Genomic DNA, 57,671 nt, shown 5'->3' on the forward strand with positions numbered 1-57,671 from the left:
GGTGAACATCAGCTCCACCGACTCCGGTCGCAGGACGTGGGCGCGGCCGTAGGTCCCGCCGTTGAGCAGCGTGCGGCCGAGGACGGCCAGGTCCCAGGCGTTCGAGAACACCCCGGCGTGACCGGCCACGCCACCCAGGCCGAACGCGTTCTCGTCGTGCACCTCGCCCCACACGAGTCCTCTGTCGAGCCCCGACCAGGGGGCGCGGGCGTCCTCCGTCGCCGCGATCCTCGTTCTCCAGGAGGCGGGCGGGTTGTAGCGCGTGTGGCGGAGGCCGAGCGGGGCGGTGACCTCGTCGTGCAGGAGGGTGTCCAACGCGCGGCCCGTGACCTTCTCCAGCACCAGTTGCAGCGAGATCAGGTTCAGGTCCGAGTAGAGGTAGGCGGACCCCGGTGGGTTGAGCGGCGCCTCGTCCCAGATGAGGCGGAGTTTCTCCTCGTACGACGGGGCCCTGTACAGCGGGATCCAGGCGCGGAAACCCGAGGTGTGGGTGAGGAGTTGACGGATCGTGATGTCCTGCTTGCCCGCCCCGCCGAACTCCGGAAGGTATCCCGCGACCCTCCCCTCCAGCTCCAGCGCGCCCCGCTCGATCTGCTGCACGGCGAGGATCGAGGTGAACAGCTTCGACACGGAGGCGAGATCGAAGACGGTGTCCTCCGCCATGGGGATCTGCTGGTCGGCCGGGAACTCGACGCCCGTGTCGGTCTTCTCGTCGTACGCCCGGTAGCGCACCGCCATGCCGATGGGCCGGTGCAGGGCCACCGTGCCGCCGCGCCCGGCGAGCAGCACGGCGCCCGCGTACCAGGGATGGCTGGGGGAGGGGCCGAGGAAGGCCTCGGCATCTGTGACGAGTTGACGCAGGTGAGCGGGGAGCAACCCGGCGCGTTCGGGGGAGCCGTGCCGCAGGGTGGGACGCCTGGCCGACCCGGCCGCCTCAACCGCGCCGGCCGGTCCAGCCGGAAGAGGGGCGATGGTGAGGGCGCCGCCCAAGGCCAGTGCTCGTCGCCCCAGTTGACGGCGGGTCGGTCCGCGCCCGTCCGCCGCTCTGTCCGCCGCGTCGTCCCTCATGGGCAACCTCCCGCTGACTGAAAGTATCTTTCCGGGATCACCTTGCGCGGTGAAACTTTCGTGTCAGGTGGGCGGCGTGTCAACGGGACGTGCTGGCACTCAAGAAATCTGACGGAGCATCAGAAAACCTCTTCCGTCGTCCGGAGGACTGCGGCATCCTGCGCCCATGCAGACGGAGCTGAGCAAGACACTGGGAGTCGAGCACGCCGTCTTCGGCTTCACGCCGTTCCCCGCCGTAGCCGCGGCCATCAGCCGGGCCGGCGGCTTCGGAGTGCTCGGCGCGGTCCGCTACACCGCCCCCGACGACCTCAAACGTGACCTCGACTGGATCGAGGCGCACATCGACGGCAAGCCGTACGGTCTCGACGTCGTCATGCCCGCCAAGAAGGTGGAGGGAGTCACTGAGGCCGATGTCGAGGCGATGATCCCCGAGGGGCACCGGCAGTTCGTCCAGGACACCCTCGCCAAGCACGGCGTGCCCGAACTCGCCGCGGGAGAGGCCTCCGGCTGGCGCATCACCGGCTGGATGGAGCAGGTCGCCCGCACCCAACTCGACGTCGCCTTCGACTATCCGATACGGCTGCTCGCCAACGCCCTCGGCTCACCGCCCGCCGACGTGGTGGACCGCGCCCACGACCAGGACGTGCTCGTCGCCGCGCTCGCGGGCAGCGCCCGGCACGCCCGCAAGCACCAGGAGGCGGGCATCGACATCGTGGTCGCCCAGGGGTACGAGGCCGGCGGTCACACCGGCGAGATCGCCTCCATGGTGCTCACGCCCGAGGTCGTCGAGGCCGTCGACCCACTGCCGGTGCTGGCCGCCGGGGGGATCGGAAGCGGTCAGCAGGTGGCGGCGGCACTGGCACTCGGAGCCCAGGGAGTGTGGCTGGGTTCCCTGTGGCTGACCACCACAGAAGCGGACATGCACTCGCCCGCCCTGACGCAGAAGCTGCTCGCCGCCGGTTCCGGCGACACCGTCCGCTCCCGCGCCCTCACCGGCAAGCCCGCGCGCCAGCTGCGCACCGAGTGGACCGACGCCTGGGACGACCCCGACGGACCCGGCACCCTCCCCATGCCACTGCAGGGACTCCTCGTCGCCGAGGCCGTCTCACGCATCCAGAAGTACGAGGTCGACCCGCTGTTGGGTACGCCGGTCGGCCAGATCGTCGGCCGGATGACCAGCGAACGCAGCGTCCAGGCCGTCTTCGACGACCTCACCCGAGGCTTCGAACGGGCCGTCGACCGCATCAACCGCATCGCCGGAAGGAGCGGCCAGTCGTGAGCACCTCCCCCGCTGCCACCACGAGCACACCACCCACCGGTTTCTGGGCCCAGGCCACCGGGCACCCGGACCGCACCGTCCTCATCGCACCGGACGGCGAACCGTGGACCGCCGGACGCCTGCACGCCGCCACCAACCGCCTGGTGCACGGGTTGCGCGCGGCCGGACTGGAACGCGGCGACGCCTTCGCGGTGGTCCTGCCCAACGGGCCGGAGTTCTTCACCGCCTACCTGGCCGCCAGCCAGGCGGGCTTCTACCTCGTCCCGGTCAACCACCACCTCGTCGGCCCCGAGATCGCCTGGATCGTCGCCGACTCCGGCGCCAAGGTCCTCCTCACCCACGAGCGCTTCGCCGGCCCCGCCCGCCACGCCGCCGACGAGGCCGGCCTCCCCGCCACTCACCGGTACGCGGTCGGCACGGTCGAGGGCTTCCGGCCGTACGCCGAACTCCTCGACGGGCAACCGGAGTCGGCGCCCGCCGACCGCACCCTCGGCTGGGTCATGAACTACACCTCGGGCACCACCGGCCGCCCGCGCGGCATTCGGCGCCCGCTGCCCGGCAAGGCCCCCGAGGAGGCGTACCTCGGCGGCTTCCTCGGCATCTTCGGCATCCGGCCGTTCGGCGACAACGTGCACCTCGTCTGCTCACCGCTGTACCACACCGCCGTCCTCCAGTTCGCGGGCGCGTCCCTGCACATCGGCCACCGCCTGGTCCTGATGGACAAGTGGACGCCCGAGGAGATGCTCCGCCTGATCGACACCCACCGGTGCACGCACACCCATATGGTCCCGACCCAGTTCCACCGTCTGCTGGCCCTGCCGGACGACATCAAGGACCGCTACGACGTCTCCTCCATGCGCCACGCCATCCACGGCGCCGCGCCCTGCCCGGACCACGTCAAACGGGCCATGATCGACTGGTGGGGCGACTGTGTGGAGGAGTACTACGCGGCCAGCGAGGGCGGGGGAGCCTTCGCGACCGCCGAGGACTGGTTGAAGAAGCCAGGCACGGTCGGCAAGGCCTGGCCCATCAGCGAGCTCGCGATCTTCGACGACGACGGCAACCGGCTGCCGCCCGGCGAACTCGGCACCGTCTACCTGAAGATGAACACCGGCGGCTTCTCGTACCACAAGGACGACGCCAAGACACGGAAGAACCGCATCGGCGACTTCTTCACCGTGGGCGACCTCGGCTGTCTCGACGAGGACGGCTACCTGTTCCTCCGCGACCGCAAGATCGACATGATCATCTCGGGAGGCGTGAACATCTACCCCGCCGAGATCGAGTCCGTCCTGCTCGCCCACCCCGCGGTCGCCGACGCCGCCGCCTTCGGCATCCCGCACGACGACTGGGGCGAGGAGGTCAAGGCGGTCGTCGAGCCGGCCCCCGGACACGAGCCCGGCCCCGCCCTAGCCGCCGCGCTTCTCGACCACTGCGCCGAGCAACTCGCCGGGTACAAGCGGCCCAAGAGCGTCGACTTCATCGCCGAGATGCCCCGCGACCCCAACGGCAAGCTGTACAAGCGGCGGCTGCGGGACCCGTACTGGGAGGGCCGTACGCGCCCCGTGTGACCAGCGCCGTCCGGGCAAGCTGTCCACGGCACCACCGGGGTCGCCGGCCGGGTGCCCGAGGCGTTCGACGGACCTCCGCGGCGTCGCGACGCCGGCGTGCCGGACCCGGATCCCGACCCGGACCGGATGGCGGTCGACATCGTCGTCACCGTGCCACCCCCGTACCGTGCCGGCCCGTGAGGCCGCCCGGTACGGGGGTGGTCGACATTCGGGGTGACGTGGATCGGCACCCCGGAATCGGCCCCCGGGGACACCATCGTCGACGACACCCCGGCCGCCGCACGAGAGTGTGCCCGGGCTCGCCGGCATGCTCGACGCGCTCTGGTCGAAGGGGACGCCCGTCGCGCCCGACGAAGACGCCAGCCCCGGCCGAAGAAGGCGCCCGCAGAACTCGCCCGGCTCGCGGTCGGCGGCCGGGACCGCGCCTTCATGAACGAACCGCGCGGCGCCGACGACGCGCGCGCCGCCCTCACCCTGAGTCGTACTGCCACCACGCCGGGTGGCGCGACGGGTTCGTGGCGGAGTTGACTGGTGCGGCCACGGCGCACTGAACGCGGCCACCGCACACGCCCGCACCGCGCATCGAACGACTGGGAAGGACATGGGCATTGGAAACCCCGGAACCGGCGACCGAGCAGTTCGAGACCTGCCGTCCCCTGCTGCTCGGGCTCGCCTACCGGCTGCTCGGCAGCATGTGGGACGCCCAGGACATCGTCCAGGACGCCCACCTGCGGTGGACCGGCACCGATCGCACCGGAACCCGCGAACCCGGGGCCTTCCTCATCCCCCTCGTCTCGCGACTCGCCCTCGACCGGCTCAGGTCGGCACGGGCGACCCGCGAGGCGTACATCGGGCCCTGGCTGCCCGAACCCGTGGCCACCGACGCGCTCGGTCCGCTGGACACCGCGGAGCTGCGGAACACCGTCGCCTATGCGACCGTCCACCTGATGGAGCGTCTGTCACCCCCCGAGCGGGCGGTGTTCGTCCTGCGTGCGGCCTTCGAACTGTCGTATGGCGAGATCGCGCGGGTCATCGACACCACCGAGACCAACTGCCGTCAGATGCACCTGCGGGGCGCCCGCCGACTCGCCGCCGGACGCGACCGCTTCGCTCTCACCGAGGACGAGCACGCCAAGCTGCTGGCACGGTTCCTGAAGGCCGCGCAGAGCGGCGACCTGGCCACCCTCAGCGACCTCCTGACCGATGACGTGGCCGCCTGGAACGACGGCGGCGGCAAGGTCAGAGCGGCTCTGCGGCCCGTCGAGGGCCGAGACCAGGTGGTCCTGTTCTTCGCGAGCTCTGTCGTCCGCCGGCCGTTCGGGACGCCCCGCCGCGTGGACGTCAACGGCCGCCCCGCGATGGCGTTGGCGGTCGACGGGATCGACCAGCTCCTCACCATCGACGTGCGCGACGGCCTGATCGACGGCATCTACGCGGTACTGAACCCCGACAAACTCGGCCATGTCCCGGCCTAGCGAAAAGTGTGGTCCCGCCACATGGGTGACGGGACCACACCACCGGGATACGCGGTCGACAGCGACAGCGTCAGCGCTCGCGTACGCGGACGATCTTCAGCCCCGGTGAGGACAGGACGTCCTTCTCACAGAACCGGGACGTCACCCACTTCTCCCCGGAGAACAACCGCGTCTGGTCGTCGAAGTGCGGCGAGTTCGGATTCGAGGACTGGGAGTACGTCAGCAGCGTACGGGCCACCGGGCAGCGACCGCCGTCCCAGCCCACGGCCTGGATGTAGCTCGACCCGGTCGTCACCTCCGTGTAACCGCCGCCCGCCGCGCTCCACACTTGCTCCACCCTGTTCCACACGCCCAGCGCCTCGGTGCCGCCCGGAACGGGGATACGGCGGCCGTCCCGTACGACGAACTGGTGCTCCCCGAGCCGGGAGTCGAGCGCGATGCCCGCCGCCCGCAGCTCGGCCACCGTGTCGGCGAGCGCCGTGGTGAAACCCGGTGCCCCCGTGTCGAGCGTGTTCGGGGTGCGCACCGGATCGTCAGCCGAGAACGGGACCTTCCACAACCGGGCCGCCGGCACGGCCGCCGTCAGCTTCCGCCAGAACCGGTCGAACAGCAACGCGCCCCGGCTGCCGGTGTCCATGGAGCGGTCCCACCTCGCGAGCACCCCGCACGCCTCGCGCACGTCGACGGACCTGCCGTCGCCGCTCGTCGCCATGCCGCCGGGCAGCGCGGCGCACGCCTTCGCCGTGTCCGTCGCGGCCAGGTCCCCCGCGGGCGCCCGGTCGGCGAACTGCTGCGCCTGGAGATCCCGTACGGTCAGGGCCCCCTTCTCGGCCAGTGCCGCCACGTCCTCGACCGCGCCCCGGGTGCGCAGGGAACGAGGCGTGTCGATCGTGCCGAAGATCCGCTCGTACCCGGTCAGCGGACGGTCCGCGTTGGCCAGCCAGGCGCTGTCGTTGGAGTTCTCCGCGTACGGGGCGTCCTTCAGGACCGGCATCCTGGCCGGCCCGAAGATCCCCGGCTGAACGGCGTCGGGGTCGCTGCCGAGCGCGCAGTCGCCGCGCGACCCGTCGAGGACCGCGACCCCCGACGCGGGATAGGTGACCTTGCCCAGGGGAGTGGAGCAGCGCTGCGCCAGCTCGTCGGTGATCCGGGGGAGCACCTGCGACTGCGTGAACAGTGTGTGGCCGCCCGAGTCGGCGGCGATCGTGTTGACCCAGGGCAGACCCTGTGTGCGGCGCAGTGAGCCCAGCAGGTCGGCCGTGCTGCGGGCCCTGCCGAAGCCGAGCGCGGTGTCGGAGCTACGCAGGTTGGCGGCGTTGGGGTCGCCCAGCGCGTACGCCGTCGTGGACGTCCACGGCAGGGGCAGCGAGGCACCGAGCGCGGTGACCACGGGGCCGTACCGCGTCCACCACTGGGTGCGGGTCACCGGGGCGCCGCCCTTGACCTCGACGGTGACCGTGCGTTTCGTCATCCGCTCCGTCCTGCCGTCCACGAGGTACGCGGTGGGGTCGGCCGGATCGAGGGTGAGCTGACGGAGGTCGAGGGGGACACCGGTGGCCACGGTGTGGCTCCACGCCACATGTGCGGTGTGACCTATGGACACCGCCGGCGAGCCGAGCAGCGAGCCGCCGGCCACGTTCAGCTCGCCCGGGATGGTCTGCTGCGACTGCCAGAAGCGGCGCCCGCCCTGCCAGGGATAGTGCGGATTGCCCAGCAGCAGTCCGCGTCCGTTCGCCGTCGTCGCGCCGCTGAAGGCGACCGCGTTGGAGCCCATGTCGGCGGAGTCCGCGGCGAGGAGTTCACACGCGGCCCGAGCGGTGTCGCGGGCGTCCGGCGCGGCCGTCGGCGCCGTCGCCGAGGTGGGCGGCTGCGCCGCCGTGATGCCGTCCACCGCCCTGCCCTGTCCGCCGAGCACCGCGAACGCGAAGGACCGTGCGGCGACGTCCAGGGACGTCACCGGACGCACCCAGGCGGCACCCCGGCACGCCGGGTCCGTGATCCGGTTCTGCTTCAGCCAGGCGTTGTAGCCCGCCGCGAAGCCCCGCATCAGGTCCTTCGTCTGACGGCTCGGACCGCGCGGCGCCGGTTCGGCGACCAGCTTCTCCACCGTGCCGGACTCCCGCACCCCGCGGAAGTACTGGTCGCTGGAGAGGTTCCGCGCGGCCGAGGACAGCGACTGGTCGGGCGCCGCGTCGGGCCCGAAGTACCGCGAACGTTCGCCGCGCACGGTCAAGAAGCCGTCGGCGAGCGTGCACACCTGGTCGGCGGCCTGCGCCCACCCGGTGCCGAAGCCGAGGTTCGCGTAGTCCTTCGCGACGATGTGCGGAATGCCGTACTCGGTGTAGCGGATCACGGCGGACAGACCACGGTCGGACGGATGTTCCTGTGGTTCCCGGCTCTGTGCCGCGGCCGCCGGCAGTGCGGTGGCGGCGGTGAGCAGGGCGACGGCTGTGACGGCGAGCCGTCTCATACGGGCGCGCATCGTGCCTCCCAACGTCGTTGAGGGAAGGAGCGGTTGACCGTACCAGTGGGTATGTGTCCCCGGGGCGTGGTGATCGGCGGTGCTTGACCTCCTTCCGCGGCGGCCCGAGGATCATGTGTCATGACGCCTGGACACGGCAGTACGGTTGACGGGGTGCTGCGCCGCAGTGCCCGACGCACCCCGGCGCGGGTGGCGGTGGAGTACGCCGACCGCGCCTGGACGTACGAGGAACTGGACCAGGCCGTCTCCCGCGCGGCCGGGCTGCTCCTCGGCGAGGGACTCGTCCCCGGTGACCGGGTCGGCGCGTACGGCCACAACTCGGACGCGTATCTGATCGGCTTCCTCGCCTGTGCCCGCGCGGGCCTGGTGCATGTGCCGGTCAACCAGAACCTGACGGGCGACGACCTCGCGTACATCGTTGGCCAGTCGGGCAGCACGCTGGTGCTGGCCGACCCCGGCCTCGCCGGTCAACTTCCTGACGGTGTAAGGACGTTGCCCCTGCGCGACGCCGAGGACTCGCTGCTGGCACGGCAGGCCTCGACACCCGCGTACGACGGCCCGGAGCCGCGCGGCGAGGACCTGGTGCAATTGCTGTACACCTCCGGCACCACGGCCCTGCCGAAGGGCGCGATGATGACCCACCGCGCCCTGGTGCACGAGTACCTGAGCGCGATCACCGCTCTGGACCTCAGCGCGGGCGACCGCCCGGTGCACTCGCTGCCGCTCTACCACTCGGCCCAGATGCATGTGTTCCTGCTGCCGTACCTCGCGGTCGGCGCCACGAACCTCATCCTCGACGCGCCGGACGGCGACCGCCTCTTCGACCTGATCGAGGCCGGCCGCGCGGACAGCCTGTTCGCCCCGCCCACGGTCTGGATCGGCCTGTCCGGCCGCTCCGACTTCGCCACCCGCGATCTCGGCGGACTGCGCAAGGCGTACTACGGAGCGTCGATCATGCCGGTACCCGTCCTCGAACGGCTGCGGGAACGGCTCCCGAAGCTGGCCTTCTACAACTGCTTCGGCCAGAGCGAGATCGGCCCCCTGGCGACCGTCCTCGCACCCGACGAGCACAAGGGCCGGATGGACTCCTGTGGCCGGCCCGTCCTGTTCGTGGACGCCCGCGTGGTCGACGAGGACGGCAGGGACGTGCCCGACGGCACCCCCGGCGAAGTCGTCTACCGCTCCCCGCAGTTGTGCGAGGGCTACTGGGACAAGCCCGAGGAGACCGCCGAGGCCTTCCGCGACGGATGGTTCCACTCCGGCGACCTCGCGGTGCGCGACGCACACGGCTACTTCACCATCGTCGACCGGGTCAAGGACGTCATCAACTCCGGTGGCGTTCTGGTCGCTTCACGCCAGGTCGAGGACGCGCTCTACACGCACGACGCCGTCGCCGAGGTCGCCGTGATCGGCCTGCCCGACGAGCGGTGGATCGAGGCCGTCACCGCGGTCGTCGTCCCGCGCGGCGAGGTCACCGAGGGGGACCTCCTCGCCCACGCTCGCGAGAAGCTGGCCCACTTCAAGGCGCCGAAGCGGGTGGTGTTCGTGGACGAACTGCCCCGCAACGCGAGCGGGAAGATCCTCAAGCGGGAGCTCAGGGACAGGTTTTCCGGCAGCTAGTGCCGTGGCAGGCAATGTACCCACGGCACCAGGTTCCTGCCGGTCACTGGCGTGGACGCAGGTCCTCGATCCGACGGATCTTCCCCACGGACCGCTCCAGCGACTCCGGATCGACGATCTCGACGCGGACCGCCACGCCGATGCCGTCCTTCACGGCCGCCGTGATGGCCCGCGCGGCCGCGTCCCGGTCCTCGGGCGTGGCGTCGGGGCGGGCCTCCGCCCGGACGGTGAGGGCGTCCAGGCGGCCCTCGCGGGTGAGCCGGAGCTGGAAGTGGGGAGCGACGCCCGGTGTGCGCAGCACGATCTCCTCGATCTGGGTGGGGAAGAGGTTCACCCCGCGCAGGATCACCATGTCGTCGCTGCGGCCGGTCACCTTCTCCATCCGCCGGAAGACGCGGGCCGTGCCCGGCAGCAGACGGGTGAGGTCCCGGGTCCGGTAGCGGACGACCGGCATGGCCTCCTTGGTGAGCGAGGTGAAGACCAGCTCGCCCCGCTCACCGTCGGGCAGCACCTCGCCGGTGATCGGATCGACGACCTCGGGGAAAAAGTGGTCCTCCCAGATGTGCAGCCCGTCCTTGGTCTCCACGCACTCCTGCGCGACCCCGGGACCGATCACCTCCGACAGCCCGTATATGTCGACGGCGTCGATCGCGAACCGCTCCTCGATCTCCCACCGCATCTGCTCGGTCCAGGGTTCCGCACCGAAGACACCGACCCGCAGCGAGGTGCCGCGCGGATCGACGCCCTGGCGCTCGAACTCGTCGAGGATCGTCAGCATGTACGACGGCGTCACCATGATGATCTCGGGCCGGAGGTCCTGGATCAGCTGGACCTGGCGGGCCGTCATGCCGCCGGAGGCGGGGATGACCGTACAGCCGAGACGTTCGGCCCCGTAGTGCGCGCCGAGCCCGCCGGTGAACAGCCCGTAGCCGTACGCCACATGCACCGTGTCACCGGGCCGCCCGCCCGCCGCGCGGATGGAGCGCGCCACCATGTCGGACCACAGGGAGAGGTCGCCGTCCGTGTAGCCGACGACTGTGGGGCGCCCGGTGGTGCCGCTCGACGCGTGAAGGCGCCGGATGCGGTCCCGGGGCACGGCGAACATCCCGTACGGATAGTTCTCCCGCAGGTCCGCCTTGGTGGTGAAGGGGAAACGGGCCAGGTCGGCCAGGGAGCGGCAGTCGTCCGGGCGGAGTCCTGCCGTGTCGAAGGAGTCCCGGTAGAAGGGCACATGCTCGTAGGCGTGCCGCAGCGAGGCCCGCAACCGCTCCAGCTGCACGATCCGCAACGCCTGCGCGTCGAGCCGTTCCCCCGAGTCCAGCAGGTCCGTCGCGTCCGCCATGCCGACCTCTCCCTCCGCACCGCACGCTCCGGACGACCGATCATTCGGTCGAGGTGCTCGGGATCAGTAATCCAGGCGACCCCCGGCGGGGCAAGGGGACGTCGCGCACTTTCTGCCAGGCAATCCCGCCGCGGCGGGCGAGCCCGGTCACCCGGATCGCCGACACGCCGGTCTTTCACCCCTTCAGAGCCGGCGCCCCGGCTCCGCTGTCGGCAGAGCACGCCGGGGGCCGCCGGCCCAGGGAGTTACTGGACAGGAGTTCCTGGACATCCTGGAGGAGTTCCTGACGGTGTGAGGCATCACTTCTGGTACGCCGTCATGAAGCGGTCGCGGAACTTGTCCATGCCCCATGCCGGTGCGTTGTCGGCAGGCTTGAGCCCGTCGGTCCAGCCCCAGTCGGAGATCCTGTCCAGCACCTTCTTGTCGCGGGCGACGATCGTGATCGGCACGTCCTTGCTGGAGCTGCCGGCCGTGACCGTGGGAACCGGCTGGTGGTCGCCGAGGAAGACGAGGACCGTGTTGTCGTCGCCGTAGCGCTCGAGCCACTGGGTCAGGCTGTTCACGGAGTACTGGATGGCGCGCCGGTACTCGGTGCGGACGCGCTCCGGCTTCTGCCAGACCTCCTTGGGGTCCGTGCCCTCCTTCTTGATCTTCTCGAAGACGGAGCCGTCGCCGAGCTTGTCCCAGTCGGTCATGCGGGCGATGGGGGACCAGGGGTTGTGACTGGAGGCAAGGATGATCTCCGCCATGATCGGATCGCGGTCCTTCTTGCCGTGCTCCAGTCGTTCGAAGGCCTCCATGCTGAACTGGTCCGGCACGGGCGTCCAGCTGAAGTACGGGCCCTGGTAGCCGAGGTGCGTGGAGTCGTAGATGTGGTCGAGACCGAAGTACTTGCCCTCTGGCCAGGCCTTGCGCACACCGGGAACGATGCCGACCGTGCGCCAGGCACCGGTCTTCTGGAAGTAGCTGGTGAGGGTCGCGCGGTCGCCGGTGGTCAGGCTCCGGTACCGCTGCTGGTTCTTGACCCACAGGCCGGACAGGAACGTCGAGTGGGCGAGCCAGCTGCCGGCTCCCGCCACCGGCGACCTGAGCCAGGCGCTGCGCGACTCGAAGCCGGCCGCCTTGATCCGGCTCGTGCCCTCCTTCAGGGTCGCGTCCATCTGCGGCGCCATCGCCGGATCGTCGAGGGCGACACGGCCGTAGCTCTCGATGAAGGTGAACAGGACGTCCTTGCCGCGCAGTCCGGTCAGCAGCTGGTTGGGCGGGGTGGCGGCGAAGGCGTCGACCTTGGCCTGCTTCTCGAAGACCTTGGCGTCGCCCAGGCCGTTGCGCACGCTCTCCACACGGTTGGCGAGGAACTCGGTGTTGCCCTTGGTCGCGATCGTGACTCCGCCGACCTGTACGCCCAGCGTGAAGCAGGTGACCCACGCGGTGCCCAGGACGAGGGTGGTCTGGATGGCCGCCGCACGGTGCCGGGCCATGACGTTCGTCAGCCGCACCACCGCGAGCGTGCTCAGTGCGAGCACGGCGATCAGCAGGACGATCACCGCGGCTATCGCGAGCACCTCGCCCGAGCGGCCGAACGACTCCCTGACGAAGTCCGCGGCGTCGTCCAGCAGGATCCAGTCGAAGACGAGGTCGAACGGCCGGGCCAGAAACTGGTTGAAGCCCATGTCCAGGAACTTCAGAACGGTGAACAGTCCGAGGACGGCGCCGGAGGCGACGGCCGTGATCCGCCGCGGCTTCCCAGGGAGCGCGAGCAGCAGGCACGCCAGCACGATCCCCTCGACCGGCACGCGGAAGAAGGAGAACAGCGTGAGCTTGTCGAGCCGGTTGGGCATGAGCAGCGCGGCCAGCACCGTCACACCGGCCAGCACACTTGTTCCCACGGCCACACCGCGTGCGGCGCCGGGATAGCGGCGGCGCCATCCGAACCAGCCGGCTTTCGGGGAGCCAGGGGACTCGCCGGCGTCGGGCCGGTCCTCGGTCGCCGCTTCCGCGGGCTCGTCGGCGGTGTCGTGCGAGTCCTCCGGAGTGGCGGCCTTCTCCCCGTCGGTGGCGTCGTCCGAGTCCTCGGGCGAGGCCGCTTTCTCCTCGTCGGCGGTGTCGTCCGGCTGCTCCGGCGTGGCGGCCTTCTCCTCGTCGGCCGGTACTTCTGCGCTCTTGTCCTCGGCCGGTGCGGCTTCTTCCGCCTCTGCGGGCTTCCCCTCCGCCGTGTCGACGTCCTCGCCCGACTCCCCGGTCGCCTCGTCCTCTCTCGTCCCGTCAGTCGCAGCGGAGTTGCCGCCGTCCGGGACCGCCTCACCCTCGGCGTCGGGCAGTTGACGAGAGCGAGTGAAGAGAGACACCCGGAGGTCCTTCCGTGCGGTCGTGCGAGGGGCATGGCAAACGGGGCCCGAAGGCCCAGCCTGCCACCACCAGTACGTCCGCACGTCACCTTCGGTTCAAGCCAACGGGACCGAATTTCATCCGCCCGCCGACGCCGCCACCTCCCGGGCCCACCGGTAGTCCGCCTTGCCGCTGGGTGACCGCCGGAGCGTCTCCGTGATCACCAGCCTGCGCGGGATCTTGTAACCGGCGAGCCGGGACCGGCAGTGCGTCTGGATCTCCTCCAGGGACGGCCGCTCGGCGCCACCGCGCAACTGCACCACGGCCGCCACCTGGTGTCCCCACTTCGCGTCCGGCACCCCGGCCACCATCGCGTCGTACACGTCCGGATGGGACTTGAGCGCCTGCTCGACCTCCTCCGGATAGACCTTCTCCCCGCCCGTGTTGATGCACTGCGAGCCCCGGCCCAGGACGGTGACCACGCCTTCCTCGTCGACGGTGGCCATGTCGCCGAGCAGCACCCACCGCTCGCCGTTCTTCTCGAAGAACGTCTCGGCGGTCTTGCGCGTGTCGTTGTAGTAGCCGAGCGGCACATGGCCGCACTGCGCCACCCGCCCGACCTCTCCTGCGGCGACCGGCTCGCGGGTTGCCGGATCCACCACCTGCGTACGGGAGTTGACGCGGACGCGGAAGCCGCGCTCGGGGCCGGAGTCCTCCGTGGCCGTGCCGTTGAAGCCCGACTCCGAGGAGCCGAAGTTGTTGAGCAGCATCACGTTCGGGACGAGGGCCTGGAACTGTCGGCGGACCGTGTCCGACATGATCGCCCCCGAGGACGACACGCTGAACATCGACGACATGTCGACGCCCTTCAGCGGACCTTCGAGCGCGTCGATCAACGGACGCAGCATCGCGTCACCGACCAGCGACATGCTGGTGACTTTCTCCTTCTCGATCGTCCGCAGCACCTCCTCGGGCACGAACTTGCGGTGCAGCACCACCCGTTGGCCGAAGTTGAAGCCGATGAACGCGGTCAGTGTGGAGGTGCCGTGCATCAGCGGGGCGGCGGGGAGGAAGGTGATCCCCGCGCCGCCGGCCGCGACCCGTTCGGCCAGCTCCTGCGGCTTCCTCACCGGCTCCCCGGTCGGCGCGCCGCCGCCCAGCCCCGAGAAGAACAGGTCCTCCTGGCGCCACATCACGCCCTTGGGCATCCCGGTGGTGCCGCCCGTGTAGATGATGAGCTGGTCGTCCCCCGAGCGGGCCGCGAACCCGCGCTCCGGGGACCCGGCAGCCTCGGCTTCCGGGAAGGGGACGGCCGCCACCTGCGCCGCCCCTGGCGCCGGCTCCCCGACCCGCACCAGGTGCCGCAGCGCGTCCGTGTGCGGGAGCGCCGCCGCCACCAAGTCCGTGAACTCCGCCTCGAAGACCAGGCCCGCCAGGTCGGCGTCCCGATAGAGATAGACCAACTCCTCTTCCACATAACGGTAGTTGACGTTGACCGGCACGATCCGCGCCTTCAGGCAGCCGAGCACTGTCTGCAGGTACTCGACGCCGTTGTACAGGTGGAGCCCCACGTGCTCGCCGGGGCGCACCCCGCTGTCGAGGAGATGATGGCCGACGCGATTGGCGGCCGCGTCCAGCTCCGCGTACGTCAGACGGCGCTCCGCGCCGGTGCCGGGATGGTCGATGAACACGAGCGCCTCGCGGTCCGGGACCACGTCGACGACCGACTCGAACAGGTCGGCAAGGTTGTACTCCACCGCTCCTCCTGACCCCGGGCGTGCCTGGCAACGGTCGGTTCGCCGTCATCAGAGCAAAGGGCGCCGCAACTGTGAAGGGTCCGCGTCGAAGAAATCTGACTGAGTGTCAGAAAACCCTTGAAGTGCCCCGGCGCCTCCTGCAACCTGTTCTCGTTCTGTCAGAGGGGAGATGGCCCATGGCTGGGACGGAACACCTCACGGTGCGGCGCGAAGGCGCCACCCTGGTACTCACGCTCAACAGGCCCGACGCCAAGAACGCGCTCTCGCTGTCGATGCTGGTCGGTCTGTACGACGGCTGGATCGAGGCCGACGCCGACGACGAGATCCGCTCGATCGTGCTCACCGGCGCCGGCGGTGCGTTCTGCGCGGGCATGGACCTCAAGGCCCTCGCCGGACAGGGCATGGCAGGCGAGCACCTTCGGGACCGGCTCAAGGCCGACCCAGACCTGCACTGGAAGGCGATGCTGCGCCACCACCGCCCCGGCAAGCCGGTGATCGCCGCCGTCGAGGGGTACTGCGTCGCCGGCGGCACCGAGATCCTCCAGGGCACCGACATCCGGGTCGCGGGCGAGTCCGCGACCTTCGGTCTGTTCGAGGTCAGGCGCGGCCTCTTCCCGATCGGCGGCTCCACGGTCCGGCTGCAACGCCAGATCCCGCGCACCCACGCCCTGGAGATGCTGCTCACCGGCCGCCCCTACAGCGCCCGTGAGGCCGCCGACATCGGCCTGATCGGCCATGTCGTCCCCGACGGCGGCGCGCTCGCCAAGGCGCTGGAGATCGCCGAACAGATCAACGCCTGCGGCCCGCTCGCCGTCGAGGCCGTCAAGGCCTCGGTGTACGAGACCGCGGAACTGACCGAGGCCGACGGGCTCGCCGCCGAACTCGAGCGCGGCTGGCCCGTCTTCGACACCGCCGACGCCAAGGAGGGCGCCCGCGCCTTCGCGGAGAAGCGACCGCCCGAGTACAAGCGCGCCTGACCCTGCCCGGACCGCGCCCGACCCTCCCTCGGAAGGAGACATCCGGGATGCCCGAAGTCCTCCAAGCCCCGCTCGTCGTCGAGTTCCCGTTCACCCGCTCCCTCGGCCCCGTCCAGAGCGCCTTCCTGACCGGCCTGCGCGAACGTGTCGTCCTCGGCGTAGGCACCGGCGACGGTCGCGTTCTCGTACCGCCCGTCGAGTACGACCCCGTCACCGCCGAGGAGATCGGCGGCCTGGTCGAGGTGGCCCAAACCGGCACCGTCACCACCTGGGCCTGGAACCACGACCCCCGCCGCGGCCAGCCGCTGGCCACCCCGTTCGCCTGGGTCCTGGTACGCCTCGACGGCGCGGACACGGCCCTCCTGCACGCTCTCGACGCCTCCGGGCCGGACGCCGTGCACACCGGCATGCGGGTCCGGATCCGCTGGGCCGACGAACGCTCCGGCGCCATCACGGACATCGCCTGCTTCGAGCCGTACGACGGTGCCGACCAGCCCGAACCCTCCGTGCACAGCGGCGAGTTCGAGAACCCGGTCACCGGCATCGTCGCCGCCGCCCGCCTCGACTACACCTACTCGCCAGGCCGCGCCCAGTCCGCCTACATCCAAGCCCTGGGCGGCCGGCGCATGGTCGGCGAGCGCTGCCCGTCCTGCACCAAGGTGTACGTACCGCCGAGGGGCGCCTGCCCCACATGTGGTGTCGCCACATCCGAACAGGTCGAGGTGGGGCCGCGCGGCACGGTGACCACGTACTGCATCGTCAACATCAAGGCTGCGCATACGGCGAATCTCGACATCGAGGTGCCGTACGTCTACGCCCACATCGCCCTCGACGGTGCCGACCTCGCCCTGCACGGCCGGATCGGCGGCATTCCCTACGACCAGGTGCGCATGGGCCTGCGCGTCGAAGCCGTGTGGACGGACGACTCCCGCTACCCCGACCACTACCGGCCGACCGGCGAACCCGACGCGGACTACGACACTTACAGGGAGCTGTTGTGACGCGAGAGATTGCGGTCGTCGCCTTCGCGCAGACCGACCACCGACGCACCTCGCACGACCTCTCCGAGGTCGAGATGCTGATGCCGGTGCTGCACGACGTCCTCGCACAGACTGGCCTGAAGACCGCCGACATCGGCTTCACCTGCTCCGGCTCCAGCGACTACCTCGCCGGGCGCGCCTTCTCCTTCACCCTCGCCCTCGACGGCGTCGGAGCCTGGCCGCCGATCTCCGAGTCGCACGTCGAGATGGACGGCGCCTGGGCCCTGTACGAGGCGTGGACCAAGCTGCTGACCGGCGACGCCGACACCGCGCTCGTGTACTCCTACGGCAAGTCGTCGCCCGGATCCGTGCGTGACGTGCTGACCCGGCAGCTCGACCCGTACTACGTGGCCCCGCTGTGGCCCGACTCCGTCGCGCTCGCCGCCCTCCAGGCACAGGCGCTCATCGACGCGGGCGACACGGACGAGCCCGAGCTGGCGGCCGTCGCCGCCCGAAGCCGCGAAGACGCGTCGGCCAACCCCCACGCTCAGCTGCGCGGTGCGGTGGAGCAGGGGGAGTACGTCGTACGTCCCCTGCGCACCGGCGACTGCCCGCCCATCGGCGACGGCGCCGCCGCCGTGATCCTCGCGGCCGGGGACCGCGCCCGGGAACTGTGCGCACGGCCCGCCTGGATCCGCGGCATCGACCACCGCATCGAGGCGCACAGCCTGGGGGTCCGGGACCTGACCGACTCGCCCTCCACCCGCCTGGCCGCCGAGAAGGCCGGCGCCTTCGACAAGCCCGTCGACACGGCCGAGCTGCACGCGCCCTTCACCTCGCAGGAGGTCGTCCTGCGCAAGGCGCTCCGGCTGCGCGACGACGTGCGCGTGAACCCGTCCGGAGGCGCGCTCGCGGCCCATTCCGTCATGGCGGCCGGACTCGTCCGGATCGGCGAGGCCGCCGCCCGCGTCCACCGCGGCGAGTCCGACCGCGCCCTCGCTCACGCCACCTCCGGCCCGTGTCTGCAACAGAACCTGGTCGCCGTACTCGAAGGGGATCCGCGATGAGCAAGGAGCCCGTGGCCGTCGTAGGCATCGGCCAGACCAAGCACGTCGCGGCGCGCCGGGACGTGTCGATCGCGGGGCTGGTCCGGGAGGCCGCCCGGCGCGCCCTCGACGACGCCGAGCTGACGTGGGCGGACGTCGACGCCGTCGTCATCGGCAAGGCGCCCGACTTCTTCGAGGGCGTCATGATGCCGGAGCTCTACCTCGCCGACGCCCTGGGCGCCGTGGGCAAGCCGATGTTGCGGGTGCACACCGCGGGGTCCGTCGGCGGGTCCACCGCGCTGGTCGCCGCGGGTCTGGTCGCGGCCCGCGTCCACGGCACCGTGCTCACCCTCGCCTTCGAGAAGCAGTCCGAGTCGAACGCCATGTGGGGTCTGTCCCTGCCGATCCCCTTCCAGCAGCCCCTGCTCGCCGGGGCCGGCGGCTTCTTCGCCCCGCATGTGCGCGCGTACATGCGACGAAGCGGAGCGCCTGAGACGGTCGGTTCCCTCGTCGCGTTCAAGGACCGGCGCAACGCGCTGAAGAACCCCTACGCACACCTCCACGAGCACGACGTCACCCTGGAGAAGGTCCAGGCCTCGCCCATGCTCTGGGATCCCATCCGCTACTCGGAGACCTGCCCCTCCTCCGACGGCGCCTGCGCGATGATCCTCACCGACCGCGCCGGAGCCGCCCGCGCGCCCCGGCCCCCGGCCTGGATGCACGGCGGGGCGATGCGTAGCGAACCCACCCTCTTCGCCGGCAAGGACGCCGTGTCGCCGCAGGCCGGCAAGGACTGCGCGGCCGATGTCTACCGGCAGGCCGGGATCGCCGACCCGCGCCGGGAGATCGACGCCGTCGAGATGTACGTACCGTTCTCCTGGTACGAGCCCATGTGGCTGGAGAACCTCGGCTTCGCCGACGAGGGCGAGGGCTGGAAACTCACCGAGTCCGGGGTGACCGAGCTCGACGGGGACCTGCCCGTCGACATGTCGGGTGGTGTCCTGTCGACCAATCCCATCGGCGCCTCCGGCATGATCCGCTTCGCCGAGGCGGCACTCCAGGTGCGCGGACAGGCCGGGGAACACCAGGTGGAAGGGGCGCGCAGGGTGCTCGGGCACGCCTACGGCGGCGGATCCCAGTTCTTCTCGATGTGGCTTGTGGGGTCGCGGCCACCCGACTCCTGAAAGGTCCCCCTCACGTGGCCTGTTGGCGTCCGGAACCGATCGCTAGGCTGGCCGCGGACGACGCAATCGGGAGGAGCAGGGACGTGGCCGAGACCACCATCCAGCAGCAGCCGCTCATGGGCTGGGACAAGCCCGAGCTGGACCTCAGCAACGCCGAATGGCACTCCAGCAGCCGTGGCCTGGGGGATGTCCAGATCGCCTTTGTCGAGGGATTCATCGCGATGCGCAACAGCGGCCGCGCGGAGAGCCCTTCCCTGATCTTCACACCGGCGGAGTGGGGTGCGTTCGTATCGGGAGCGCGGGAAGGAGAGTTCGACCTCACCTGATCGCCGGATTGACCGCCGGGCCGACCCGCCAGACCGACGCTATTGCGCCGATCCGGCGGACGGACCCGTCGGTGTTCCCCGCGTTTTTGACGGACACGCGACCTTCAGCGCTCTCCTGGGGCCCCTGCCTGAGCAAGGCTGACCCCAGGGAACGCGAGGTCGTACATCCGGAAGCGAGGAACCCATGGACACCCTGCCGGTGATCGCGGCGGTCGACGGTTCGGACGACAGCCTGCGCGCCCTGGACTGGGCACTCGACGCCGCCCGCCGACACGAGGCGACCCTGCGGATGGTCCATGTACGGCAGTACGCCGCGTGGGCACGGCCGGACGTCCTGATCGCCGGACCGCCCGACGCGGACGACGACCCGGTGCTCGACCAGGTGCGCAGGTATCTGGAGGGCAGGTATCCGGAGGACAGGGCCGACCGGCCGGAGACCGAGTACCTCGCCCTGGAGGGCGCCTCCGCCGCCCTGCTGCCCGAACTGGGCTCCACGGCACGGCTGTTGGTGCTCGGGTCCCGGGGCCGCGGCGGCTTCGCCAGTCTGCTCCTCGGCTCCAACGGCATGGCCGCCGCGCGGGACGCCGAATGCCCCGTCGTCGTAGTGCCCCGCCCTGGACGCGAGGTGCACGGCGAGACGCCCCACGAGCCAGGCACGCGGGTGGTCGTCGGCCTCCAGGTCGACAGCCCCGACGAGGCCACGCTCGCGTTCGCCTTCACCGAGGCCGCGCTGCGCGACGCGCGCCTGCAGGTCGTGGCCGCCTATGCCTGGCCGGCGCAGACCTGGGTGGCTCCCGTCGACCTCGTCCCGCCGACGATCGACCAGGCCGCCGTAGAGAACGAGACCCGCACCCTCGCCGAGGGCTTCCTCGCCCCGCACCGGGCCCGGCACCCCGAGGTGCGGGCCGAGCCGTACGTGGCCCCGGGCGACGCGGCCGGACACCTCGTCGCCGCCTCGAAGAACGCCGACCTGGTCGTCGTGGGCCGCCACCGGCGGCGCCTGCTGGCACCCGCCCGCATGCTGGGCTCCGTCACCCACGCCGTCCTGCTGCACGCGGCGAGCCCGGTCGCCGTCGTTCCGCCGGCGCCCCCGGAGGTCTGAGCCGCCCGCACCGGACCGCCACCGCGACGTACGGCACCGGGTCATACAGGGTGGCGGCGGCCACACCGCGGCGCTCGCGCATGTCGCGGTCGCTTTCCTCGCCGAACCGGACCGGACCGACCGGACCACCGACGCCCGCGCGCCCGCCACGCGCCGCGCTGTGTGCGGTACTTCCTCAAGTGGCACCCACGCCAGCAGTGGTGCCAACCGTCCTGCGACGACCGGGCCCGGGAGCCGGCCGTCACGAACGTCATCGGACCGGAGTCCAGGCCCGCCCGCACGCCAAGGACCGCTCTCGGCCACGTACCATGGCGGCATGTCGTTCCTCCGCCGCCGCAGCGCCACTCCCGCAGGGCCTGACTTCGACGTCCTGGCCATGGACCCGAGCGACTGGCCCGGCAATCTGAACGCCGGTCTGTTGCCCGCCCCCGACGGCAGCTGCCAGGGCCTGTACCTGCGGTACGACCTGTTCGGAGGCCGCGGCCCGGCGATGATCATCGGCAATCTGCCGGAGGGCTCCCCGGCCCGGGACATCGCCGACGACGAGATCCCCTTCGAGGTGGGACAGCTGTTGCTGGCCCTGGAGAACGACGAGGAGGTGAGCGTCGTCAGCACCGAGGACATGCCGGTGATGCAGGGCGACAACCTCCTGATCGTGCGTCGCCTGAAGCTCTCCGAGAGCCGGATCTCCTGCGTGCAGTTCGACCGCAGCGACAACGTCCTGGTGACCATCGCCTCGTGGGACCGCCCCATCACCGACGACCTGTACGCCCTGCTGAAGCCGCTCCCGGCGGAACTTTTCCAGCAGGGCTGAGGAGGCGGCGGCTACCCGGCCGACGGCACCACCCGTACGTCGGCGGCCCGCACGAACGCCACCCGGTGACCGAACTGGATCTCGTAGTACGAGTCCTCGCCGATCACGACCTTGTGCGAGTCGGGGCTGAAGGTGACCGCGTAGAGGTACTCGCCCGGCAGCCTGTCCCCGACCACGTACCGCTGCCCCGCCGGCAGCCGGTACGGCAGCGGCGACACCGCCTGGGCGGGCACTCCCGGCGGATAGGCCGCGGCCTCCGGGTAGGCCCGGCCGTAGACCGGGACATTCTCCAGACCGGCCCTCGGCGTCACCACACGACCCCTCGCGTTCACCGCGGTCGGGTTCTTCTTCGGGTTCTTGAACCAGGCCTTCTGGCCCAGGTACCAGATCGCCGTCCAGTCCCCGTGGCGGTCGGCGACCGCGTACTGCTGGCCGGTGGAGACACGTGAGGACACGTCGTTCACCCCGGGCGTGGGGGCCGTGCCCAGACCGACGTCCTTGATCAGCGGGGAGTTCTCGTCGTGGTCGGAGTACAGCCGGACCTCGCTGGAACCGTGGGGCGCGCAGGGCGTGCCCTGGGTGACGCAGCCCGTGTACTCCGGCTTGTTCTCCGCGTAGTCGGGGCGGATGGTCACCAGCCCGCCGTGCGTGCCCGCACTGGGCTCGAAGGGGCGCCCGAGCAGCTCGAAGTAATGGCGCCAGTCCCAGTACGGGCCCGGATCGGTGTGCATGTCGGCGATGATCGGCGTGGTCGGGCCGGGCACGTTGTCGTGGCCCAGGATGTGCTGCCGGTCCAGCGGGATGTCGTACTTCCTGGCCAGGTACGTCACCAGTCGCGCCGACGAGCGGTACATCGCCTCCGTGTACCAGGCGTCCGGCTCCGCCAGGAAGCCCTCGTGCTCCAGTCCGATCGACTTGGCGTTGACGTACCAGTTGCCCGCGTGCCAGGCCACGTCCTTCGCCTTCACGTGCTGGGCGATGTGACCGTCCGTGGACCGCAGCGAGTAGTTCCACGACACATAGGTCGGGTCCCGCACCAGGTCGAGAACCGTGTCCCAGGTGCCCTCGGTGTCGTGGACGACGATGTAGTCGATGCTCTGGGAGGTCGGCCGGTCGCCCAGGTCGTGGTTGCCGTAGTCGCCGTCGCCGAACTCCTCGTAGGGAGCGGGGATCCACTCGCAGGCCACAGTCCTCGGGCACTCCGTGCCGCGCGGGTCGAGTGTCCGCAGCCCCGTCCGCGCGAGCTGCTCGGTGTCGGGGACCAGGTCGGGCTGGGCGGCCAGGGCGATCCGCCGGCCGGTGTCGGTGGTGCGTTCCTCGCCGGTGCGCAGTACGTCGTACACGTCGTCGGCGTACGCGGCGGCCGTCGCGCTGTCGTCCGCGCCGGAGAACCGGGCCACGGCCCCGTACCAGGCCGCCGGATCCTCGCTCAGGGGTTCGCCCAGATCCTTCTGGGCCGCTGCGAGGAGCGCGGCACCGCCGGCAACGTTCGAGGCGGGGTCGGTCCGCAGCCGCTCGGCGCTGAGACCTGTCAGATCCGCCGCCCTCGCCAGGGTCCTGAGCCGGGCCGGGAGCGCGGAGTCCTCGGGGATCTCGGTCTCCGGGATCTTGGTCTCGGGGTGCAGCGGCGGGCGGGCGCCGTCGCCCCGTGCGTCCTCAAGGCCGTCGCTGTGGTGTGCCGGCGCACCGGCGAGCGCGGCGCGGGCGTCGGTGAGGTGCATCGGGCCGTAGCCGCCGGTGACACTCGGCGCCCCGGCGTGGGTGTCCCAGCGGGACTGGAGGTAGGAGACGCCGAGGAGGACGCTCCGCGGCACCTGGTACTGGGCGGCCGCCAGGGCGAAGGCCGACCGGAGAGGGTTCGTGGTGCTCTGCGCCTCGGAGGGGGCCGCGCCGAGCAACGGCAGGAGCAGCGCGGCGGAGCCCAGCGCGCCGGCCGTTCTTCGGACGGCCTTGTGTCCGGCGGTCCTGCGGGGGGCGGTGACGGATCCTCGCAATGCAGCCTCCTGGGACGGACGAGCGATGAACCGCACGGGGCCCGGGTGTGCGTCAGTGGTACCCGGTTCCCGACGATCCGTCAATCATGCCCAGGAGCTGGTGATTTCCCATGTCAACCCGGCCACGGGAGTTTCGTGGCGGAGGCCCGCCGGCCTGCCGGGCGTCAGTGGTGTACACCGATGGCCCGTGAACGTCGCCCGGTCCCGGACGTACGAGATCCGCGGCACGCCGCTGCGTCGGGCGTACCGCGGATCCTCGTCCCCGTCAGCGAGTACCGACCGCCGCGCGCACGGCCCGTCGGGCCAGCTGGCAGTCGTCGTGCAGCCGCCTCAGCAGCAGCCGCTGTTCCTCGCCGGACGGCGCGGCACCCGGGTGGGCTCCCGGTGCCGTCGGGGTCGTGTCGTGCATCGAACGCTGCACGGCCATCTCGTAGGTACGGATCTCACGGGTCAGTACCAGCATCAGGTTCACCAGGAACGCGTCCCGCGAGGCCGGGCCCGCCGACTGCGCCAGCTGGCTGATCTGCCGCCTGGCCACCGGGGCGTCCCCGAGAACCGACCACAGCGTGGCCAGGTCGTACCCCGGCAGATACCAGCCCGCGTGCTCCCAGTCCACCAGCACTGGACCGGCCGGGGACAGGAGGATGTTGGACAGGAGCGCGTCGCCGTGACAGAACTGGCCCATGCCCTGGCGGCCGGCGGTCGCCGCGATGCCGTGCAGCAGTTTCTGCAGGTCACCCAGATCCCGGTCGGTGAGCAGCCCCAGCTCGTGATACCGGTTGATCCGGGTCGCGTAGTCGAGCGGGGCGTCGAAGGTGCCCGTCGGCGGACGCCAGGAGTTGAGCCGACAGACCGCGCCGAGCGCCGCTCTGATGTCCGCGCGGGGCGGGGCTTCGGCGGGATGCCGGTGCAGTGCCGCCACTCGTCCGGGCATCCGTTCGATGACGAGGGTGCAGTTGTCCGGGTCCGCGGCGATCAGCCTCGGCACCCGCACCGGGGGGCGGTGCCGGACGAACGAGCGGTATGCGGCTATCTCGTGGCGGATCCGCTCGGCCCACACGGGGGAGTGGTCCAGTAAACACTTGGCGACGGCGGTGCTGCGTCCTGTCGTGCCGACCAGGAGCACGGAGCGTCCGCTGCGGCGCAACACCTGCACCGGGGCGAACTCCGGACAGATCCGGTGCACCGACGCGATCGCCGTGCGCAGCTGGGCGCCCTGGGGGCCGGACAAGTCGAGTCTCCCGCTGAGCGGTTGGGTACCGAGCCCCGGAACGCGCCGCGTCCTTCCCGCACCGAGTACGGGGGCCGTCGGACGTGCGGGGTCGAGATAGGGGCCGCCACCCGCAGGCCGGGGATGCAGCGACCGGGGTGGGGCGGACACGGAGGACGATGCTGCGTACATGGGGGAAACAGATCCCTTCGTGTGCCTGCGACGACAGTGCGCGCCCGGCCCGGTCGCCCCGGGTGCACCCTGGGGAGTGCATCCGTGGTGCAAGGAAGGCGACCGGGTCGGGGTGGCGCATTCCTACCTGACACCCGATGCCCACTGGCACACCATCTGGCGCACCCTGGCGAACCGTGGCGAATAGTCGCCCGGCAACTCTCACCGGGCTACTGTCAACTCAGCCGAGTACCTGGGGGCTTGACGTGAGCGGACAACCCAACACCCGCCTGTCGGACCTGTTCGGCCTGGCCGGCTGGTCCAAGGGCGAACTCGCGAGACTGGTCAACAAGCAGGCGGCGGCCATGGGCCACCCCCAGCTGTCGACCGACACCTCACGGGTGCGGCGGTGGATCGACATGGGAGAGATCCCGCGCGATCCGGTGCCGCGGGTGTTGGCGGTCCTGTTCACCGAGCGTCTCGGCCGTGTCGTGACCATCGAGGACCTCGGTCTGGCCCGGCACGGGCGTGCGGGAAAACGGCAGGGCGACGGGAGTGAGGAACATCCCGACGGAGTGCCGTGGGCGCCCGAGCGGACTGCTGCGGTCCTCACCGAATTCACGGGAATGGACCTCATGCTCAACCGACGCGGCTTGGTGGGCGCGGGCGCCGCGCTCGCCGCGGGATCCGCACTCAGCAGTGCCATGTACGACTGGCTGCACACCGATCCGGCTCTGACCGCCGACGCTCCCCAGTTCGACGACCCCCTGCACGCCGACCAAGCCGGGTTCGACCGCTACGAGGCCGCACCCATCGGATCACAGGAGATCGAGGAACTGGAGCGCTCGGTCGAGGTGTTCCGGGCCTGGGACGCGGCCCGCGGCGGCGGCTTGCAACGCAAGGCAGTCGTGGGCCAGCTCAACGAGGTGGGCGGAATGCTCGCCTACCGGCACCCCGACCATCTCCAGCGGCGCCTGTGGGGCGTCGCCGCCAATCTGGCCGTCCTCGCGGGCTGGATGTCGCACGACGTCGGCCTGGAGCCCACGGCCCAGAAGTACTTCGTCATCGCCGCCCACGCCGCGAGAGAGGGCGGCGACCGGCCCCGCGCCGGGGAGGCGCTCTCCCGAGCGGCTCGCCAGATGGTGCACCTGGGCCGTCCCGACGACGCGCTCGACCTGATGAAGCTCGCCCAGTCCGGCTCCGGCGACGAGGTGCTGCCGCGGACCAGGGCGATGCTCTACACCATCGAGGCCTGGGCCCAGGCGTCCATGGGCAAGGGCCAGGCGATGCGCCGCACCCTCGGACAGGCGGAGGACCTCTTCGTCTCCGACCGGGGCGACGTGCCGCCGCCGAGCTGGATGCAGACCTTCAAGGAGGAGGACCTGTACGGCATGCAGGCCCTGGCCTACCGCACGCTGGCCGAGCACGATCCGGGTGCGGCCGTGCACGCCCAGCACTACGCGGAGAAGGCGCTGGCTCTCAGGGTCGACGGTCGCCAACGGTCGAAGATCTTCGACTTCCTGTCCATGGCCTCCGCCTGCTTCATCGGCGACGACCCCGAGCAGGCGGACCGGTACGCACGGCTCGCCCTGGTGTCGATGGGCTCCAACTCCTCCCACCGCACCTGGGACCGACTGCGTCAGATGTACCGGCTCACCGCCGAGTACTCCAGCTATCCGAGGATCAACGAACTGCGGGAGGAGATCAGGCAGGCCCTGCCCAGGCCCAAGGGCAGGGGCGGCAACAGCGCACCGGCGTAGGGGCGGTGGCGTCCCGATCCCGTCGGGTGGTGGTTACCGACATCACGTTGGCGAGGCGGTGGTCAGGACGTCACCTCGGCGCGGGGGAGCTCAGCACATCACCTTGGCGACGAGCACGCAGGCGTCGTCCTCGCGCTCGTCCTCGCCGAACTCCTCCACGACCATCCGCACGCAGTCCTGAGCGGTGCGCGCCTCGTCCAAGCGCGGGGCCAGGTCGAGAAGACGGTTCGCGGCCGTCCCTCTCCCGTTCTCGGCGTCGCTCGGGTGCCGGCAATCCCATCGACCGGGCACCAGCCCCTCGGTGTGCAGCACAAGGAGGTCCCCCGGCCGAAGGGCTTCCTCGGCCTGTTCGTAGACGGCACCGGAGGTCGCGCCGAGCAGGACGCCCGCAGGTGGGCGCAGCCTGCGTCCCGTCCCGTCGCGGAACAGCAGCGGGGCGGGATGTCCGGCCTGCGCCCACACCAGGGTGCGGGTCTCGGGCCGGTAGCGGCAGCAGACCGCGCTGCCGAGGGCGGGCTGCACGGTGGCGTCGAGCAACTGGTTGAGCAAGGCCATCAGTTGGCCGGGCTGGGTGCCGGCCACGGCCATTCCGCGGACGGCACCCAGCAGGGTCGCCATGCCGGAGGTCACGGCGACCCCGTGGCCGGTGAGGTCGCCGACGCTGAGGAGGGTCTCGCCGTCGGCGAGCTCCAGGGCGTCGTACCAGTCACCGCCGATCAGGGCACTCGCCGTCGACGGCAGGTAGTGCGCCGCGAGGTCGAGTGTCTCCGGTCCCTGGTGCGGGAGCCGCAGGGAGCCGCGCCACGGCGGCAGCACGGCTTCCTGCAGCTCGACCGCGAGCCGGTGCTCGGTCTGCGCGTGGTGCCGGTGGCGTTGTAACGAGTCACGGGTCTCGCTCACCGTCCGCTGGCTACGGCGCAGTTCACTGACGTCCCGCAGCACCGCCCACATCGAAGCGGTGCTGCCGTCAGGGTCGAGCACGGGCTCGCCCATCATGTGCACGGTCCGTATGTCGCCGCCCGGGCGCACGATCCGGAACTCCCCGTCGATCGGCTTGGCGTCGACGAGGCAGTCGGTGACCATCGTCGTCAGCCTCGGTCGGTCCGCGTCCCACACCAGGGACGGCAGCTCGTCGAGCGTCAGCGGGGGAGCCGCGGGGTCTCGGCCCAGGATCTGGTAGAGCTCGCTGGACCAACTGGCCTCGTCCGTAAGGAGGTTCCACTCCGCGCTGCCCACCCGGCTGAGCAGCGAGCCGCGCCGGGGAACAGGGGGCACGGCTCGGACGGCGGATTCCGGCTCCGGCGACGTGGATGCGGCGGGCACGGGCGGCGGACCGTCCCGCAGCTGTGCCAAGTGCTCGTCCAGGTCGTTGAGTTGGTGCAGTGCCAGGTCGTACAGCGCGCGCTGCCAGCGGTCCTGGGGGTCCGAGCCGTCCGGCCGCGTGTCCTGCCGTACGGCGTCCATGTCGCCCTTGAGTCGCCGCGTCTGCGAAATGAGCGCGTCGACCGAGCCGCGTCCTGGCGGCTGGGCGGCTGGGCGGTCCGCAGAGAGGTGGGACGACATGACGCGCTCCGATGCGGGACGGTACGACCAAGGCGGACGGAAGGACCGGTTACGACTGTTGCACAGCCCGCGACGCACTGTAAGGGATTTGGCAACACACGATCCGGTGGTGCTTCTGGCATATGCCACAGTCTTCACGGAGCGGTCGGATCCCGCGCCTGCGGAGGGCGCGGGGTGAGTCAAGTCGTAGGTTTCGTACGGGACTTGAGGGGCGCCGCGATAGTTCATTTATGTGTTCGACGGCCCTGTGTTCTAAGGAGTGTGGCACAGGGGGCACGGATCCAGACCGCCGTCTTTCGCGTGACTCAGGTCACATCCATCCCTCTCCGTGAGGGTCCGCGCGCGGAGATCAGTACCGCAGGACACCCGCCATCCCCTCGGCTTCGCCGAGGGCGCCGTCCGGTACGAACCGCACGTCGGCGCCGGTCTCCAGGCACTGTTCGACGATCTCGTCCACGATGTCCTCGCGGGCGTCGAGGTCGCCGCTCACGGCCGGGATCAGATGGTCGCCGTCGTCGTCACGCACCGTCACCCGGTAGTTCTCCTCGACGGCCAGCAGCCGCACGCGGCCTTCCCGGGCGCTCTGCCAGAGCTCGTCGACGCCGGCCGCGAACGCCCGGTGTCCCCGTGCCGACTCGAGGGCGCGTGCCACCGTGTCGGTACTCCTGAGGGCCTCGGCGGCGACCAGCGGCCGGACCGCCTGCCACACGGTCTCGGGGGTGCCGTGGGCGAGTCCGCCGTGCGGTAGGTGCACGGCCTCCCTGGTGACGCCGCCGACCTCGTCCAGGGCGGAGAGCGCGGCCGGCTCACCGGTTACGTACAGCGTCCGTTCGTCGTCGCGCAGCACCGCGCTCATCGCAGTGTCCGCCGCGCGCAGGAAATGGCGGGTGTCCTCGTCACGGAAGGTGCTGGGCAGGTCGCCGATCCGTTCCTGGCGTTCGGCGTCGAAGTTGTCGCGGCTCCTGGCCAGGGGGAATTCACCGGTGCGGGCCTCGGAAACCCGGTCCGTGCCGCCGTTCCACAGGGTGGCGCGGTCGGCGGAGAGCGAGAGCACCCAGAACGAGCGCTCGGCGGCCTGTGCGGACACCAGGTTGCGGGTCAGGAACGTGTCGGAAAGCACCACACGTTCGGGCACGGGCCTGGGTAGCGACCACACATGGTGCTCCCCTGGTGCCGCGTAGATCACCAGGCCCTCCTCGGCGTGCGCCAGATCCACCTCGGTGACGGCCTGGTCGAGGTGGCGGGTGACGTCCATGCGCCGCTCCCGGGGGACTGCGGGATCGGCCTCCAGTTGCCGCTTGGCCTCAGCCACCACGTTGCGCAGCCGGACCCGGTCCTGGGCGTTGTCGGGTTCACGGCGGTGCGTGGGCGTCAGCACGGACACCGCGGGATAGGGGCGCGGGCGGCGCAGTCCGGTGAGGGTCGCGGGGCTGAGTGCGTGCTCCATATGAGCACCATAGGACCGATTCCAGGTTCAGGCATTTGGGGCAATCCGTTGGCGTCGACGGACGCCGGTGGAACTTGGGGAAGTGTTTGCCGTTGGCTGAATCATGATCCGATCCGCCCGGCGGGAAGCGCTTCGGCGGTTATCGCGGACGCAAAGCGCGGCCGAAAGTGCGGGGGTGGGGGCGGCGCCCGCGTTACGCGCACGTTGACCCGCCTCCGGGGTGTGACACACGCTCGACATATAGGTGCTAGTTACAACTGGTTTTCCGGGAGGGTTTGTCGAGGGCGTGTCACCGGTGAAAAGCCGCAGGTGGCCGCCCATGCCCTCCATGAACCGGACAGTAGGAGGTACATATGTGCGGCATCACGGGCTGGGTCTCATTCGACCGCGACCTGCGCGCCGAGTCCGACACATTGCATGCGATGACCGAGACGATGGCGTGCCGCGGTCCGGACGACCGTGGCGTCTGGGCGCAGGGACCCGCGGCCCTCGGACACCGCAGGCTCGCCATCATCGACCTGCCCGGCGGCCGACAGCCGATGACGGCCGACACCCCGCACGGCACGGTCGCGCTCGTGTACTCGGGGGAGACCTACAACTTCACCGAGCTGCGCCGCGAACTCGTTGCCCGCGGCCACCACTTCACCACCGACTCCGACACCGAGGTCGTGCTGCGGGGCTACCTCGAATGGGGCGACGCGGTGGCAGAGCGCCTCAACGGCATGTACGCCTTCGCCATCTGGGACGGTCGCGCCGACAAGCTCGTCATGATCCGCGACCGCATGGGCATCAAGCCCTTCTACTACTACCCCACCCGCGACGGCGTCCTCTTCGGCTCCGAACCCAAGGCGATCCTCGCCAACCCGCTGGCCCCGGCACGGGTGCGCCTGGACGGACTGCGTGAACTCTTCACCATGATCAAGACGCCCGGCCACGCCGTGTGGGACGGCATGCGCGAGGTCGAGCCCGGCACCGTCGTCACCGTCGACCGCTCGGGCCTCAGCCGTCGCGCCTACTGGGAACTGGAGACCCGCCCCCACACCGACGACCGTGACACCACGGTCGCCACCGTCCGTGAGCTCCTCGACGACATCGTGCGCCGCCAACTCGTCGCCGACGTCCCCCGCTGCACCCTGCTCTCCGGCGGCCTCGACTCCTCCGCGATGACCGCGCTCGCGGCCCGGCAGCTCGGCGAGCACGGGGAGCGGGTCCGCAGCTTCGCCGTCGACTTCGTGGGACAGGCGGACCGCTTCGTCGCCGACGAACTGCGCGGCACCCCCGACACACCGTTCGTGCACGACGTGGCCCGCGCTTCCGGCACCGACCACCAGGACATCGTGCTCGACGCACAGGCCCTGGCGGACCCCGCGATCCGTGCGCAGGTGATCCGGGCCCGCGACCTGCCCATGGGCTTCGGCGACATGGACGCCTCCCTGTACCAGCTGTTCCGGGCCATCCGTGAGCGTTCCACGGTCGCCCTGTCCGGCGAGTCCGCCGACGAGGTCTTCGGCGGATATCTGCAGTTCTTCGACGAGGAGGCCAGGCGCGCCGACACCTTCCCCTGGCTGGTCCAGTTCGGCCGGCACTTCGGTGAGGACGCCGATGTCCTGCGCCCGGAGCTCACCAAGGCCCTCGACCTGGAGTCGTACGTCGCCGACGGCTACCGCACCGCCGTCTCCGGCATCCGCCGCCTCGAGGGCGAGAGCGACTTCGAGTACCGGATGCGCCAGATCTGCCACCTCCACCTGACCCGGTTCGTACGGATCCTGCTCGACCGCAAGGACCGCGCCAGCATGGCCGTCGGCCTGGAGGTGAGGGTGCCTTTCTGCGACCACCGGCTCGTCGAGTACGTGTACAACACCCCCTGGTCGCTGAAGTCCTTCGACGGACGGGAGAAGAGCCTGCTCAGGGAGGCGACCGCGGACGTGATCCCGAAGTCCGTGTACGACAGGGTCAAGAGCCCCTACCCCTCCACCCAGGACCCCGCGTACGCGGCCGCCCTCCAGGACCAGGCCAAGGACCTCCTCGCCCGGCCCGACCACCCGGTCTTCGACCTCGTCGACCGTGAACGGCTGAGCAGCTCCGCCCACCATGACGCCCCGGTGAGCACCCAGGCGGCGCGACGCGGTCTCGAGCGGACCCTCGACCTGGCGCTGTGGCTCGACCTCTACGAGCCCGAGGTCGTGCTGAGCGACTGAGCCGCATCGCCGGACGTCATTCGCGGACGCCCTCGGGCCCGCAGGAGCTGCCGTCCGGCGGGAGCGAGCCGTACAGCAGGAACGCGACGACCTTTTGGTGCACACACTTGGAGGACGCGTAACCCGTGTGTCCCTCGCCCTTGTTGTCGAGCACCACGGCCGAGTCGCCCAGCCGCCGGGCCGTCTCCACGGTCCAGCGGTAGGGCGTCGCCGGGTCGCCCCGGGTACCCACGAGGAGCATCTTCGCGGTGCGTACGTCCCGGACCTCCTCGCGGATGTAGTCGGTGCCCTTGGGGCGGCCGTAACACATCAGGTACTCGGTGAGCCGGTAGCGGCCGAAGACCGCGGAGGCTTGTTCGTACTCGGCGCGCAACCGGCCGAGGTCCCGGGTGATCCGGTCGGCGTCGGGGCGGTCCGGATCGTCCGCGCAGTTGATCGCCATCAGCGCCGCCGGAAGATTGTCGGGAGGCACGTCGTCCTGGTCGACGAGTGCACCGTGCGTCCCGTCGCCGACCCGCACGCCGGACGCCCGGAACGCGGACCCGCTGCCCAAGAACCCGAGAAGCGCCCGGGTGTCACCGTCCTCCACCAGGGAGGCGAGCGCCCGTTCCAACGAGGGCCACAACTCCTCGCTGTAGAGAGCCTGGCTGAGCGCGCCGACGAGATCCTGCCCGGTGAAGTCCTCGCCGAAGTCCGTCGGTACCGGGTCCTGGTCGAGCGAGGCGACGAGCCGTACGACCTCCTCCCGGGCCGAGCGGGCATCGGTGCCGAGAGGACAGGCGATGTCCTCCACACACCAGTTGACGAAGTCCTCCAGCGCTCGCTGCTGCCCCGCGGCACCCGCCACGCCCTGCTCGGACAGCGGCTCGGTGAGCGTGTCCACGCCATCGAGCGCCAAGCGGCCGACCTTCTCGGGGAACTGGGCCGCGTACACCGCGCCGAGCCGTGTTCCGTAGGAGAAGCCGAGGTAGTTCAGCTTCTTGTCGCCGAGGGCCTGGCGCATCACGTCCAGGTCGCGGGAGGCGTTCACCGTGCCGACGTGCGGGAGGACCTGTCCGGAGTGCTTCGCGCACGAGGCGGCCGCCCTGCGGACGTGTTCGAGCATGGCCTTCGGATCGTCGGTGACATCGACATCGCTGCCCCCGTCCGTCAGCAGGACGGAGTCGGTGGGGACGTCGCCGCAACTGACCGGCGAGGACCTGCCGACGCCGCGGGGGTCGAAGGACACCACGTCGTAGCCGTTCGTCAGGTCCATGAAGTCGTCGCCTCCGGCGGCGAGTTCGGCGACTCCCGCGCTGCCGGGGCCGCCGAAGTTCAGCAGCACGGACCCGTGTGACGGGCCGGTCGCCCGATAGCGGGCGAGTGCCAGATCGAGGGTGGCGCCCCGCGGCTTCGTGTAGTCGAGGGGGACGGTGACCTTCCCGCACTGGAGGTCCTCGGGCATGTCGACGCCTTCGCACTTCGCCCACGTCACCTTCTGGTGGTAGAACCGCGACACATCGGGTTCGGAGCCGTCCGAGGGTCTCGCCGGAAGCCCCGCGCCGAGCAGGGCCAGCCCGGCCGCCGAGGTGATCGCGCAGCGCCGGAGGGTGGGGCGCGTCGACAGCTTGGACAGCATCGATGCCTCCAGGGACGCCCGTCGCGGACCGGGGAGCGGCGCCCTCGATCACGATAGGCGGACCTCGTAGCGCACGCCTCCGGGCCAGCGGGATCGCGGTGACTGGCCTACCCTGCGCCCTCTCCTGGCACAAACGGCGGTTCTGCCGCCAGTTCGATAACCACGACGCTCGATGGGGTGAAAGCCCGATAAGCCATAACTCGGATGGTTCAACCGCGTTCTACCCGGTGCGGGTGAGTGCCCGCGACCATGTCTGGAAGGCAGGGAACCTATGAAACGGGTTACCCGAAACGGAATGATCGCCGTCGCCGCCGCCTCGGGCGCGATGGCAATGGCCGCGCCGGCGTCCGCCGCGTTCGCGGCCCCAGGCGCCTCCGCGGACGGCGCCGCGGTGGGCTCGCCCGGGCTGATCTCCGGCGACACCGCCCAGCTCCCGGTGCACGCCCCGGTGACCCTGTGCGGGAGCACCGTGAACGTGGTGGGGCTGCTCAACCCCGCGGCCGGCAACAGGTGCGCTCACGAGAGCGGCGATGGGTCGGCCCGTGGGCTCGGCCTTGGGGACGCGCGGGGCGGGGCCGGCGCGCATGGCGGTGCGGAGGCACGGGGCGGGGGGAGTACGCACGGCGGGGCGGGTACGCATGGTGGTGCGGGCACCCAGAGGGATGCGGGCACGCATGGAGGGGCGAGTGTGAGCGGTGGGTCGATTGCGAGCGGCGGCGGAATCGATTCGTCGGGCGTGCTCTCCGGGAACGGCCTCCAGCTCCCGCTCCAGCTGCCCGTCAACCTCACTGGCAACAGCGTGAGCGTGGTCGGCGTCGGCAACGCGGTCGTGGGCAACGAGTCAGTGAACCTTCCCGGAGACGGCCCGACGGTGCCTCACCGCCCCGACCGCCCCGACCGCCCGGTGCGGCCGGCGCACAGGCCTGCCCCGCCGGCGGCGAACCCCGCCCCCCGACCGGCCCCGCCGCAGCACCTCACGGGCGCCCTCGCCGAGACGGGAGCCGACCGGACCGTACCCGCCGTCCTGGGCAGTGCCGTGCTCGTCCTGGGCGGAGCGGTCGTGTACCGGCGCTACCGGCCACGGGTGGCGCGCTGACCGCCTGTCTCGTTCATGCCTCGCTCGCTCCACGCAAGCGCCGGCGGGCCCGCTGCGCCGGGAACACGACCAGCGGGTCCGGCAGTGGGCCACGGCCCTCCTCCTGGCGTGATCTTCGCCCTGCGTCCAGGCCGGGCCCTGCCCGTCCCGGGAGCGTACGAACGGCACCGGGCGGCTGCGCGGGCCGGCGGGGAGGCGTGGCTTCGACGTCTCCGGAAGGCGTGTCTGCGGCTCGCCGGGGCGACGTGGCTGTGGCTCGTCGGCAAGGCGCACGCCATGCTCCGGCCCGCATCGACTGACTGGCCCGCAACCGCGACCGGCTGCGCGCGTACCCGACGGCGGTTCGGGCGGTGGGCGCGCGGTCGTGAACGGCGTCGTGGGTGCCTGTCCGGACGGCGGGCGGCCGTAAACGCCGTTGTCGCGAAGGCATCCTGGTGGTGGAGTGAGCGCATGGATCACATCGCGGTACTCGCCCTGTACGACCGGGACATGCGCGAGGGCGCGCAGCCCGACGGCCCTGGTGCCCGGATAGAGAGGGCAGGGCGGGTGGTCCGCCAGGTCGCCTCCGCCGAGGGCTGGAACGGTGTCGTCTGGTCCGACCTCGACGAGGCGTCGGCCGACGCGGCGATCGCCGAGCAGATCGCCCACTACTCCGGTCTCGACCGCGAGTTCGAGTGGAAGCTCTACGGCCACGATCTGCCGGTGGACCTGGGCAAGCGCCTCAGGACCGCCGGGTTCGCGCCAGAGCCCGAGGAGACACTGATGATCGGAGAGGTCGCTGATCTGACCCTGGACGGCGACCCGCCCGAGGGCGTCCGCTTCCTGCCGGTCACCGACCGGGCCGGCGTCGATCTCGTCGCGGACGTGCACGAGAAGGCATTCGGCACCGACAGCTCCCGGCTGCGACACCAGTTGCTCGCCCGGCTCACGGACGACCCGGACACCGTCGTCGCCGTCGTCGCCCTGGCCGGTGACACACCGGTGAGTGCCGCCCGTATGGAACTCGTCCCCGGCACCCGCTTCGCGGGCCTGTGGGGCGGCGGCACCGTCGAGGCCTGGCGCGGCCGGGGCATCTACCGCGCGCTCGTCGCCCACCGGGCCCGCGCCGCCGTGTCCCGCGGCTACCGCTACCTCCAGGTCGACGCCTCCAGCCAGAGCCGCCCCATCCTCGAACGCCTCGGCTTCCAGCCGCTCACCACGACGACGCCGTACGTGTACGTGCCGTAGCCCGCACCTCTCGCGGTAACCCGCGGTACATGTCGGTCGACGGCGGTGCAGGACGTAACTGTGGGAGCCCCGGTCGGCATGTGAGGACCCGCGCCTACAGGTCGAGTTGGTACTCCACCGCCCGGTGCGTCCTTCAGTCCGGCCCGCGCGGTGCCCGTCGACAGTCTGCGAGTCGCGACGACGAGGAGAGGCGGGGATCACGTGGAGGAGTCGGTACTCGGCGGCGGCGCGGTGAACGAGGTGGTGCGGGTCGGCAAGACCGTGCGACGGACGCCGTCCGAGCGGCGGGACTACGTGAGGGACCTGCTCACGCTGTTCGAGCGGCGGGGATGGGCGGGCGCACCACGCCACCTGGGCACCGACGACCGGGGACGGGAGGTGTTCGCCCACATCGAGGGTCGGGCGGCCCTGGTTCCGTCGGAGCGCGCCGCCGCCCGCGCCGACGCCTGCCTGGTACGGGTGGCCCGGCTCGTCCGCGCGTTCCACGACCTGACACACGGCACCCCGCTGGCCGGTGACCGGGACGTCGTGTGCCACAACGACCTGGCCCCCAAGAACACCGTGTACGCCGTCACGGGCGACGCGTGGCGCCCGCAGGCCTTCATCGACTGGGACCTCGCCGCACCGGGGGAGCGCATCCACGATGTCGCCCATGTGTGCTGGCAGTACCTGGATCTGGGCCCGGGGGCGGGCGACCCGGCGGAGGCGGCCCGCCGGATGGGGTTGATCTGCGACGGCTACGGCCTCGACCGGCGTGACGATCTCGTCGACACGATCCTGTGGTGGCAGGACCGGTGTTGGCGGGGCATCGAGGCCGGAGCGGACCGCGGCGAGCCGGCCATGGTCCGGCTGCGGGAGGCCGGGGCCGTCGACGAGGTGCGCAGTGCCTGGGGGTGGGTCTCCGGGCACCGGCAGGAGTTGGAGGGCGCGGCACGCTGACGCCTGGGCGCCGCGCCGTCAGCGTGCGGGGGCGTCGTACGGGAGCTGCCCGGCGCAGCCGGGCGGTCCGCCGTGCGGCATTGACATGCAGGCAATTGCCTGCATAACTTTGAGTGTGCGATCAGCTGACGACTCTGGGATGGACAAGGTCTTCAAGGCGCTGGCCGACGAGACGCGCAGGCGACTGCTGGACCGGCTGCACGAGGACAACGGCCAGACGCTGGGAGAGCTGAGCGAGCACTTCGCGATGACGCGTCAGTCGGTGACCCAGCATCTGGCCGTCCTGGAGGCCGCCAACCTGGTCAGCGCCGTGCGGCGGGGGAGGGAGAAGCTGCACTACCTCAATCCCGTGCCGCTCCACGAGATCCAGGAGCGGTGGATCGACAAGTTCGAGCGCCCGCGCCTCGGCGCGCTCGGCGCCGTGAAGCGACGAGCCGAGGAAGCCATGACCGACAAACCGACATTCGTGTACGTCACCTACATCGAGAGCACGCCCGAGAAGGTCTGGGAGGCCCTCACCGACGCGGACCTGACCGCCGCCTACTGGGGGCACAGCAACGTCTCCGACTGGCGGCCCGGCTCACGCTGGGAGCACGTCCGCACGGACGGTTCGAGGGTCGCCGACGTGGTCGGCACCGTGGTCGTGAGCGAGCGACCCACCCGGCTCGTCACCACCTGGGCCGCTCCCGACCAGGAGGATCAGCGGGACCGGCACTCCCGGGTCACCTTCGACATCCGGCCGCACGCCGACATCGTCCGCCTGACGGTGACGCACGAGGACCTCAACGACGAGGGTGAGCGCGCGGACGCCGCCACCGGTTGGCCGGCCGTGCTGTCCAATCTCAAGTCCCTCCTGGAGACCGGCAGTGCGCTGCCGCAGAAGCCGTGGCAGGTCCCGGCCCGCTGACAAAACGCGCAGGGGCCCGGTCCGCGGTGCGCGGACCGGGCGCCTCGGGTGTTCCTTTCCCGTGGTGCGTCTCCCGACGGTCCCTACGGCCTCGGGTTGCTCCTCGCCGCCGTGGCGATGCACATCAGCCCCAGGATCACGGCGAGGGCGCCGATGACGACGTTGTTCCAGATGACCCCGGCGTCCGGGCTGTCGCCGACTATCCACGGCGAAACGATCATCCACACGCCCAGTGCGCACATGGCCCAGCTCAGGCCGTACATGCGTTCAGGAGTCTGGGTGAAGCCGAGGGCCAGCAGACCGATCGCGATGCCGACGATCAGGTTGTGGGTCACGAGGTCGGGCTGGCTCGTCGTGTAGTGGAGTATCCACGGGGACACCGCACAGTACAGACCGAGCAGGAACACCGGTCCGTCCACGAGAGCCACATCGCGACCGCCGAGCATGCGGGCGTAGCGCTCCCGCATCTCCGAAGCATCCGGGTGGGTGGTGATGTCACCCCTGGTATGCGAGACGTTGGCCATGACTCGTCTCCTTTGACTTGCTGGCCTGACCGCTTCTGGTGCGGTATGCGGTAAGCGCCGCGTAGTGTCATTCTGCGCTTATTTGGCCCTTATGTGTAGAGGTCAGGGGGGAGAGCCCGGCGGGGCGGACGTGGGGCACCCGGCCCCGCCGGGTGTGCCGGGCCCTTCTCTCGCGTCGGCGTCAGGCCGGCAGCCGAAGCATGGCGACCGGGTCGGAGGAGGGCTCGTCCGAACCGCCCGTCGGCTCGACCGTGATGCCCATGCCGGAGGCCCCGTCGACGGCGCCCGTCAGCGACACCGCCTGACTCGACCGGTGCGGATCCATCAGACCGGCGGGACGCATCCGCCCGTCGTCGTCGAACCACAGCTGGTAGACCTTGCCCGACGGCGGCTCGGCCAGCCCGGACGCCACGAACACGGCCTTGTCCAGGCGGGCCGAGACCACGACGGCGCCCCGTGCGCCGCCCACCAGGGCCGATGTACGGGCCTTCGCGTCGGGAGCCGCGAGCACGGCGGCCGCCGTCTCGGCGCTCTGCTCGGCCCGCCGCGCCTGGTCCCGGGCGTCCTCGGCACGGTCGTACTGCCACCCGGCGGTCCCGCCGAGAACGGCGGTCACGGCCAGGCAGGCAGCCGTCGTCCAGCGCGACCACCGGCGTCCCCGCCGCAGCGCCCGGCCCGGCGGGAGGTCGGGGGCCGCGTGTCCGGTCTGCTCCTGCCGCACCATGGTGATACGGCGCAGTACCTCCTCGAGGACGGCGGGCCGGGGCCGTGCGGACGTGGCGAGGCCGAGCCGGGCCGCGGTGGCGGCGAACCCGGCGACCTCCAGGCCGCAGGCCTCGCAGTCGGAGAGGTGCAGTTCGAACGCCTCGCGCTCGTGGGCGTCGAGGGCGTGCAGGGCGTACGCACCCGTCAGCGTGTGCGGGTCCGCGGTGATCACGCGGTCACCACCAGACAGTCGCGCGGCGGGGTCTTGCCCGTACTGAGGGGACGGGAGAGCGCGGCTGTCTGCCGAAGTGCACAGCGAGTTTCACAGGGGTCCTCACGGAGGGGGGTGGCATGTACGGACGTAATCCGGTGCCGAACGCCGGACGGATTGGTCGGACGCCGAAGAACGCGTCAGGCCGAGGTCCTCAGTCGCGCCCACGGGCCCGCTTGAAGCGGGCCAGACCGTCAGCCAGGCCGATGATCGGGTCCGGGTAGTCGAGCGCAGTCCGGTCCTGGCCTTCGAGTTTCCAGGGCTCGTGCACCGACGGGCCCCGCACGCCCGCGAGTTCGGCCACCCAGCGCCGTACGTACGCACCGTCGGGGTCATGGCGCTTGGCCTGGGTGACGGGGTTGAGAACCCGGTTGGGGCGGGTGTCCGTGCCGGTTCCGGCCACCCACTGCCAGTTGAGCTGGTTGTTGGCGATGTCGCCGTCGACCAGCAGATCGAGGAAGTGCCGGGCGCCGACGCGCCAGTCGACGTAGAGCGTCTTCGTGAGGAAGGAGGCGGTCAGCAGCCTGGCACGGTTGTGCATCCAGCCCTCATGGCGCAGTTGGCGCATCGCCGCGTCGATCACCGGATAGCCGGTGCGACCCTCCTTCCAAGCCGCCACGTCCTCGTGGGCCGAGCCGTCGGACCGCCAACGGTCGTGCTTCGTGCGGTAGTCGACGGTGGCGGCGTCCGGCCGCGCGGCGAGAACCTGACGGTGGAAGTCGCGCCAGGCCACCTGCCGTACGAAGGCCTCGGCGCCCGGGCCGTCGCCGCGGCGCACCCGACGGACCAGCTCGACGGGGGAGAGGGTGCCGAAGTGCAGATGCGGCGACAGCCGTGAGGTGGCGTCACCGGCGAGGTCGTCCTGCCGGTCCTCGTACGCCTCGACACCGCGTCGCAGCCATGCCGACAGGCGTTTCCTGCCCTCCCGCTCGCCACCTCGGGCCAGCCCCTGCGACACCCCCGGAACGTCGCTTCGCGCGGGCGGTGACTCGGAGCCGATGCCGTCGGGGACGTGTACGGCGCCCGGTGCGGCGAGCGTGTCACGCAGATGCTGACGGGACCACTGCCGGAAGTACGGCGTGAAGACGGCGAAGTGGTCCGAGGACGCCGGTGTGACCGCCCCCGGTACGACGGCCGTGGTCACCGCGTCGTGGACGTGCAGCCGGCGCCCCGCCGCCTCCAGCGCGAGACGCAGCCGCTCCTCGCGCCGGCGCGCGTACCCGCTGACGTCGGCCGCCATGTGGACCTCGTCCGCGTCCGCTTCGGCGGCCACCCTGCACACCTCCTCGACGACGTCCCCGGAACGGACCACGAGCCCGCCGCCCCGCTCACGCAGACCGTCGTCGAGGTCCCGCAGACAGTCGGCCAGGAACGCCAGCCGGTTGGCGGCGGCGAACCCGGCCCGGTCCACGGCCCGGTCTCGCACGAACAGGGGAACCACGTGGCGGCCCCCGTCGCCCGCCGCCCGCAGCGGCGGATGGTCGTGCAGCCGTAGATCGGCGGTGAACAGGACGACCGAGACGTTCATGGCGTGTGCTCCGGGGACGACGACGAGGACGAGGACGACGATGTGGGAGCCGACGCCCGGGCCGCCGCCTTCGCGATGTTGCGGGCCATGCCGCCGAACACCACCCCGTGGAAGGGCACGACGCTCCACCAGTAGAGGTGGCCCAGCAGGCCGTGCGGATGGAACAGGGCACGCTGACGGTAACGCGTGCGGCCCGCGCCGCCGGGGGTGTCGTCCGTCTCGGCGTACATCTCCAGCCAGGCCAGACCCGGCAGCCGCATCTCCGCCCGCAGCCGCAGCAGTCGGCCGGGCTCGATGTCCTCGACCCGCCAGAAGTCCAGTGAATCCCCCACCCGCAGCCGCGTCGCGTCCCGGCGCCCCCGACGCAGACCGACCCCGCCGACCATCCGGTCCAGCCAGCCCCGAACCGCCCAGGCGAGCGGGAACGAGTACCAGCCGTTGTCCCCGCCGATCCCCTCGATCACCCGCCACAGGGCGTCCCGGGAGGCGTCCACGGCCAGCTCCCGCCGGTCCGTGTACAGGCTGCCGCCGGCCCAGTCGGGGTCCGTCGGCAGCGGATCACTGGGCGCGCCCGGAACCGACGCGGACGACCACCGGGTGGCCACCTCGGCGTCCTGGACACGCCGCAGCGCCAGCCGTACGGCCTCGTCGAAGCCCACGGGGTGCCCGGACGGGGCGGGCACGTACCGCTCGATGTCGTGTTCGTGGCAGACCACTTCGTGGCGCAGCGACTCGGTCAGCGGCCGTGCGATCCCTGGAGGCACGGGGGTCACCAGTCCGACCCAGAGGCTGGAGAGGTTGGGGGTGAGGACGGGGACGGGGATGATCACGCGACGCGGCAGCCCGGCGATCGAGGCGTACCTGTTCATCATGTCCCGGTAGGTCAGGATGTCCGGCCCGCCGATGTCGAAGGCCCGGTTCACCTCGCCCGGCATACGCGCGCTGCCGGCCAGCGCGCGCAGCACGTCCCGTACGGCCACCGGCTGGATCCGGGTGCGCACCCAGCTCGGCGTCACCATCACGGGCAGTCGCTCGGTGAGGTGCCGCAGCATCTCGAAGGACGCCGAGCCCGAGCCGATGACCACCGCGGCCCGCAGCACGGTCGTCGGAACGCCCGACTCCAGCAGGACGCGGCCCACCTCGGCGCGGGAGCGCAGATGCGGCGACAACTCCCGCTCGGGCACGCCCGCCGGCGTGAGGCCGCCGAGGTAGACGACGCGCCGCACCCCCGCGGCCCGGGCCTGCTCGCCGAAGACGCGTGCCGCCGCTCGGTCGGTCTCCTCGAAGCCGCGTCCGGTGCCCAGCGCGTGCACCAGGTAGTAGGCGACGTCGATGTCCCGCAGGGCGTCCGCGACCGACGCGGCATCGGTGACGTCACCGCGCACCACCTCCACGTCGCCCGCCCACGGAAGATCGCGCAGTTTCCCCGGGGAGCGGGCCAGACAGCGCACCCGATGCCCCTCGGCGAGCAGTACCGGAACGAGCCGACCGCCGATGTACCCGGTGGCTCCGGTCACCAGACAGCGCAGCACCGGTCCGGAGTCGTCCGTGCTCATCAGGCCTCTTTCCCTCGGGTTCGCTCGCTCCCGCGATCTCTTCCAGTGATCCCCGCCACTGATCCCTTCCACGGGACCCAGCGGACCGGATGCGGCTGTTCGAGGTGGATTCGGCGGAGGTTGCGGAGGTTTCCGGTCCGGTTGCCGAAGGTGGCACATGTCCGGGCCGTTCGCGGGCAGGCGGGACGTACGAGAGTTGACATTCCAAGAGCCGAAAGGCCAGCTGGAGGTGCTGCCGCTATGGGCGCGAAGGTGTTGGAGCGGTTTCCTGCGGGTGCTCCGCGCGGATCGTGGCCGGCGGAGGAGTACGCGGCGGCGCGCCGAGCCGAGGGCGAACCGGCGCAGGTGGTCATGGACCTGAAGTCGGACGCGTTCCTCGTGGTGGTCCCGGCGCGCGACGAGGACTAGCACAGGACTGACACCCGTCCGGCGCCACAGAGCGCGCTCGGTCAGTGGGTGCTGAGTGTCCCGCCCAGCACCCCGGCCCGGCGTACGAACACGTCGTACAGGTCCTGCGCCGCCTGCGGCACCGACTCGGCTTTCCGGCGTTGCAGCATCAGCAGCACCCGGGTGGTGTCGTCCGCGATCGGCCGGTAGGTGATGGTGCCGAGCCGCTCCAGCGGATCCCCGGCCACGCTGAAGTCCGGCAGGACCGTCGCCCCGAGGCCCTCGGCGACCATCAGTTTCCCCATCTCCGCGCCGTCGGTGGAGTACGAGAAGGACGGGGTGCGGCCGTCCAGGAGTCGGTGCACATAGCGGTGCATGACATACCCCGAGCGCATCGCGATCAGGGGCTCCGTGAGCAGGTCGTCCACCGTCACCGCGGGCCGGGACGCGAGCGGGCTGTCGGGGCGCATGCACACCACCGGTCGGCCGTGGAGCAACCGCGTGGACTCGAAGCCGGCGGGTACGTCGTCGCCGTCGAGGTGATTGACCAGCCCGAGGTCGAAACCTCCCTCGGACAGGGCCCGGTGGATCTCCGTCTGCTGTGCGCCGACCACCTCGACCTGCGTGACCGGATGCACCGCACGGAAGTCGCGGACCGCCGGGACGAGCAACGGCACGGTCGCCGCGTTCACCGTGCCGACCCGCACCATCCGGCTGATGCGGTGCTGCTCGCCCGCCGCCACCCGAAGCCGGTCCACCGCCTCCAGCACACGGACGATGTACGGCAGCAGCTCCCGGCCCTCCGCGCTCATCGTCGCCCCGGACCGCTTGCGTTCCAGGAGATCGACTCCCAGCTCCCGCTCCAGGTTTCTGACGGTCTCGCTCAACGCGGGCTGCGACAGCCGCAGTTCCTCCGCTGCCCGGCGCAGCGAACCGAGCCGTGTGACCGCCGCGATGTATTCCAGCTGTTCAGTGCGCACCGCAGCAGAATGCGTGGGATTCGACGGCCCGTTCAAGGGTTTCCCTGTCACACGTTCGTGAAATTCAATGGTCCGCGATACGAGACCGGTCGGGTTTTCCTTGACGGTTGTCTCCGCCGACTGCCACCATCGACGACATGAAGATGCGACTGGACCTCACGCGGCGACGCCACGTCGACCTCGCGCGCGTCTCCAGCGCCTCCTGTTGCCTCGCGGCCTGAGCCGCCGCCCCTTTTCCGCGCCCGCCCTGCCACCCCGCCCGGGGGGCAGGAGCCTGCCGCGTCCTCACTTCACCGCCTGAATCCGCGACGGCCTGAACCCCATTGAGCGCCTCGCGCCTTTCCGATTCGGCGTTCCCGCAATCCCCGTGCATTCCGCAACAGGAGTTCCGCATGCCCGCGCCCGTGAAATTCGCCTATTGGGTCCCCAATGTCAGCGGGGGACTCGTCACCAGCAAGATCGAGCAGCGCACCGACTGGGGCTACGACTACAACCGCGAACTCGCCGTCCTCGCCGAGAACAACGGCTTCGAGTACGCCCTCAGCCAGGTCCGCTACATGGCCAGCTACGGCGCCGAGTACCAGCACGAGTCGACCAGCTTCAGCCTCGCGCTCCTCCTCGCCACCGAGCGCCTGAAGGTCATCGCCGCCGTCCACCCCGGCCTGTGGCACCCCGGCGTCCTCGCCAAGCTCGGTGCCACCGCCGACCACCTGTCGAAGGGCCGCTTCGCCGTCAACGTCGTCTCCGGCTGGTTCAAGGGCGAGTTCACCGCCCTCGGCGAGCCCTGGCTGGAGCACGACGAACGCTACCGCCGCTCCGAGGAGTTCATCCGCGCCCTGCGTCAGATCTGGACCGAGGACCACACCGAACTCGCCGGTGACTTCTACCGGTTGCGCGACTTCTCCCTCAAGCCCAAGCCTCTCAACACCCCCGAGCGCCCGCACCCCGAGATCTTCCAGGGCGGCAACTCCACCGCCGCCCGCGCCATGGCCGGCCGGGTCTCCGACTGGTACTTCTCCAACGGCAAGGACTTCGACGGCGTGACCGAGCAGATCGCGGACGTCCGCAGGTCCGCCGCCGAAGTCGGCCGTACGGCACCGAAGTTCGGGCTCAACGGCTTCCTCATCGCCCGCGACACGGAGGCCGAGGCCCGCGAGACCCTGCGCGAGATCGTCGCCCAGGCCGACTCCGAGGCCGTCGAGGGCTTCGGTGCCGCCGTCAAGCAGGCCGGCCAGTCCGCCGCCGACGGCAAGGGCATGTGGCAGGACTCCGGCTTCGAGGACCTGATCCAGTACAACGACGGCTTCCGTACCGGCCTGATCGGCACGCCGGAGCAGATCGCCGAGCGGATCGTCGCCTACAAGAAGCTCGGCGTCGACCTCCTGCTCCTCGGCTTCCTGCACTACCACGAGGAGGTCGAGTACTTCGGCAAGCGGGTGCTGCCCCTCGTACGCGAGCTGGAAGCCCAACTTCCCGATTCCGAAACCGAGTTCGCCGCTTCCCGCGCCTGACCGTCCGCGCCCCACCGCGAAAGAGGTCGACACCCATGAGCACCGTCACGCCCACCGACTGGCAGACCCGCCCCGCCCCGCAGACCGCCGAGGACTGGATCGCGCGCGCCGCCGAGGTGGCCGCCGTCCTCGCCACCGACGCCGCCGCCCGTGACCGGGCCGGCGCCACCCCGTACGCCGAGGTCCAGCTCCTGAAGGACTCCGGCCTGGTCACCCTGCTCGGCCCCACGGAGCACGGCGGAGCGGGCCAGGACTGGCCGACCGCCTACCGGGTGGTCCGCGAGGTCGCCAAGGCCGACGGCTCCATCGGCCAGCTCCTCGGCTACCACTACCTGTGGAACTGGGCCGCCCGGTTGGTCGGCACCCGCGAACAGTGGGAGCACGTCGAAGCGGAGGCTGCCAGGAACCGCTGGTTCTTCGGCGGGGCCGTCAACCCCCGCGACAAGGACGTGATCGTCACCGAGGACGGCGACGACCTGGTCTTCACCGGCCGCAAGTCCTTCTCCACCGGCAGCAAGGTCTCCGACGTCACCGTCCTCGAAGGCGTCCTGGAGGGCACCGACAGCCACGTCTTCGCGATCGTGCCCTCCGACTCCGAGGGCCTGACCTTCCACGACGACTGGGACAACATCGGCCAGCGCCTCACCGAGAGCGGTGGTGTCACGATCGACGGGGTCCGCACGCCCTGGTCGTCGGCGGCCGGATACGTCGACAAGGAGTTCCAGCCGCGCACCTACAACACCCTCAACGTCCCGACCATCCAACTGGTCTTCGTCAACTTCTACCTCGGCATCGCGGGCGGCGCGCTCGAGACGGCCGCCACCTACACCCGGACCAGGACGCGGCCCTGGCTGCACGGCGGCCACGACCGAGCGGTCGACGAGCCGTACGTCATCGACACCTACGGCGACCTCACCGCGAAGCTCTGGGCGGTGGAGGCCCTCGCCGACGCCGTCGCCGCCGAGGGGCAGAAGCTGCACGACGACCCCGACGCGGTCACCGAGCAGACCCGCGGCGACTTCGAGGTACGGGTGGCCGCCGTGAAGGCCCGCGCCACTGAGGTCGCCCTGGAGATCTCGAACCGTGTCTTCGAGGTGACCGGCGCCCGCTCCACCACCACCGCCGAGGGCCTCGACCGCTTCTGGCGCAACGTCCGTACCCGCCCACCCGTCTCCCGACCACCGCCCCTCAATGAGGCGCTTCGCGCCGCCCTTTCCGGATTGCACGACCCGGTCGCCTACAAGCGACGCGAGGTCGGCCGCTGGGTCCTCGAAGGCGAACTGCCCCAACCCACCTGGTACTCCTGACCGTCCGCCCCGGGGGCGCCCGTCATCCGCGGGCGCCCCGTTCTCCCCCGAAAGAGGACCCATGGCCACCATCCTGTCCGTCTCCGGCAGCCCCTCCGCCTCCTCCCGCACCGGCAAGCTACTGCGTCACCTCGACGCCCGCCTCGCCGCCCAGGGCCACGAGGTGATCCCGCTCGACGTCCGCACGATCCCGGCGGAGGCCCTGCTCGGCGCCGACTTCCGGCACCCCGCGATCGTCGCGGCCACCGAGCTCTTCGAGCGCGCCGACGGCATCGTCATCGGCACCCCCGTCTACAAGGCGGCCTACTCCGGCGTCCTCAAGGCGCTCCTCGACCTGCTCCCGCAGTACGCCCTCGCCGGCAAGACCGTCCTGCCCCTGGCGACCGGCGGTACGACGGCCCACGTGCTGGCCATCGACTACGCGCTGCGTCCGGTGCTCAGCTCCATGGGCGCGGGCCACATCGTGCAGGGCTGGTTCACCCTCGACAAGGACATCACCGCCCACGAGGACGGCACCCTCACCGTCGCCCCGACCGCGATCGAGGCCCTCACCCAGGTCCTCGACCAGTTCTCGACGGTCCTGGGCCGCACCCCCCTGCTGGCCGCGGCGGGCTGACACCGTGACCGCGAAAGTCATCGCCGACGACGTCGAGGCCCTGACGGTGGCCCGCCTGCTCGCCGACGAGTTCCGCGCCGGCGCCTCGGAGCGGGACACCGAACGCCGCCTGCCGCGCGAGGAGTTGGACCGTCTGTCCGCCTCTGGACTGCTCGCGGTCACCGTGCCCGCCGAGCACGGGGGAGCGGACGTACGCCAGGAGACGCTGGCGGAGATCTTCCGGCTGCTCGCGTCGGCCGACGCGAGCCTCGCCCAGATCCCGCAGAGCCACTTCGTTTACGTGAACGTGCTCCGTCGTCAAGGAAGCTCGCCGCAAAAGGAGTTCTTCTTCGGTGAGGTGCTCGCCGGGCGCCGCTTCGGCAACGCCCAGTCCGAGGCGGGCACCAAACACGTCCAGGACATCCGCACCCGCCTGGAAGCCGGCCCCGACGGCTCGTACACCCTCACCGGCACCAAGCACTACTCCACGGGAGCCCTCTTCGCCGACTGGATCCCGGTACTGGCCCGTGCAGAGGACGACAACCTGTACGTCGCCTACGTCCCCCGGGACGCCTCCGGGCTCACGGTGATCGACGACTGGGACGGCATGGGGCAGCGGACCACGGCCAGCGGCACCGTCCGCCTGGACGCTGTCCAGGTCCCGGCCGACCGGGTTCTCCCGCACCATCTCACCTTCCATGGCCCTCAACTCCACGGCGCGGTCGCCCAGTTGCTCCACGCCGCCATCGACGCGGGCATCGCCCGGGGAGCGCTGGCCGAGGCCGCCGAGTTCGTCCGCACCAAGAGCCGGCCCTGGTTCGAGAGCGGAGTCGAGACGGCGGCCGAGGACCCGCTGCTGATCCAGCGTTTCGGGGAACTGGCCATCCAGGTGAGGGCGTCCGAGGCGCTGCTGCGGGAGGCCGCCCGCAGCGTGGACGCGGCCCGCGCCGACCTCACCGACGACACGGCGGCCGAGGCGTCCATCGCGGTCGCCGCGGCCAAGGCGCACGCCGCACAGACCGCCGTGGAGGTCGCCGGCGCCCTGTTCGAGGTGTCCGGCACCCGGTCCGCGCTCAACTCCCTCAACCTGCACCGGCACTGGCGCGACGCCCGCACCCACACCCTGCACGACCCCGCCCGCTGGAAGGTCCAGCACATCGGCAGGTACGTGCTGAACGGCACGCGGCCGCCGCGCCACGGCCTCCTGTAACAGACCTTCCAGAACGGAGACCCCCGTGTCCCTCACCTTCCACTGGTTCCTCCCCACCAACGGCGACAGCCGTCATGTCGTCGGCGGCGGCCACGGCACCCCGGCCACCGCCTCCGGGCGGGACCGGCCGCCGACGGTCGCCTACCTGAGCCAGATCGCCCGCGCCGCGGAGGATCTCGGCTTCGTGGGCGCGCTCACCCCGACCGGCGCCTGGTGCGAGGACGCGTGGCTGACGACCGCGATGGTCAGCCAGAACACGGAGCGGCTCAAGTTCCTGGTCGCCTTCCGGCCCGGCTTCGTCTCGCCGACGCTCGCCGCGCAGATGGCGTCCACCTTCCAGCGCCAGTCCGGCGGACGGCTGCTGCTGAACGTCGTCACCGGCGGCGAGAGCCACGAGCAGCGGGCCTACGGCGACTTCCTCGACAAGGACGACCGGTACCGACGTACCGGTGAATTCCTGCAGATCGTACGGGAGTTGTGGGAAGGCAAGACGGTCGATCTGCAAGGTGAGCACCTCCAGGTCGAGGACGCGAAGCTGGCGCGGGTGCCGGACCCCGTCCCCGAGGTGTACTTCGGCGGGTCCTCGCCCCTCGCCGGCGAGGTCGCCGCGAAGTACGTCGACGTCTATCTCACCTGGGGCGAGCCGCCGGCCCAGGTCGCCGAGAAGATCGCCTGGATCCGGGGGCTCGCGGCGAAGGAAGGGCGGACGGTGCGGTTCGGCATCCGGCTGCACGTCATCACCCGGGACACCTCCGAAGATGCCTGGGCTGAGGCGCATCGGCTGCTCGACGGGTTCGACGCGGAGACCGTGAAATCCGTCCAGGCCGGGCTGGCGCGCAGCGAGTCCCAGGGGCAGCAGCGGATGCTCGCGCTGCACGGCGGCAGCCGGGACGGACTGGAGATCCACCCGAATCTGTGGGCCGGTATCGGCCTGGTGCGCGGGGGCGCGGGGACCGCGCTGGTGGGCAGCCACGAGGAGGTCGCCGAGCGGATCAAGGAGTATGCGGCGCTCGGCATCGAGGAGTTCGTGCTGTCCGGGTATCCACATCTGGAGGAGGCCTACTGGTTCGGCGAAGGGGTGTTGCCGCGGCTGGCCGCGCAGGGGGTGTGGCGGCATCCGTTCCGCACGGAGAGTGCCCCCTCGGCGCAGGTGCCCTTCGCCGGCTGAATGAGGGACCGGGACGACGCGGCGGCGGAATTCAGTGAATATTCAACTGGCCGCCGTTCGCGGGAATTTCCACCTGTTTCCCCAAGTCGAACTATTCCCGATCCGTCACTAGCATGGACGTATGAACGGCACACCAGAGTTCTACGTGGTAAGGGAGGGCGACGTGCTCTCCGAAATCGCGGCCAGGCATCATGTTTCACTGGCCCAGATCCTGGAGTGGAATCCTCAGATCAAGAACAAGAACCTCATTCACCCGAAGGACCGGATTCGCGTGGTTGCGCCCAGCGGAGGGCATGGCGGCGAGGACGAGCCCTTCCCGGGCAAGGACTTCTTCAGGCCGTCCGTACGCAGCCCGATCATCGAGGCCATGGGTTGGCGCCTCGTCGACGAGGAATGCTCGGCCTATCCCGACGACGAGCCCGACCGCCAGTGGAGCGAGGCGGACCGGAAGTCCTATGCCCAGTTCCAACGGAAACTGGGCTTCACGGGCAGCGACGCCGACGGAATTCCCGGGAAGGTGTCGTGGCAGAGACTTCATGTGCCCGCCCTCCACATGAGTGGTGAATAGCCCGCCCGGGCAACAAGGGAGACCGGCTGTGGCCACTTCCGCAGCGGCCCGGGAAAAGACGTCGGCCCGTACGCGCCGACGGCTCGAGGCCGGGCTGCGTTCCCGCCCGCCGAGGTCACCTTGGCGGGCGCGGGCCAAAACCCGTCTCGCCTATCTCGAGGTGCAGTTGAGGCGCGAGCAGGCCAAGCCGCCCTCGAACGACCGCAAAGCCCTCATCGAGGGAACGGCAGTTCATCTCGGCAAGGCCTGCTCGGCGGCGGACGAGTCGTTCGGCTGGCGTCGGTTGTGGTCGAGTTCGACCGCACAGGAAGGCGTCTGGTCGAACCTGCGCAGTGCCGAGGTGCTGCTGTTCCAGCTGGCGTCCGACGCGGAGGTCGCGGGCCGCGCCAGTGAGGTCATGGCGCTGGTCAAACGCCATCTGGACAAGGACGATCCGCAACGGGTCAGCCTCGCCCAGCGGATCCGTCACATCGTCGCCGGTGAGATGACCTTCGCCGACCGTGAGTTGCTGACCCGGGCCCTGGACAGCGCGTACACCGCCCTGGACGCCGAACTGGCCAGGGTGCGGAGCTTGCGCAACATCCTCTGGACGGCCACGTTCGTGGTGCTCGCCGGTGTGGCGGGCCTCGCCGTCTACGGCTGGTTCTTCCCCCAGTCGCTCAGCCTGTGTTTCGCGCCCAAACTCGGCCCCGTCGATGCCAACGGCATGGACATCGTCTGTCCCAGCAAGGACTACCACAGCAAGTCGGCAGGCAGCGTGCCCAGCAGTTTCGCCCAGTCAAGGGACATCCTCACCGTCGAGATCGCCGGACTGGCCGGTGCGGCGTTCACCGTCATCGCCTCGTTGCGCCGCATCCGGGGCACCAGCGCCCCCTACATGCTCCCCCTGGCGTCGGCGGTACTGAAGTTCCCGACCGGCGCACTGTCCGCCTTCCTCGGGGTACTGCTGATCAGGGGCGCCTTCGTCCCCGGGCTCAGTGACCTGGACAGCAGAGCGCAGGTCCTCGCCTGGGCCGCGGCCTTCGGAGCCGCGCAGTACCTGGTGACCCGACTGGTGGACGACCGCGCGCAGTTGACGCTGTCGGAGGTGGGCAGACCCACCGACTCGGTCGTCGATCCGGAGAACGCCGCCGTCATGGAGGGCAGCGTGCAGGAGGAGGCCTCGACGAACGGAACACCGGCCGCCCGGGACGGCGACGGTGAACGACCCCACGGAATCCCGGTCAAGCAGGCGCCGGTGTCACCACCGGAAGGGCCTGCCGCGCCGTGAACCGGGCCGCGCGGCCGACCCACATCAGCCGGTCAGCGCGGTGAGGTGAGCCGTGCGTGACTCCCGCGTCTGACCCTGCACCAACAGGAACAGCGCCTCCCGGGCCAGGCGTTGGGCCCGGTGCGTCAGCAGCATCGAGCGGCCTCCCGCGCTCACCACGGCTGCCGTGGTGGCCGTCTGCAACACCTCGTACGCCTGCGTCTTGAGCGCGAGGCGTTCCGTGACACGCTCATGGGGCGCCGTATCGGCGGCCAGGGCGTAGGCGCGCCCACGCACCTCCCTCAGTCGGGCACGCAGGGGGATCGCCGTCTCCTCGTCCAAGAGGGGCAGGGCCGCCTCCGCGACGCCGAAGACCGCCGGGCTGGCGTTCACCGTCTTGAGTCGGTCCACCGCCGCCCAGCGGTCGTACGGGGTGCGCAGGGCCACCGCCTCCTCCGGCAGCCACAGGCCGTCCAGCTCCAGCGACACCGTGCGGGACGCGGTGAGGGCCGCCAGACGCATCGGCTCCGATGCCCGCAGGCCCGGCTGCTCCCTCGCCTCCGTGAAGGCGAACAGGGCCTCGTCCGTGTCGGTCACTCCGGCGAGCAGCATGACGTCGTTCAGACCCCACCCCGTGTACCAGGGCACCGAACCGTCGAACCGCCAGCCGCCCCGGTCCCGGGTGACCCGGACGGGCGTGCGCGGGTGGGCCCGCAGGTGGGCGTACGCCACCCCGGACAGCAGCTCGCCGCTCGCCAGCCGGGCCAGCAGGCGCTCGCGCACCGGGCCCTCGCTCTTCGCCAGCGTCATCACCGGCGTGTGGTGCTGCGTCTGCACGAACCAGGTCGAGCAGCACGCCCCGGCCAATATCTCCGCCGTTTCGCGTACCACCGCGCCGGGCGCCGCGGCCCCGCCGTACTCCCGCGGCGCGTTCAGGCCGAGCAGGCCCGAACGTCTGATCTCCGCGAGATGGCTTTCGGGCACCTGAGTCCGGTCGACCTGTTCGGCGTGCGGGGCGAGGAGGTCGTCCGCGAGACGGCGGGCTCGGGCGACGAGGGGGTGCGGTGCGGTCATGGAGAAGATTCTTTCCGGTTTCGCGGTGTGGGGTGTCGATCCGGGGGACTGCCGTTCGTGTAGGAGGTGAGAGAACGGCACGAAGCCAAGGAGGACGTCATGAAGCACTATCTGCTCAGCGTGGTCCAGCCGGCCGGCGGTGAGCCGCCCCCGCCCGACGAGCTGTCCGAGATCATGCGCCGCGTCCAGGCGCACAACGACGAGCTGCGCGCCGCCGGGGCCTGGGTCTTCGCCGGCGGGCTGCACGGACCGGAGACGGCCACGATGCTGCGGCCGAAGGACGGCGACGTGCTCGTCACCGACGGGCCGTACGCCGAGGGCAAGGAGTACCTCGGCGGCCTGTGCCTGATCAGGGCCGCCGACCTGGACGAGGCCCTGGAATGGGGCAGGAAGGCCGCCCTGGCCACCACCCTCCCCATCGAGGTGCGCCCCTTCGTGGACACGCACTGACCGATGCCGGACACCACCGACGTCGAGGCCGTCTTCCGCGCGGAGTACGGCCGTGCCGTCGCCGTCCTCGTCCGCTTCCTCGGCGACATCGACCTCGCCGAGGAAGCCGTCCAGGACGCGTTCACCACGGCCGTACGACGCTGGCCGGAGACCGGCGTGCCGCCCAGCCCGGCCGGGTGGATCATCACGACGGCCCGGAACCGGGCCGTCGACCGGCTGCGCCGCGAGTCCACCCGGGACGCCCGGCAGGCGGAGGCAGCCCGCTTGTACGCTCCCGACCCGCCCGCGCAGGAGGGCCCCGTGCGCGACGACCGGCTCCGCCTGATCTTCACCTGCTGCCACCCCGCGCTCGCACCGCAGGCGCGGGTCGCACTGACCCTGCGACTGCTCGGCGGACTCGGCACCGCCCAGATCGCCCGCGCCTTCCTCGTCGCCGAGCCGACCATGGCCCAGCGCCTGGTCCGCGCCAAGGCGAAGATCCGGGACGCCCGGATCCCGTACCGGGTGCCGCGCGACGCCGACCTTCCCGACCGGCTGAAGGGCGTGCTGGCCGTCGTCTACCTCATCTTCAACGAGGGGTACGGCGGCGACGCCGAGTTGTGCGCGGAAGCCGTACGGCTCGGTCGTCTCCTCGGCGAGCTGATGCCCGACGAGCCGGAGGCGATCGGCCTGCTGGCCTTGATGCTCCTCATCGAGTCCCGCCGCGGCGCACGCGAGGACGTCGACGGCGCGCTCGTCCCGCTGCCGGAGCAGGACCGGGGCCGGTGGCAGCGGGACCTGGTCGCCGAGGGACAGGAACTGGTGCGCCGCTGCCTGCGCCGGAACCACCCCGGGCCCTACCAGATCCAGGCCGCCATCCAGGCCGTCCACAGCGACGCCCCGAGCGCCGACGCCACCGACTGGGGACAGATCCTTCAGCTCTACGACCAGCTGCTCGCCCTCACCCCCAGCCCGGTCGTGGCCCTGAACCGGGCGGTCGCCGTAGCCGAGGCAGAGGGCCCGGGGGCGGCCCTCGACCTCGTGGACGCGCTGGACCTGGGCGGCTACCACGTCTTCCACGCCGTCCGCGCCGACCTGCTGCGCCGCCTGGGCCGGGACACGGAGGCCGTGGAGGCGTACGAGGCGGCCGTACAGCTGGCAGGCAACCCGGCGGAACGCGCGTATCTCGAACGCCGGCGCCGGGAACTCGCGCGACCGTGACACACGACTCAAGGAATCCGGGTCCCCATGGTCGGAATTTATTTGGGCACATGAAAGGTTGGCATATACACCTGACAGTCGAGACCCGGACTCCGCCGGCCGAAAGGCCCGCGAACCCCAGCGAGGCACCGTGAACCACCCCACCCCCGAGCAGCCCGCCGACATCGTGGCCCGGCTGCGCGCCACGTTCCGCACCGGCCGCACCAAGCCCGTCGCCTGGCGTACCGAGCAGCTGAGCCGCCTGCGCGCGATGCTCACCGAGAACGGCGCCGACCTCGCCGCGGCCCTCCACGCCGACCTGGGCAAGAGCACCACCGAGGCGTACCGCACCGAGATCGACTTCACCGTCCGCGAGATCGACCACACCCTCGACCACCTCACCGACTGGCTGCGCCCCGAGTCCGCCCCGGTCCCGGCATTCCTCGGTGACGACGCCAGCGCCTGGACGCGGTACGACCCCCTGGGCGTGGTCCTCGTCATCGCGCCCTGGAACTACCCGGCCCAGCTCCTGCTCGCCCCCGTGGTCGGCGCCCTCGCCGCGGGCAACTCCGTGGTCGCCAAGCCGAGCGAGCTGGCGCCCGCCACCTCCGCCGCGCTGGCCCGGCTGCTGCCCGCCTACCTGGACACCGACGCGGTCGCCGTCGTCGAGGGCGGCATCCCCGAGACCACGGCCCTGCTGGCCGAGCGCTTCGACCACATCTTCTACACCGGCAACGGCACCGTCGGCCGTATCGTGATGCGCGCCGCCGCCGAGCACCTCACACCGGTCGCCCTGGAGCTGGGCGGCAAGTCCCCGGCGTTCGTCGACCGCGGCACCGACCTCGACGTGGTCGCCGACCGGCTGGTCCGCGGGAAGTTCCTCAACGCCGGACAGACCTGTGTCGCCCCCGACTACGTCCTGACCGACCCGGAGACCGCCGCCGCGCTGGAGCCGGCTCTGGTCCGCGCGGTCGAGTCCCTGTACGGCGCCGACCCGGCGGCCTCCGGCGAGTACGGCCGGATCGTCAACGAACGCCACTTCGACCGGCTGGTCGGACTGCTCGACTCGGGCCGGGTGGCGGTGGGCGGAGACAGCGACCGTACGGTCAAGTACATCGCGCCCACCGTCCTCGCCGACGTCGACCCCGAGGCGCCCGTCATGGGCGAGGAGATCTTCGGCCCGATCCTGCCGATCGTCACCGTCGCCGGCCTGTCCGAGGCGATCGACTTCATCACCGACCGCGACAAGCCACTCGCCCTGTACGTCTTCACGGAGGCCGAGGAGACGCGGCGCCGGATCGCCGACGAGACCTCCTCGGGCGGCCTCGGCTACGGCCTTCCGCTGGCCCATCTCACCGTCTCCGACCTGCCGTTCGGCGGGGTGGGGGAGAGCGGCATGGGCAGTTACCACGGGCGCTACTCCATCGAGACGTTCAGCCACCGCAAGGCGGTACTGGAGAAGCCGCTGAGCTGAGCCGCCGGGCCACACGGACAGCCGCGGCCCGCACGCCATCGTCATCAAGGGCACGCCGCGGCGCCCTGAGCGGGGGAGGGTACGGCATGCGTAAACCTGTACGGCGGTAGGACGGGGGTGTGCCAGAATCCGCCGATGACCTCCGAAGTGATCACCGCGGACGCCGCGGGCACCTGGCAACTCGGTGACCTCACCGTCAACCGCCTCGGTTTCGGCGCGATGCGGTTGACGGGCAGCGCCGCCTTCCACCTTGGGGCGCCGAGCGACCGGGAGCGGTCGATCTCCGTGCTGCGCAAGGCGGTAGAACTCGGTGTGAACCACATCGACACGGCCGCCTTCTACTTCTCCGCACTGCGCTCGGCCAACGAGATCATCAACAGCGCGCTGTCGCCGTACGCCGACGACCTGGTCCTCGTCACCAAGGTCGGCCCGTTGCGGAACTACTCGGGTCAGTGGGCCACTTCGGCCCGGCCCGAGGACCTGCGCGGCCATGTCGAGGAGAACCTGCGCCAGCTCGGACGCGACCACCTGGACGTCGTCAACCTCCGCCGTATGCGGCAGGAGTCCATCGCCGAGCACTTCGGCGCCCTGGCCGAACTGCGCGAGGAGGGCCTGATCAGGCACCTCGGCATCTCCGACGTCGAGCCCCGGCACCTCGCCGAGGCGCAGGCCATCGCCCCCGTGGTGTGTGTGCAGAACCGGTTCGCCCTCGACTCGTACGACCCGGCCACCGACGAACTCCTGCGGATCTGCGGCGAACAGGGCATCGCCTTCGTGCCGTTCTACGCCATATCCGGCGACCGCGGACCCCAGCGGGCCGCCACCACCCACGACGACGCGGTCCTCGCCGTCGCGCGGGCCCACGACGCGACACCCACCCAGGTCCGGCTCGCCTGGACCCTGCGACAGGGCCCGCACGTCCTGACCATCCCGGGCACCGGCAACCCCGACCACCTCGTGGAGAACGTGGCCGCGGGCGCCCTCCGTCTCACCGACGAGGAGGCGGGCACGCTCGACGTGCTGCACCAGAAGGACAGTTGAGACGGGGGGTTGCCGACCCCCCTCACACCCCATGTATTCCGCGAAGTTCCGGCATCCGCTCACGGAAAGAGAACCCGAGGCATGGCCGTCATCCACCGCACCACCCTCAAGCCGACCAAGCTCGACCTGCTGACCGCCTGGCTGCCCACCCGGCCCTGGTACGCCGGTGGGCCGGGCGAACCCCGGCTGTCCAAGGCGGGCGGCTTCCGACTGGACGATCCGCAGGGCGAGGTCGGCATCGAGTTCATGGTGGCCACCGACACCTCCGGCACCCACCCGGTCGCCCACCTGGTACCGCTCACCTACCGAGGCGCCCCGCTCCAAGGGGCGGAGCACGCCCTCGTCGGCACGATGGAGCACGGCGTGCTGGGGCCCCGCTGGGCCTACGACGGCTGCCACGACCCGGTGCTGGTCGCCCAGTTGCTCGCTTTGGTCGAGGGCAGCGCCGAGGCCCAGGCCCAGAGCGTCAGTGACACCCCGGCCCCGGACGTCACCCGATCCTGCACGCAGGAGGGTCCGCTGCCGTCCACCGCCCTCACCGCCGCCGACGACGAAGAGGGCACCGAGCTGTCGCACCCGCAGGGCGCCACCCTCCGTCTGCACCGGGTCCTGCGGCCCGCTCCGGACGGCGAGCTCTCCCTCCCGCCGGGCGCGATCGGCCATGTCGCCGGTGCGTGGCGCACACCGGACGACGCCAGGATCCGGTCGCTGTTCGCCGTTTTGTATCCCGCCTCGGCGACCGGGGCCTAGTTCTGGGACCTGTCCGGCCGGAGAGGTCCTACAGGCGGCTCACCCCAGCTGTTCGTGCAGGAAGGGCACGGTGCTCTCCCAGGCGCGGGCGGCCGACTCCGCGTGATGGACCGGCCGGCCGTCGTTGAAGAAGGCGTGGTCGGCCGGATAGCGGCGGATGTCCGGGGCGATGCCCGACTGCTCCCGAACGGCGTCGGCCAGCCGGTCGACGGTCTCGGCGGGGATGCTCTGGTCGAGTTCGCCGAAGTGTCCGAGGACCTTGGCCTTGAGCCCCGAGAAGTCCGGCATCTCGCCCTGGATGACGCCGTAGAACGGCACGGCGGCGCTCACGCGCGGGTCCGCCGCCGCCAGGTACAGCACGAAGCCGCCGCCCATGCAGAAGCCCACCGCGCCGGCCGTGTCCGAGGTGACCTCGGGCAGGGACAGCAGATGGTCGACGGCCCCGGAGAGCAGTTCGACCCCGCGCGGGACCGGGAGGGCCTGCATCATCCGCAGGGCCTCCTGGCTCTCGTGCGCCACGTTGCCGCCGTAGAGGTCGGGGGCGAGAGCGACGAAACCCTCCCGGGCGAGCCGGTCGGCCACGTCAGCGATGTGGTCGGTCAGGCCCCACCACTCCTGGATCACGATGACGCCGGGACCGCGCCCGGACGGGGGCAGCGCGAG

Annotated in this window: 48 protein-coding genes and 1 pseudogene (2 of these 49 running past the window's edge); 32 read left to right on the forward strand and 17 right to left on the reverse strand. The window is 71.0% G+C overall.

Annotation, left to right across the window (positions count from 1 at the left end; all coding sequences use genetic code 11):
- Positions 1–1,068, reverse strand: a pseudogene (locus OHA64_RS44855) (serine hydrolase); it reaches 479 nt to the left of the window's first position.
- A gap of 166 nt (positions 1,069–1,234) precedes the next feature.
- Between OHA64_RS44855 and OHA64_RS44860 the strand changes: the two are divergent.
- The 4 genes from OHA64_RS44860 to sigJ all read left to right on the forward strand — a co-directional run bounded on the left by OHA64_RS44860 (position 1,235) and on the right by sigJ (position 5,393).
- A complete protein-coding gene (locus OHA64_RS44860; RefSeq protein ID WP_405622982.1) occupies positions 1,235–2,347 on the forward strand; it encodes an NAD(P)H-dependent flavin oxidoreductase in 1,113 nt (370 codons plus the stop codon).
- Positions 2,344–3,918, forward strand: a complete 1,575-nt coding sequence (locus OHA64_RS44865; RefSeq protein ID WP_405622983.1) for an acyl-CoA synthetase — start codon at positions 2,344–2,346, stop codon at positions 3,916–3,918. The genes OHA64_RS44860 and OHA64_RS44865 overlap by 4 nt, the downstream gene beginning before the upstream one ends.
- Before the next feature lie 213 nt (positions 3,919–4,131).
- Positions 4,132–4,446 (forward strand): hypothetical protein, encoded by a 315-nt coding sequence (locus tag OHA64_RS44870; RefSeq protein WP_405622984.1) that lies wholly within the window; start codon positions 4,132–4,134, stop codon positions 4,444–4,446.
- An 80-nt stretch (positions 4,447–4,526) separates the two neighbouring features.
- The gene (gene sigJ / locus OHA64_RS44875) at positions 4,527–5,393 is read left to right on the forward strand and encodes an RNA polymerase sigma factor SigJ (RefSeq protein ID WP_405622985.1); all 867 of its coding nucleotides are present in this window, start codon (positions 4,527–4,529) and stop codon (positions 5,391–5,393) included.
- A gap of 70 nt (positions 5,394–5,463) precedes the next feature.
- Here sigJ and OHA64_RS44880 read toward each other — a convergent pair whose 3' ends face one another.
- On the reverse strand, positions 5,464–7,875 hold the full coding sequence (locus OHA64_RS44880; RefSeq protein ID WP_405622986.1) for a penicillin acylase family protein: 2,412 nt from the start codon (positions 7,873–7,875) through the stop codon (positions 5,464–5,466).
- A gap of 120 nt (positions 7,876–7,995) precedes the next feature.
- On the opposite strand from OHA64_RS44880, the gene OHA64_RS44885 reads away from it, so the two are divergent.
- Complete coding sequence (locus OHA64_RS44885) at positions 7,996–9,495, forward strand: acyl-CoA synthetase (RefSeq protein WP_405622987.1); 1,500 nt, start codon at positions 7,996–7,998, stop codon at positions 9,493–9,495.
- A gap of 43 nt (positions 9,496–9,538) precedes the next feature.
- Here OHA64_RS44885 and paaK read toward each other — a convergent pair whose 3' ends face one another.
- The 3 genes from paaK to OHA64_RS44900 all read right to left on the reverse strand — a co-directional run bounded on the left by paaK (position 9,539) and on the right by OHA64_RS44900 (position 14,922).
- The gene (gene paaK / locus OHA64_RS44890; protein ID WP_405622989.1) at positions 9,539–10,837 is read right to left on the reverse strand and encodes a phenylacetate--CoA ligase PaaK; all 1,299 of its coding nucleotides are present in this window, start codon (positions 10,835–10,837) and stop codon (positions 9,539–9,541) included.
- 299 nt (positions 10,838–11,136) lie between these two features.
- Complete coding sequence (locus OHA64_RS44895) at positions 11,137–13,185, reverse strand: sulfatase (protein ID WP_405622990.1); 2,049 nt, start codon at positions 13,183–13,185, stop codon at positions 11,137–11,139.
- A gap of 117 nt (positions 13,186–13,302) precedes the next feature.
- Positions 13,303–14,922 (reverse strand): acyl-CoA synthetase, encoded by a 1,620-nt coding sequence (locus tag OHA64_RS44900; RefSeq protein WP_405622991.1) that lies wholly within the window; start codon positions 14,920–14,922, stop codon positions 13,303–13,305.
- A gap of 176 nt (positions 14,923–15,098) precedes the next feature.
- Between OHA64_RS44900 and OHA64_RS44905 the strand changes: the two genes are divergently transcribed.
- From OHA64_RS44905 to OHA64_RS44935, 7 genes are all read left to right on the forward strand, one after another.
- Positions 15,099–15,899 carry a crotonase/enoyl-CoA hydratase family protein gene (locus OHA64_RS44905; RefSeq protein ID WP_405622992.1) on the forward strand — a complete coding sequence of 267 codons (801 nt, stop codon included), beginning with the start codon at positions 15,099–15,101 and terminating at the stop codon, positions 15,897–15,899.
- A 47-nt stretch (positions 15,900–15,946) separates the two neighbouring features.
- On the forward strand, positions 15,947–16,900 hold the full coding sequence (locus OHA64_RS44910) for a Zn-ribbon domain-containing OB-fold protein (RefSeq protein ID WP_405622993.1): 954 nt from the start codon (positions 15,947–15,949) through the stop codon (positions 16,898–16,900).
- Entirely contained in the window at positions 16,897–17,946 is a 1,050-nt protein-coding gene (locus OHA64_RS44915; protein WP_405622994.1) for a thiolase domain-containing protein, read from the forward strand. Before OHA64_RS44910 ends, OHA64_RS44915 begins: the two co-directional genes overlap by 4 nt.
- On the forward strand, positions 17,943–19,109 hold the full coding sequence (locus OHA64_RS44920) for a thiolase domain-containing protein (RefSeq protein ID WP_405622995.1): 1,167 nt from the start codon (positions 17,943–17,945) through the stop codon (positions 19,107–19,109). Before OHA64_RS44915 ends, OHA64_RS44920 begins: the two co-directional genes overlap by 4 nt.
- An 83-nt stretch (positions 19,110–19,192) precedes the next feature.
- Positions 19,193–19,435 (forward strand): DUF397 domain-containing protein, encoded by a 243-nt coding sequence (locus tag OHA64_RS44925; RefSeq protein ID WP_405622996.1) that lies wholly within the window; start codon positions 19,193–19,195, stop codon positions 19,433–19,435.
- A gap of 184 nt (positions 19,436–19,619) precedes the next feature.
- Positions 19,620–20,537 (forward strand): universal stress protein, encoded by a 918-nt coding sequence (locus tag OHA64_RS44930; protein ID WP_405622997.1) that lies wholly within the window; start codon positions 19,620–19,622, stop codon positions 20,535–20,537.
- 316 nt (positions 20,538–20,853) lie between these two features.
- Complete coding sequence (locus OHA64_RS44935) at positions 20,854–21,351, forward strand: hypothetical protein (RefSeq protein ID WP_405622998.1); 498 nt, start codon at positions 20,854–20,856, stop codon at positions 21,349–21,351.
- A gap of 11 nt (positions 21,352–21,362) precedes the next feature.
- Here the strand turns inward: OHA64_RS44935 and OHA64_RS44940 are convergent, their stop codons facing one another.
- Together OHA64_RS44940 and OHA64_RS44945 are read right to left on the reverse strand one after the other, a co-directional pair.
- Positions 21,363–23,345, reverse strand: a complete 1,983-nt coding sequence (locus tag OHA64_RS44940) for an N-acetylmuramoyl-L-alanine amidase (protein WP_405622999.1) — start codon at positions 23,343–23,345, stop codon at positions 21,363–21,365.
- A gap of 265 nt (positions 23,346–23,610) precedes the next feature.
- Entirely contained in the window at positions 23,611–24,747 is a 1,137-nt protein-coding gene (locus OHA64_RS44945; RefSeq protein WP_405623000.1) for an aminoglycoside phosphotransferase family protein, read from the reverse strand.
- Positions 24,748–24,992: 245 nt separating this feature from the next.
- On the opposite strand from OHA64_RS44945, the gene OHA64_RS44950 reads away from it, so the two are divergent.
- Positions 24,993–26,486 (forward strand): hypothetical protein, encoded by a 1,494-nt coding sequence (locus OHA64_RS44950; protein ID WP_405623002.1) that lies wholly within the window; start codon positions 24,993–24,995, stop codon positions 26,484–26,486.
- 90 nt (positions 26,487–26,576) lie between these two features.
- Here the strand turns inward: OHA64_RS44950 and OHA64_RS44955 are convergent, their stop codons facing one another.
- The gene (locus tag OHA64_RS44955) at positions 26,577–28,049 is read right to left on the reverse strand and encodes a PP2C family protein-serine/threonine phosphatase (protein ID WP_405623004.1); all 1,473 of its coding nucleotides are present in this window, start codon (positions 28,047–28,049) and stop codon (positions 26,577–26,579) included.
- 349 nt (positions 28,050–28,398) lie between these two features.
- Entirely contained in the window at positions 28,399–29,496 is a 1,098-nt protein-coding gene (locus OHA64_RS44960) for a chemotaxis protein (RefSeq protein WP_405623006.1), read from the reverse strand.
- Between the two features lie 353 nt (positions 29,497–29,849).
- On the opposite strand from OHA64_RS44960, the gene asnB reads away from it, so the two are divergent.
- Positions 29,850–31,694 carry an asparagine synthase (glutamine-hydrolyzing) gene (asnB, locus tag OHA64_RS44965; protein ID WP_405623007.1) on the forward strand — a complete coding sequence of 615 codons (1,845 nt, stop codon included), beginning with the start codon at positions 29,850–29,852 and terminating at the stop codon, positions 31,692–31,694.
- Positions 31,695–31,710: 16 nt separating this feature from the next.
- On the opposite strand, the gene OHA64_RS44970 is transcribed toward asnB, so the two are convergent.
- On the reverse strand, positions 31,711–33,312 hold the full coding sequence (locus OHA64_RS44970; RefSeq protein ID WP_405623009.1) for an alpha/beta hydrolase: 1,602 nt from the start codon (positions 33,310–33,312) through the stop codon (positions 31,711–31,713).
- Positions 33,313–33,607: 295 nt separating this feature from the next.
- Here OHA64_RS44970 and OHA64_RS44975 point away from each other — a divergent pair, with 295 nt between their 5' ends.
- The 4 genes from OHA64_RS44975 to OHA64_RS44990 all read left to right on the forward strand — a co-directional run bounded on the left by OHA64_RS44975 (position 33,608) and on the right by OHA64_RS44990 (position 37,481).
- The gene (locus tag OHA64_RS44975) at positions 33,608–34,408 is read left to right on the forward strand and encodes a chaplin family protein (RefSeq protein ID WP_405623011.1); all 801 of its coding nucleotides are present in this window, start codon (positions 33,608–33,610) and stop codon (positions 34,406–34,408) included.
- 450 nt (positions 34,409–34,858) lie between these two features.
- Positions 34,859–35,635 (forward strand): GNAT family N-acetyltransferase, encoded by a 777-nt coding sequence (locus tag OHA64_RS44980; protein WP_405623012.1) that lies wholly within the window; start codon positions 34,859–34,861, stop codon positions 35,633–35,635.
- A gap of 201 nt (positions 35,636–35,836) precedes the next feature.
- On the forward strand, positions 35,837–36,574 hold the full coding sequence (locus OHA64_RS44985; protein WP_405623014.1) for a phosphotransferase: 738 nt from the start codon (positions 35,837–35,839) through the stop codon (positions 36,572–36,574).
- A gap of 139 nt (positions 36,575–36,713) precedes the next feature.
- The gene (locus OHA64_RS44990) at positions 36,714–37,481 is read left to right on the forward strand and encodes an ArsR/SmtB family transcription factor (protein WP_405623015.1); all 768 of its coding nucleotides are present in this window, start codon (positions 36,714–36,716) and stop codon (positions 37,479–37,481) included.
- Positions 37,482–37,564: 83 nt separating this feature from the next.
- Here OHA64_RS44990 and OHA64_RS44995 read toward each other — a convergent pair whose 3' ends face one another.
- The 4 genes from OHA64_RS44995 to OHA64_RS45010 form a co-directional block, all read right to left on the reverse strand.
- Complete coding sequence (locus tag OHA64_RS44995) at positions 37,565–38,005, reverse strand: SPW repeat protein (RefSeq protein ID WP_405623017.1); 441 nt, start codon at positions 38,003–38,005, stop codon at positions 37,565–37,567.
- Between the two features lie 181 nt (positions 38,006–38,186).
- Positions 38,187–38,942: an anti-sigma factor domain-containing protein gene (locus OHA64_RS45000; RefSeq protein ID WP_405623018.1), complete on the reverse strand. Its 756-nt coding sequence runs from the start codon at positions 38,940–38,942 to the stop codon at positions 38,187–38,189.
- A 193-nt stretch (positions 38,943–39,135) separates the two neighbouring features.
- Positions 39,136–40,509 carry a cryptochrome/photolyase family protein gene (locus OHA64_RS45005; protein ID WP_405623020.1) on the reverse strand — a complete coding sequence of 458 codons (1,374 nt, stop codon included), beginning with the start codon at positions 40,507–40,509 and terminating at the stop codon, positions 39,136–39,138.
- Positions 40,506–42,065, reverse strand: a complete 1,560-nt coding sequence (locus tag OHA64_RS45010) for an SDR family oxidoreductase (RefSeq protein WP_405623022.1) — start codon at positions 42,063–42,065, stop codon at positions 40,506–40,508. The genes OHA64_RS45005 and OHA64_RS45010 overlap by 4 nt, the downstream gene beginning before the upstream one ends.
- A 240-nt stretch (positions 42,066–42,305) precedes the next feature.
- On the opposite strand from OHA64_RS45010, the gene OHA64_RS45015 reads away from it, so the two are divergent.
- Positions 42,306–42,473, forward strand: coding sequence for a hypothetical protein (locus OHA64_RS45015; protein ID WP_356777008.1), 168 nt, complete (start codon positions 42,306–42,308; stop codon positions 42,471–42,473).
- Between the two features lie 41 nt (positions 42,474–42,514).
- Here the strand turns inward: OHA64_RS45015 and OHA64_RS45020 are convergent, their stop codons facing one another.
- Entirely contained in the window at positions 42,515–43,432 is a 918-nt protein-coding gene (locus OHA64_RS45020) for a LysR family transcriptional regulator (RefSeq protein WP_405623025.1), read from the reverse strand.
- A 143-nt stretch (positions 43,433–43,575) separates the two neighbouring features.
- Between OHA64_RS45020 and OHA64_RS45025 the strand changes: the two genes are divergently transcribed.
- The 8 genes from OHA64_RS45025 (at position 43,576) to OHA64_RS45060 (ending at position 51,061) form a co-directional block, all read left to right on the forward strand.
- Positions 43,576–43,653 (forward strand): putative leader peptide, encoded by a 78-nt coding sequence (locus OHA64_RS45025; RefSeq protein WP_368861482.1) that lies wholly within the window; start codon positions 43,576–43,578, stop codon positions 43,651–43,653.
- 171 nt (positions 43,654–43,824) lie between these two features.
- Positions 43,825–44,943 carry a dimethylsulfone monooxygenase SfnG gene (gene sfnG, locus OHA64_RS45030; protein WP_405623027.1) on the forward strand — a complete coding sequence of 373 codons (1,119 nt, stop codon included), beginning with the start codon at positions 43,825–43,827 and terminating at the stop codon, positions 44,941–44,943.
- Positions 44,944–44,978: 35 nt separating this feature from the next.
- Entirely contained in the window at positions 44,979–46,250 is a 1,272-nt protein-coding gene (locus tag OHA64_RS45035) for an acyl-CoA dehydrogenase family protein (protein WP_405623029.1), read from the forward strand.
- Between the two features lie 61 nt (positions 46,251–46,311).
- The gene (ssuE, locus tag OHA64_RS45040; RefSeq protein WP_405623031.1) at positions 46,312–46,866 is read left to right on the forward strand and encodes an NADPH-dependent FMN reductase; all 555 of its coding nucleotides are present in this window, start codon (positions 46,312–46,314) and stop codon (positions 46,864–46,866) included.
- Positions 46,867–46,870: 4 nt separating this feature from the next.
- A complete protein-coding gene (locus OHA64_RS45045) occupies positions 46,871–48,055 on the forward strand; it encodes an SfnB family sulfur acquisition oxidoreductase (RefSeq protein WP_405623033.1) in 1,185 nt (394 codons plus the stop codon).
- Positions 48,056–48,080: 25 nt separating this feature from the next.
- Positions 48,081–49,223 (forward strand): LLM class flavin-dependent oxidoreductase, encoded by a 1,143-nt coding sequence (locus OHA64_RS45050; protein WP_405623034.1) that lies wholly within the window; start codon positions 48,081–48,083, stop codon positions 49,221–49,223.
- 121 nt (positions 49,224–49,344) lie between these two features.
- Positions 49,345–49,791 (forward strand): peptidoglycan-binding protein, encoded by a 447-nt coding sequence (locus tag OHA64_RS45055; RefSeq protein WP_405623035.1) that lies wholly within the window; start codon positions 49,345–49,347, stop codon positions 49,789–49,791.
- A 28-nt stretch (positions 49,792–49,819) separates the two neighbouring features.
- Entirely contained in the window at positions 49,820–51,061 is a 1,242-nt protein-coding gene (locus OHA64_RS45060) for a hypothetical protein (RefSeq protein ID WP_405623036.1), read from the forward strand.
- A 24-nt stretch (positions 51,062–51,085) separates the two neighbouring features.
- Here OHA64_RS45060 and OHA64_RS45065 read toward each other — a convergent pair whose 3' ends face one another.
- Positions 51,086–52,114 carry an acyl-CoA dehydrogenase family protein gene (locus OHA64_RS45065; protein WP_405623037.1) on the reverse strand — a complete coding sequence of 343 codons (1,029 nt, stop codon included), beginning with the start codon at positions 52,112–52,114 and terminating at the stop codon, positions 51,086–51,088.
- A 99-nt stretch (positions 52,115–52,213) separates the two neighbouring features.
- Between OHA64_RS45065 and OHA64_RS45070 the strand changes: the two genes are divergently transcribed.
- The 5 genes from OHA64_RS45070 (at position 52,214) to OHA64_RS45090 (ending at position 57,008) form a co-directional block, all read left to right on the forward strand.
- Entirely contained in the window at positions 52,214–52,564 is a 351-nt protein-coding gene (locus tag OHA64_RS45070) for a YciI family protein (protein ID WP_405623038.1), read from the forward strand.
- Between the two features lie 3 nt (positions 52,565–52,567).
- Positions 52,568–53,764: an RNA polymerase sigma factor gene (locus tag OHA64_RS45075; protein ID WP_405623039.1), complete on the forward strand. Its 1,197-nt coding sequence runs from the start codon at positions 52,568–52,570 to the stop codon at positions 53,762–53,764.
- Between the two features lie 130 nt (positions 53,765–53,894).
- On the forward strand, positions 53,895–55,217 hold the full coding sequence (locus OHA64_RS45080) for an aldehyde dehydrogenase family protein (RefSeq protein WP_405623040.1): 1,323 nt from the start codon (positions 53,895–53,897) through the stop codon (positions 55,215–55,217).
- Positions 55,218–55,352: 135 nt separating this feature from the next.
- Positions 55,353–56,258 carry an oxidoreductase gene (locus tag OHA64_RS45085; protein WP_405623041.1) on the forward strand — a complete coding sequence of 302 codons (906 nt, stop codon included), beginning with the start codon at positions 55,353–55,355 and terminating at the stop codon, positions 56,256–56,258.
- Positions 56,259–56,339: 81 nt separating this feature from the next.
- Positions 56,340–57,008, forward strand: a complete 669-nt coding sequence (locus tag OHA64_RS45090; protein WP_405623042.1) for a maltokinase N-terminal cap-like domain-containing protein — start codon at positions 56,340–56,342, stop codon at positions 57,006–57,008.
- 39 nt (positions 57,009–57,047) lie between these two features.
- On the opposite strand, the gene OHA64_RS45095 is transcribed toward OHA64_RS45090, so the two are convergent.
- On the reverse strand, positions 57,048–57,671 hold the 3' portion of the coding sequence (locus tag OHA64_RS45095) for a dienelactone hydrolase family protein (protein WP_405623043.1). Its footprint extends 84 nt past the window's final position; 624 of the gene's 708 nt are visible here — the last part of the coding sequence; its start codon lies beyond the right edge, outside the window; the stop codon is at positions 57,048–57,050.

Source organism: Streptomyces sp. NBC_00076 (assembly GCF_045041235.1).
Classification (GTDB): domain Bacteria; phylum Actinomycetota; class Actinomycetes; order Streptomycetales; family Streptomycetaceae; genus Streptomyces.

Bases quoted from the DNA above. Each gene is read 5' to 3' on its own strand.
- OHA64_RS44860 (WP_405622982.1), top strand. From the start codon at position 1,235: ATGCAGACGGAGCTGAGCAAGACACTGGGAGTCGAGCACGCCGTCTTC.
- OHA64_RS44880 (WP_405622986.1), bottom strand. From the start codon at position 7,875: ATGCGCGCCCGTATGAGACGGCTCGCCGTCACAGCCGTCGCCCTGCTC.
- OHA64_RS44885 (WP_405622987.1), top strand. From the start codon at position 7,996: ATGACGCCTGGACACGGCAGTACGGTTGACGGGGTGCTGCGCCGCAGT.
- paaK (WP_405622989.1), bottom strand. From the start codon at position 10,837: ATGGCGGACGCGACGGACCTGCTGGACTCGGGGGAACGGCTCGACGCG.
- OHA64_RS44905 (WP_405622992.1), top strand. From the start codon at position 15,099: ATGGCTGGGACGGAACACCTCACGGTGCGGCGCGAAGGCGCCACCCTG.
- OHA64_RS44910 (WP_405622993.1), top strand. From the start codon at position 15,947: ATGCCCGAAGTCCTCCAAGCCCCGCTCGTCGTCGAGTTCCCGTTCACC.
- OHA64_RS44920 (WP_405622995.1), top strand. From the start codon at position 17,943: ATGAGCAAGGAGCCCGTGGCCGTCGTAGGCATCGGCCAGACCAAGCAC.
- OHA64_RS44930 (WP_405622997.1), top strand. From the start codon at position 19,620: ATGGACACCCTGCCGGTGATCGCGGCGGTCGACGGTTCGGACGACAGC.
- OHA64_RS44935 (WP_405622998.1), top strand. From the start codon at position 20,854: ATGTCGTTCCTCCGCCGCCGCAGCGCCACTCCCGCAGGGCCTGACTTC.
- OHA64_RS44945 (WP_405623000.1), bottom strand. From the start codon at position 24,747: ATGTACGCAGCATCGTCCTCCGTGTCCGCCCCACCCCGGTCGCTGCAT.
- OHA64_RS44955 (WP_405623004.1), bottom strand. From the start codon at position 28,049: ATGTCGTCCCACCTCTCTGCGGACCGCCCAGCCGCCCAGCCGCCAGGA.
- OHA64_RS44960 (WP_405623006.1), bottom strand. From the start codon at position 29,496: ATGGAGCACGCACTCAGCCCCGCGACCCTCACCGGACTGCGCCGCCCG.
- asnB (WP_405623007.1), top strand. From the start codon at position 29,850: ATGTGCGGCATCACGGGCTGGGTCTCATTCGACCGCGACCTGCGCGCC.
- OHA64_RS44970 (WP_405623009.1), bottom strand. From the start codon at position 33,312: ATGCTGTCCAAGCTGTCGACGCGCCCCACCCTCCGGCGCTGCGCGATC.
- OHA64_RS44975 (WP_405623011.1), top strand. From the start codon at position 33,608: ATGATCGCCGTCGCCGCCGCCTCGGGCGCGATGGCAATGGCCGCGCCG.
- OHA64_RS44980 (WP_405623012.1), top strand. From the start codon at position 34,859: ATGGATCACATCGCGGTACTCGCCCTGTACGACCGGGACATGCGCGAG.
- OHA64_RS44990 (WP_405623015.1), top strand. From the start codon at position 36,714: ATGGACAAGGTCTTCAAGGCGCTGGCCGACGAGACGCGCAGGCGACTG.
- OHA64_RS44995 (WP_405623017.1), bottom strand. From the start codon at position 38,005: ATGGCCAACGTCTCGCATACCAGGGGTGACATCACCACCCACCCGGAT.
- OHA64_RS45005 (WP_405623020.1), bottom strand. From the start codon at position 40,509: ATGAACGTCTCGGTCGTCCTGTTCACCGCCGATCTACGGCTGCACGAC.
- OHA64_RS45010 (WP_405623022.1), bottom strand. From the start codon at position 42,065: ATGAGCACGGACGACTCCGGACCGGTGCTGCGCTGTCTGGTGACCGGA.
- OHA64_RS45015 (WP_356777008.1), top strand. From the start codon at position 42,306: ATGGGCGCGAAGGTGTTGGAGCGGTTTCCTGCGGGTGCTCCGCGCGGA.
- OHA64_RS45025 (WP_368861482.1), top strand. From the start codon at position 43,576: ATGCGACTGGACCTCACGCGGCGACGCCACGTCGACCTCGCGCGCGTC.
- sfnG (WP_405623027.1), top strand. From the start codon at position 43,825: ATGCCCGCGCCCGTGAAATTCGCCTATTGGGTCCCCAATGTCAGCGGG.
- OHA64_RS45035 (WP_405623029.1), top strand. From the start codon at position 44,979: ATGAGCACCGTCACGCCCACCGACTGGCAGACCCGCCCCGCCCCGCAG.
- ssuE (WP_405623031.1), top strand. From the start codon at position 46,312: ATGGCCACCATCCTGTCCGTCTCCGGCAGCCCCTCCGCCTCCTCCCGC.
- OHA64_RS45055 (WP_405623035.1), top strand. From the start codon at position 49,345: ATGAACGGCACACCAGAGTTCTACGTGGTAAGGGAGGGCGACGTGCTC.
- OHA64_RS45065 (WP_405623037.1), bottom strand. From the start codon at position 52,114: ATGACCGCACCGCACCCCCTCGTCGCCCGAGCCCGCCGTCTCGCGGAC.
- OHA64_RS45070 (WP_405623038.1), top strand. From the start codon at position 52,214: ATGAAGCACTATCTGCTCAGCGTGGTCCAGCCGGCCGGCGGTGAGCCG.
- OHA64_RS45075 (WP_405623039.1), top strand. From the start codon at position 52,568: ATGCCGGACACCACCGACGTCGAGGCCGTCTTCCGCGCGGAGTACGGC.
- OHA64_RS45085 (WP_405623041.1), top strand. From the start codon at position 55,353: ATGACCTCCGAAGTGATCACCGCGGACGCCGCGGGCACCTGGCAACTC.
- OHA64_RS45090 (WP_405623042.1), top strand. From the start codon at position 56,340: ATGGCCGTCATCCACCGCACCACCCTCAAGCCGACCAAGCTCGACCTG.